Source organism: Dyella sp. LX-66, from assembly GCF_018599165.1.
GTDB classification, from domain to species: Bacteria; Pseudomonadota; Gammaproteobacteria; order Xanthomonadales; family Rhodanobacteraceae; genus Dyella_D; species Dyella_D marensis.
Map to the genome: position 1 here is coordinate 54,962 of NZ_JAHFVJ010000007.1, position 54,295 is coordinate 109,256.

Consider the following 54,295-nt stretch of genomic DNA (forward strand, 5'->3'; position numbering starts at 1 on the left):
CTATTCGCCCAAGCCGCGGGACAGTGGGAGCCGAAAGTGCGCTTCGCCAAAGTCGATGTCGATGCGCAGCAGGCACTGGCGCAGCGCTACGGTGTGCAGAGCATCCCCACCTTGCTGGCGCTGCGCGGCGGCAACGAGATCGCGCGGCAGATCGGCGCAACGACGGCAACGCAGCTGCGGCGGTTTATCGAGGCGACCTTGCGCTGAACCTGCACCAGCCGGTGTGTTGTGATGCACGACCGGCTCAGGGGGCCGTGGCATTCGCCTGGATCAGCGCATCGATGAGATCCGCCCCCGGAAAGTCCGCCACGACGATGCCGAGGCCGCGCCATGACTTGCCCTTCAGATAATTGACGGTCAAACCGTTGGTGCCGAGAAACACGATCTTGCACCAGCTGCCCAGGCATGCCGTGCGCGGGAAATCCGGCCAGGAATGGGCCCAGCCTCCGATCGTAGTCCGCCCGGTGACCAGTTGAGGGGCATGCGTGCCCGGCGACGATTTGCCGCTGGCGATGAAATAGGGGAAGGCGCCGCCCGACGCGCTCAGATAATTGACGTGAACCAGGCTGCCCTTGTTCCCGGCGGCCGCATCGAGATGGGCCTTTACCTTTTCCCATTTTCCATAGAGATCCCAGTTCGTCGAAACCGAATAGTCGTCCTGGGCCAACAGATTGTTGTAGTTGTCGCCATAGCTGTGGTCGGCGCGCGCAAAATCGGCCAGGACCAGGATCTTTCCGCGCAACACCCCGAGCGTTGGATTGCTCTCCCCGGGACGGGCGAACCAGGTCCGGTCCGGCTCGTAATACGAGTTGAAGGTCTGCTCGAAGGACCGCGTATTTCCCTCGGGAAAGTGCTCCTCTTTAACCCGCGCGACGATGGTCTCCGAAGGGTTGTCGCGCAGAAAGCCGATGATCTCGCCGAGCACGTCGCCGAACATTGCGTCCTGGTAGACAGGGCCGTGGTGCATCGTGAAAACGTCATTGATGTGGCGGGCGCGCAGATCCAGGAATCGAATACCGCCGTTCAATTGCTGGGTAATCGTCAAGGTCTGCGTAAGGACGGCATCCCCGCCCTTCTTGAAAGCCGACGAATCGTGCGTCCCCGGAATACTCATCTCGGACAGGCGGGTGTTGTCAGGCACCTGCTTCATCCAATCCGCGCGCCGCGGCAGATCCTCGCCGTCGTGATAATAAGCCTGCGCGCACACCTGGCCGGTAAAAACCAACGAAAGCGCGACCGCCATGAAACACGTCCAGGAAGCGTTCTGCCATCTCATGACCGTGACCTCAGCAAGGATTACCCACGCCGGACAGCTGCCCCGGCTGCGAGCCAGCTTGAACTGATCCCGCCGCGAATCAATGCGTATCGGCCGCTACTCCAGCCGATCGCACCAGCAGGGAAACAAGCTTCGTCAAATGGGCAATGCGATGCTTCGACTTACGGTGGCGGCGCGGATCCGGCGTGATGCCGGCGGCTGTCTTCGGGCACCTGGGCGCGATCGTTCATGCCGTAATCGCGCAGCACCTCGCTCACCCGCAGCCGGTAATCGCGAAACACGCCGCCGCGCCCGCGCGCCTGCGCCGCGCGATGGGCTTCCAGCTCGCGCCATGCCTTCACCGCCTGCTCGTTGCGCCAGAACGACAGCGACAGCAGCTTGCCCGGTTCGGCCAGGCTTTCGAAACGCTCGATCGAGAGGAAGCCGTCGATCTCGTCCAGCAGAGGCCGCAACTCGGCGGCGATCTCCAGATACATTTCGCGGCAGCCTTCCGCCGGCCACACTTCGAAGATCACCGCGATCACGGCTTCGTCTCCTCCGCCGCATCGATAAAGGCGGCGACGCTGCGATAAAGCGAATGGCGATAGCGCTCCAGGTGCATTACATGCGTGCCGTGGTCGATGCGCAGGCGCCACACCAGCGGGCTGGCGCTGAAGCGGTGCAGGAAGTCCGCCGCCTGAGTGTCGTTCACCACCGTGTCGTAGTCGCCGTACACCGCGAACACCGGTGCCGTGATGCTGGCTGCGTCATAGGGATAGCGGCCGCCCTGCGCCTCGGCAATATCTGCGCCCGGCCCCGAAGGAATCCGCAGCGCATCCGGCGCATCGCCGCGCAGCTTCGGCACCGAAGCATCGAACGCCGCTGCCCAGCGCTGCGTCACCGCGGGCTCGATCAGGCGCAGGTTCTTCGGCAGCACCTGCTCGAACAGCAACTGCTGATAGCGCTGCTGCGCGGTGATGCTCCACCACGCGGTGGTGTCCGGCTTGTCGGCGGCACCCGTCGGCACCACCGGCCCGAACAAGGTGAGCGAAGCCAGCGTGCCGGGATGCTCGGCGGCGTATTCGGCGGCGGGGATGGTGCCCCAGGAATGCGCGATCAGATGGACGTCCAGATGGCGCTTGCCGCGCAGCTCCTGCACGGCAAGCGCGATCTGCCGTGCGGCTTCCGGCGCGCGCGTCACCGGCTTCGCCGCATCGGCGGCACCGGCCATCGCCGGCGGGCGCGAGGAAGCGCCGAAGCCGAGAAAATCCAGCCCGCAGGAGATAAAGCCGCGGCGCGCCATAAAGGCCATCCACGAATCGCCGGGCGCGAATTCGAAACCGGCCGCGAGCATGGTGGGAAAGCTGGCGCCATGCACGAACAAGGCGGCATGGCGGATGGGACCTTCCGGCTCGATGCAATGCAGCGCCACGTGCTGGCCTTCGCCCGCGGGCAGGTCGTAGGTGCGGATGGCAGGCAGTGCGGCAGACAAGCCGATGGCGAGCAGCAGGGACATGCGACGGGCCTTGTGGGGGGAATTGCCCGTTATCGTGAACGCTTCAGCGCGGCATCGTTTCGCCGGCAAACGAAACGACGGCGCACACCGCCATGACTTGTCAGTTCGTGACGAAAAAAGTCAGGAACTGCACGACAGCATGGAACAGCCCGCTTTCTCCCGCGCCCAGTCCGGCCGCTTCTGCGCGAAACGTTCGCGGCCCGGCTGCTCGTCGTAGGGATGGCGCATCACGTCCAGCAGTTCGTGGATGCCGGCGTAGTCGCCCTGCTCCGCGCGGTCGATCGCTTCCTGCGCCAGATAGTTGCGCAGCACGTAGCGCGGGTTGACGCCGTGCATCAGCGCGCGGCGCGCCTCGCGCGTCTGCGGGTCCTCCACCAGCCGCGCGGTGTACTGCGCCAGCCAGGCCTGGAAGCCGGCATCGGTTCGCCACAGGCCGGCCTCGCCGTAGAAGGCGTGGCGCAGCGGGTCCAGCGACGGCAGGTAGGGATCCACCTCGGACAAGGCGCGGAAGAACAGCGTCATATCCACCTCGCCCTCCGTCAGCAGCGCCTGCAGCGACTTCATCAGCTCGATGTCCTCGTCGCGGCACTCGGCCAGGCCCAGCTTGGCGGCGACGAAGCGGCGGTCCGCCGCGGCGAAGGCGTCGGCGTAGCGATCGAGTCCGGCCTGCAGGGGCTCCACGCCACCGAACAGCGGCGCCAGGGCGCCGGCCAGGCGGCTCAGGTTCCACCAGGCGATGCCCGGCTGCTGGCCGTAGCGGTAGCGGCGCCGGCCGGCGTCGGTGGTGTTCGGCGTCCAGTCGGGATCGAAGTTGTCGACCCAGCCATAGGGGCCGTAGTCGATGGTGAGGCCGAGGATGGACATGTTGTCGGTGTTCATCACGCCGTGCACGAAGCCCACGCGCATCCAGTGCGCCACCATCAGCGCGGTGCGCTCGCAGACCTGGCCGAACCATGCGGCGTAGAGCGCTTCGCCCTCGCCTTCGAGCTCGGGAAAATCGCGGCGGATGGTGAACTCCACCAGCTGGCGCAGCAGCGCCGTGTCGCCGCGCGAGGCCGGCAATTCGAAGTTGCCGAAGCGGATGAAGGACGGCGCCACGCGGCACACGATGGCGCCGGGTTCCTCGCGCGGATGGCCGTCGTAGAACATGTCGCGCACCACCTGGTCGCCGGTGAGCACCAGGCTCAACGCGCGCGTGGTCGGCACGCCCAGGTGATGCATCGCTTCGCTGCAGAGGAATTCGCGGACCGACGAACGCAGCACCGCGCGGCCGTCGGCGCCGCGCGAATACGGCGTGGGTCCCGCGCCCTTCAACTGCAGCTCTTGCCGGTGGCCCTGCTCATCGACCAGTTCGCCCAGCGAAATGGCGCGGCCGTCGCCGAGCTGTCCGGCCCATACGCCGAACTGGTGCCCACCGTAGTTCGCCGCCCAGGGTTCCATACCCGGCATCAGCGCATTGCCGGCGAACACGCGGGCGAACTCGGGGCGGGCCAGATCCTTCTCGGCCAGGCCCAGTTGGGCGGCCATCTCGGCCGACCAGGCGATCAGCCGCGGCGCGGCGACCGGCGTCGGTTCCACCCGCGAATACGCCGCCGCGACCTGACGCACCGCAGCACCTTGCGCCGGATCCGCAGGAAGTTCGCGCACGAAGGCATTGTCGAAACGGAGTTTTTGCATGGCGAAAATACCGCGTGAACTGCTGTTCGATATGCGGCGCTGCAAGACGAACGCAAGGCCGCCCTCAGGGCATGGGTACGGACTTTGCAAGAGAGAAATCAGACCGGAGCGTTACCTACGACCTAGACGATTTCACAGTTCACACACATCCCTGTTTTTCTGTTTACTATGCGTTCACGGCTGCACAGGGGTGGCCTAAGGGGGATTCCAGACTATGCAGATGCCAATGGCGGGTTTCGCACTCGGACGCGGAATCCAGCGGATCGCAGGGATGATCGCCGCGAAAGCGGGCCAGGACGCCAAGCACAAGCACCAGGCTTCCGAATTCCACCTCGTTTCCTGGCAGCCCGGCGCACGTTCGCGCCGCGAAGACGAACTGGCGCGGGCGCGCCAGCAAGTTCTTTCGGTGCCGGCCGAGTCCTAAGACTCAGGCAAAGATCGTCTCCACCTCGCCCGGCGCAAGCATGCGCCAGGCGCCGGGTTCCAAGCCTTCGCTCAGCACCAGGCCGCCCACCGAGGCGCGGTGCAGCGCATCCACGTGATTGCCCACCGCGGCGAACATCCGCCGCACCTGGTGGTACCGCCCTTCGGTAATGGACAGGCGCGCGCGGCGCGGCCCCAGCACCTCCAGCTGCGCCGGCTCCAGCGGCTCACGCTCGGCCTCCAGCATCATCGTGCCGCTGGCGAACAGCGCGCCTTCGTCGCCGCGCAGATCGCTGGCCAGTTCCGCCTCGTACACCTTGGCCACCTGCGCGCGCGGCGAAATGATCCGGTGCAGCAGCGCGCCGTCGTCGGTGAACAGCAGCAGGCCCGAGGTGTCGCGGTCCAGACGGCCCACGGTGGACAGCGCCGGATCGCGCATGCGGTAGCGCGGCGGCAGCAGGTCGAACACCACCCGGCCCTGGTCCTTGCGCGAGCAGGTATAGCCGACCGGCTTGTGCATGATCAGCACCAGGCCCGGCGGCGGATCCAGCGGCTCGCCGTCGACGTGGATCTGCTCGTGCGGCACCTTGTCGTCCGCATACAGCACCTCGCCCTGCGCGTCGGTGATGCGGCCCTCGCGGAACATCCAGGCCACGTCCTTGCGGCTGCCATAGCCGAGATTGGCGATCAGCTTGACCAGCTTCATGCGCGCACGCCCCGTGCCTCGATCACTTTGAAACCCTCCTGTGCCACCACGGTGCGCACCTCGGCAAAACGGCCCGCAAGCGTGGCCTCGTAGGGAAGGTGCCGGTTGGCGACCATCCAGAAACTTCCATGCGGCAGCAGTGCCGACGCGGCGGCGGCGATAAATGCGCGGCCCAGTTCGGGCAAGTCTTCGCGTCCCTGCTGGTGGAACGGCGGATTGCTGACGATGGCGTCGTAGCATGCCGGCAGACCTGCCGCGACGTCGTGCCAGTGCACGTCGGTGCGCACGGCGCTGTCGCTTTCCTGCCGCGCGGCGTCCATGTTCATACGCGCCGGCTCCAGCGCGCGCGCTTCCGCTTCGTAGAGATCGATCGCCTCCACCTGCGGACAGCGCGCCAGCACCTGTGCGGAGAGATAGCCGTAGCCCGCGCCCAGATCCGCCACGCATCCGCGCAGATCGGCCGGCAGATGCGCCGCCAGCAAAGCCGAAGCGACGTCGACGCGATCCCAGGCGAACAGGCCGGGGCGGCTCCAGTAGCCGGCCGCGTTCTGGCGCGGCTGGTCGAAGGCGGCCCATGGTTCGAGCAGTGCGTGATTCACCCGCTCGCCGAGCGGCCCGCTCCAGAACACGCGGCATTTGTGCTTGGACAGCTGCGCGACCGGGCCGGCCAGCTGCGCCAGGTCGGCCTCGCCGGAGCGCGCGCCGCCGGCATTGGCCATGCACGCCAGCACGATGCCTCCTGGCGCGGCATGCCGCACCGCGCGGGCGAACAGCGCGCGCGCTTCGTCGCGCTGCCGCGGCGGCAGCACCAGCACGAGCGGGAAATGTTCGTCCATCGCGGGGTCGCCCACACGCAGGCCGCTGCGCTCCAGCTCCGTGGCGAACGGCTTGAAGCTCTGCGCGCAGATCCAGCCCGGCTGCGCCATCTCGCGCAGGCGGAAGCCGTCGCGCGCATGCAGGAACAGCACGCGCCCGTCCGGCGGCAGGCGCAGCTGCCCCGTGGCGATGGGAACGAACAGGGCCTCCAGCGCCACGTGCGCGGAGGACAAAGCGGCAGCATTCACCGGCCGGCCTTTCGAAAGCGGAAACGGCGGCATTTTACGCGGCGCGGCGGTTTTCCGCGCCGACGGCGTTCAACGCGCGGCCGACACCGGCACCATCGCGTCGCCCCGCGCCAGGCCCCGCAGGCTGCGCCAGGCCAGTGCGCCGATCGCCAGCGTGGCCAGCGCCAGCAGCGCCACGGCAACCGAACGGCCGAACCAGCCCGGCATCGCCAGCGCATAACGCTGCGCCGCCACCCCGCTGGCGGCCAGCGGAAAGCTCAGTGCCCACCAGTTCAGCCGGAACGGCTGTCCGCGCAGCATCGAATACACGCGCGGCAGCAGCACGGCGAGCAGGAACAGGTCCAGATAGAACAGCGAGCGCGCCAGCGCATCCACCTCGCCGGCCATCGCCACATAGGCTGAGAACCCGACCGCGAACGGCGCCAGCAGAATCAGTAGCGTCGGCTGCGCCGCAGGCGCGCGCGAGACCAGCCGTCCGAACACCAGGGCGAACACCGGTATCGCCAGCACGAAACCCGCCGCCAGCGCGAACAGCATCCACTCGCGCAAGGCGGGCCAGCCGAGCGCGGGAAACGCCAGCGGCACGTCGAGCAGGCCGACCACCGGAATCAGCCAGGCCGCGCTCACCTGCCCTTCGTCCAGCGCGCCGGCCGTCCACTGCAGGAAATTCCTCCATGCACACACCACCATGCCCGCCGCGCCGAGCAGCCACATCGCACGCGCCGGCCAGCCGGGCGGCACCAGCATCGGCAGCAGCAGGAGGCTGATCCAGAACGTGCCCAGGAACGGCGCGGTGGCGGGCTGGCGCAGTTCCGCCAGCCATGTTCTGCCATCGCTCAAGACGCGGCGCAGTTGCACACCCACCAGGAACAGGAACGTCAGCCACGCCAGTACGGCCAGGCCATCGCCGATCCAGCCCGGCGCGCCGGAACGCGCCGCCAGCCGCCACGCGGCCGACAAGCCCGCAAGGCCCATCACGCTGGCGAACAGACCTACCGGCCACGGCACCGCCGCGGTCGCTTGCTTGGCTTCCATGTGTGCGTCTCTCTAGAAGTTGGTATGCCGTGCGGTCTCCGGCCGCGGCGCTAGCACGCGGCCGGAGCTGCGCATCAGGCCTTTTCGTGCGCGCTGACCGCATCCAGCACGCGCGCCGAATACACCAGCGCCGCGCCCGCGTTCAGCGCCACCGCCACGCCCAGCGCCTCGGCGATCTCTTCGTGGCTGGCGCCCTGCTTCAGGGCCGCGGCGGAATGCACGGTGATACAGCCGTCGCAGCGCGTGGTCACGGCCACCGCCAGCGCGATCAGTTCGCGTGTCTTGCCGTCGAGGTGGCCGGTCTTTTCGCCGGCGTTGCTGAGCGTCTGGTAGCCGGCCAGGGTGCCGGGGCTGAGCTTGCCGATTTCGCCGATACGGCCCAGCAGTTCGTTGCGGTATTGGACCCAGTCGAGCATGGCGGTTCTCCTCGGGATGGTGGGAAGGGCGGGCTGCCTGCCCGCCGTGCTGCGCAGTGTTGCGCCGCCCGCCGCTCCGCTGAATACTCCTGCGACTCCATTGTTGGCGCGAACGTCTCATGGACGCCCTCAGCCGTCTGATCCAGCTCGCGCAATTGCAAGGCAACCTGGACGTGCGCTGCCAGTTCGCCGGCGGCTTCGCCGTCGACCATGCCGAGGCGCCGCGCGGCGAAGCGCTGTTCCACCTGGTGCTGGACGGCGGCTGCGCCATCGAACCCGCCGGCGAGCCCTCGCTGGAAATGCAGGCCGGCGACCTGGTGATCTTCCCGCACGGCGCCGCCCACCTGATCCGCGACCGCCGCGGTCAGCGCCGCACGGCGCCGGTGCGGGTGGAGCACGACGGCCTGCTGCCGCTGCGCCGCAACGGCAATGGCGCGCCGGAACTGGACCTGCTGTGCGGCCGCTTCCGCTACGCGCCCGCCTCGGCCAGCCTGCTGCTGTCCACCCTGCCCGGCACGCTGAAGGTTTCCCTGCGCGACGCGGCCGGGATGGAAGCCCTGCAGGCGCTGGTGGCGCTGATGCGGCACGAGGCCGGCCAGCGCCAGCCCGGCGCGCTGGCTGTGGTCACCGCGCTGACCCATGCCTTGTTCGCGCTGGCCTTGCGCGCCTATGCGACCGGCGACGTGCACGGCCTGCTGCCGCTGCTGGCCGACGCGCGCCTGGGCGGCGCGGTGCAGGCGATGCTGGCGGAGCCGGCGCGGCCGTGGACCTTGGAGGAGCTGGGCCGTGTCGCGGCGATGTCGCGCGCCAGCTTCGCGCGGCATTTCGGCGAGCGTGCGGGGATGACGCCGGGAGAATGCCTGGCGCGCCTGCGCATGCAGATCGCCGGCGATCTGCTGCTGCGTACGCGGCGGCGCACCGGAGATATCGGGCAGGACGTGGGGTATCAGTCGGAGGCGGCGTTCGGGAAGGCGTTCCGGCATTACATGGGGACGACGCCGGCGAGGTTTCGGCGGGAGCACGGCAAAAACGAAGACCCGGCGTAGGTTGGGGTGAGCCGCAGGCGAACCCCAACGATGCGATGCGTTTGAACGTGCCGGTGTTGGGGTTCGCCAGCGGCTCACCCCAACCTACGCCGCTCCCCGCAGGGGAGAGGGGGCTAAGAGCTCAGCGGCGGGAAGCTAACTTGTCCGCCCACCGCGTCGGCTCCGGCAACCGATACTTCGTGCAAGCCGCAAGCACTCGCCGCGCCGCACCTTCGATACTCACCCGATGCCCCGGCGACACGATCAGCGGCCGCACCCGCTCCTTGCTGCGCAACACCGTGCCGATCGTCCGCCCGCGATACATCAACGGCACGCTGTCGCCGCGCCGCTCGCCCAGCGGTTCGTGCGTGCCGACCAGGATCGTCTTCGCCACGCCAATCGTCGGCAGCCCGGTGATCACACCCAGATGCGCGGCAATGCCCAGCCCACGCGGATGCGCGATGCCCTGCCCGTCGACGAACACCAGCCCGGGCTGCTCCGGCAAGCCCGCCAACGCTTCCAGCACCGCGGGCAATTCGCGGAACGAGAGCAGGCCGGGGATATACGGCATGCGCGTCGGCAGCCGCGCCACCGTATGCGCCAGCGGCTGCAGGCTGCGCGCATCGAGCAGCACCGCGGCGGCGCGGGTGATCGCGCCCTCGTCCTCGAAGCCCACGTCGACGCCGGCGATGCGCACGGGTTCGGCGAAATCCTCCATCAGGCTGACGCGCCCGGCCAGCGCACTCTGCAAGGCGCGCGCCTTGGCCACGTCGCCATCCCATGCGGGCACTGCCTCGGCCATCGTCGTCATCCAGTCCATCGGGGAAGCCTGACGTCGCGGCGCTGAACACCCCGTCAAGAAAAAAGGCGCAGGCTTGATTGACCGTACAGCCATGCCTCCGGATCATGCCGCCATGTCCATCCTGCTTCGCATCGCGCTGATCCTCATCCTCGCCATCGGCGGCGGCTCCCTGGCCCTGGCCCAGGACGCTCCCGATGCGCCGTCCCCCGCCGCGCCGGTCACCGTGGACCAGCTCAACAGCCAGCTCGAGCAGCTGCGCCAGACGCTGACCGACACCGACAAGCTCGGCGACTCCGCCCTGCAGGACCTGCGCTCGCGCGCGCAGGCGCTGCAGCAGCAGGCCGATCAGCTGGTCGCCTCGCTGTCGCCGCAGTCCGATGCGCTGAAAGCCAAGCTCGACGTGCTCGGGCCCGCGCCGGAAAAAGGCCAGCCCGGCGAACCGCCCGAGGTGGCCAACCAGCGCAAGCAGCTGGGCAAGGACAAGGCCGACCTCGACGCACAGATGAAGCAGGCCAAGACGGTGAGCCTGGAAAGCGCCCAGCTCGCCGGCCAGATCGTCGGACTGCGCCGCCAGCTGTTCGAGGCGCGGCTCAGTCAGCGCACCTCCTCGCCGCTCAGCCTCGCGTTCTGGTCCTCGCTGTCGCGCAATGCGCCGGACGACCGCGCCGGCCTGGCGGAATTGGGCCGCGATACCTGGACGTCGATGAGCAAGGCCTGGCAGCCGGGCAACCGCACGCCGTTCTTCATCTGCACGCTCGCCGCCATCGCGCTGTTCGCGGTGGGCCGCCGCCTGCTGGAACAGGCGCTGCTGCGCCTGACCAGCGACCGCATGCCGGCCGGCCATCTGCGGCGCAGCGCGCTGGCGCTGTTCATCACCCTCGGCACCACGCTCACCTTCGGCTTCGCCGCCTATCTGCTGTACCTGGCGCTGGACTGGAACGACACCCTGGGCGAGGAGGTCGGCGGGCTGTTCGCTTCGCTGGTGATCCTGGCCTGGGTCGCGGCGTATATCGCCGGCCTGGGGCGTGCGCTGCTCAGCTCGGGCCGTCCGTCGTGGCGCATGGCGGCGCTGAGCGACGATCTCGCGCGCCGCCTGCGTCCGTTCCCGCCGCTGCTGGCCTGGTGCACCCTGCTGATCGGACTGGCCGAGCGCATCACCGCGCAGGTCTCCGCGTCCCTCTCGGCCACGGTGGCCGTCAACGGCTTGCTCTCGCTGCTGGTCGCGGGATTGATCGCGGTGGCGCTGCTGCGCATGAGCCGCGCGCGGCGCGCCCTGCTCGCCGCCGGCAACGCGCCGGGCAAGCGGCCGCTGTGGGTAGGCTTGCTGGTGGCGGTGGCCTTCGCCGGCGTGGTCACGGTGGCGCTGAGCCTGCTCACCGGCTATATCGCCCTCGCCTTCTTCGAGGCGCGGCAGATGCTGCGCGGCGGCGTGATCGTCGGCACCGTGTACCTGCTGATGCATCTGCTCAACGACGTGTTCGAAAGCCTGCTCTCGCCGGATTCGCGCACCGGCGCGCGCATGCACGAATCCTTCGGCGTATCGCCCGTGCGCATGGAGCAGGCCGCGGTGGTGCTGTCAGGAGTGACCCGCGCCCTCCTGCTGCTGCTGGCGATCTCCTCGCTGCTGTCGCCCTACAACGCCGGCCCCGAGGAATTGTTCGAACGCGGCAGCCAGCTGTTCGCCGGGCGCACCATCGGCACTCTGTCGATCGTGCCGGGCAATATCTTCAGCGCACTCGGCGTGCTGGTGGCCGGCATCGTGGCGATACGCCTGGTGAAGCGCTGGCTGTCGCAGCAGCTGCTGCCGAAGACCGCGCTCGATCCCGGCATGCAGATGTCCATCGTCACCCTGCTCGGCTACGTCTGCAGCGTGCTGGTGTTCGTGCTGGTGCTGGGCGCGCTGAAGGTGGACCTGCAGAGCATCACCTGGGTGGCCTCGGCGCTGTCGGTGGGCATCGGCTTCGGCCTGCAGGCGATCGTGCAGAACTTCATCTCGGGCCTGATCCTGCTGGCCGAGCGGCCGGTGAAGGTCGGCGACTGGGTCAGCCTGCCGGGCGCGGGCGTGGAAGGCGACATCAAGCGCATCAACGTGCGCGCCACCGAGATCCAGCAGGGCGACCGCTCCACCGTGATCGTGCCGAACTCGCAGCTGATCACCCAGAACGTGCGCAACGTGACCCAGGCCGGCGCGCTCGGCCGCGTGCAGATCCGCCTGCCGCTGCCGCTGAGCACCGACGCCGGCAAGGCGCGCAAGGTGCTGCTGGGCACGATGGGCGAACACCCCTCCACTTTGGAAACGCCCAAGCCCAGCGTGCAGCTGGACACCATCGACGGGCAGTCGCTGATCTTCGTGTGCACGGCCTATGTCGGCAGCCCGCGCGAAGTCGCTGCGGTGAAGAGCGACCTGCTGTTCGAGATGCTCGAACGGCTGGCCAACGCGCAGCTGCCGATGTCGACGCCGCAGGACATGATGCTGCACCGCCCGCCGTCGGAATCGCGGACCAGCCTCGACGCGCAGTTCGGCGCGCCGCCGCCGGCCACGCCGCCGGCCAGCTGACGCCCTATGCTACCGGCAGGTAGATGTCGGTGCGCAGCAGCGCTTCCGGCGTCTGCTCGGGGTCGTCCAGGTAGTGGTGGAAGAACGGCAGGTCGCGCAGCTCGCGGCCGCTGCCGGGCAGCCAGTGCGCGAGCAGCGCGTCGGTGGCGTCGTCCAGCAGGTCGAAGCTGCCGACGTGGCGGTAACGCGCCCACGTGCCGCCGCCGAGTTGTTCGGCGATCAGGCCCGCGCCCGGTTCGGCCGGGCGATCGAACGCCACCGCGCAGTCGAACGCGTAGCCTTCCGGCGGGCCGTCGCGATGGTCTCCATGCGGCACGCCATAGACACCCGCGACGTGCTCGACCAGTCCCTGCGTGGCCGCCCACTCGAACAAGCCCAGGTAGACGCGATCCAGGCCATCGAACGCGCCGCGATGGCGCACCGCGATCACCCGGAACGGCTCCATCGAAACCACTTCCACGCGCAGCTCCACCGCTTCGTGCGCAGGCGTCGGCGCGCGGCTGGATTGCTCGATCGCCTGCGCCACCCGCTCCGGCTGCGCGCGCAGTTCGCTGGGCGAGGCGCCATAGGCCTGGCGGAAGGCGCGAGCGAACGCCTGCGGCGTTTCGTAGCCCACCGCCAGCGCGGCATCGGTCACGGGCTGTGCCGGATCGGCCAGCAGCTTCAGCGCGCGCAGCAGGCGCAGGCGCAGCACCGTGCCGCCGGGCGTTTCGCCGGTGAGCGCACGGTAGATGCGATGGAAATGGAAGGCCGACAGATGCGCCGCTTCGGCCAGCTGGCCCGGGTCGGGCAGTTCGGCGCCGGTATCGACGGCGCGCTGCAGCAGCGCGACCGCGCGCTCGATGCCTTGCACGTAGCGGTGGCGGGTCTGGTCTTTCATGCTGGCTCTCCGTGAGGTGGCGCCGCCCAGGATCGGCGTACCGCCCCGTCGCCGCGGTTCCGATCCTGCGCATACGGCGCCAGTCCCGGAAGGAACGCAAGCCATAGGCAAGAAGTCATGGTGGGCACCATCCGGCGATGACCGTAAAGTCGGCGTTCATTCTTCCATCCCCTTCACGCCGCCCGCGATGGACCGCCTTGCGGCCCTGCCTGGAGGTTTCATGTCGATCAACCGCCCGCTCATTCTTGCCGCCGCACTCACCGCCGTCCTCGGCGCCGGCCTGGCCCAGGCGCAGACCGCGCCGCTCACGCCGGACATTCCCGCCAAGTTCGAATCGCCCACCACGGGCTTCGACTACATCAAGCGCGACGTGATGATCCCGATGCGCGACGGCGTGAAGCTGCACACCGTGATCGTGATCCCCAAGGGCGCCAAGCACGCGCCGATCCTGCTCACCCGCACGCCGTACAACGCCAGCGGCCGGGCCGCGCGGCTGGAGTCGTCGAGCATGCTGGCCGAGCTGCCGCAGGGCGACGAAGTGTTCGTGCGCGGCGGCTATATCCGCGTCTTCCAGGACGTGCGCGGCAAGTACGGCTCCGAAGGCGATTACGTGATGACGCGCCCGCTGCGCGGCCCGCTCAATTCCAGCGAAGTCGACCACTCCACCGACGCTTACGACACCATCGACTGGCTGGTGAAGAACCTGCCCGAATCCAATGGCAAGGTCGGCATGCTCGGTTCGTCGTACGAAGGCTTCACCGTGGTGATGGCGCTGATCAACCCGCATCCCGCGCTGAAGGTGGCCGCGCCGGAAAGCCCGATGGTCGACGGCTGGATGGGCGACGACTGGTTCCACTACGGCGCCTACCGCCAGACCAACTTCGACTACATCCGCGGCCAGACCGCGCAGAAGGGCAAGGGCTCGTCCGCGCCGCGCGACGGCTACGACGACTACAGCAATTTCCTCGATGCCGGTTCCGCCGGCGACTACGCGCGCGCCAACGGCTTCGAGCAGCTGCCGTTCTGGAAGAAACTGGACGAGCACCCCGCGTACGACGCGTTCTGGCAGGGCCAGGCGCTGGACAAGATCATGGCGCAGCAGCCGCTGAAGGTGCCGACCATGTGGCTGCAGGGCCTGTGGGACCAGGAAGACATGTGGGGCGCCATCCATAGCTACGAGGCGACCGAACCCAAGGACAAGGGCAACGACAAGAACTTCCTGGTGATGGGCCCGTGGCGCCACAGCCAGGTGAACTACGACGGCACCTCGCTGGGCCCGCTGAAGTGGGACGGCGACACCGCGCTGCAGTTCCGCCGCGACGTGCTCAAGCCGTTCTTCGACCAGTACCTGGTGGACGGCGCGCCGAAGGCGAACACGCCGCCGGTGCTGATCTACAACACCGGCGAGAACCGCTGGGACCGCTTCAAGACCTGGCCGCTCAGCTGCGACAGCGGCTGCGCCAGCAAGCCGAAGGCGCTGTACCTGGAAGCCGGCGGCAAGCTCTCGTTCGAGGCGCCGGCCGACAGTGCGTCGAAGTACGACGAATACGTCTCCGATCCGGCCAAGCCGGTGCCGTACCTGCCGCGCCCGGTGCATTTCGCCGACCACGATGCGTGGACGCGCTGGCTGGTCACCGACCAGCGTTTCGTCGACGGCCGTCCGGACGTGCTCACCTATGTCAGCGAACCGCTGAAGACGCCGCTGCACGTCGGCGGCGCGCCGCAGGTGAACCTGTATGCCTCGACCAGCGGCACCGACAGCGACTGGGCGGTGAAGCTGATCGACGTGTATCCGGACACGGTGGCTTCCGACCCCGACATGGGCGGCTACGAGCTGCCGATCTCGCTGGACATCTTCCGCGGCCGCTACCGCACCAGCTTCGAGCATCCGCAGGCGATCGCCGCGGACCAGCCGCTGCTGTACAGCTTCGGCCTGCCGACGGTGAACCACGTGTTCCAGCCCGGCCACCGCATCATGGTGCAGGTGCAGTCCACGCTGTTCCCTCTGTACGACCGCAACCCGCAGACCTTCGTGCCGAATATCTTCGACGCCAAGCCGGGCGATTACCGCAAGGCGACGCAGCGCGTGTGGCACGCGCCGGGGACAGTGAGCGCGATCAGCCTGCCGGTGGTGAAGTGACGTAGGTTGGGGTGAGCACAGCGAACCCCAACATCGCGCCACGCACGATCCATTCGCTTCGATCGACACAAAAAAGGGTTGGCGGAAACGCCAACCCTTTTCGTTTCTATGCCACGCCGTTGGGGTTCGCTGCGCTCACCCCAACCTACGCCATGCGTTTACGAACAGCTCTTGCCATGATCGCCGTGATAGCCCTTGGCCTTCGCATCGGCTTCGCTCATGTACGAGCCCTGCTTGGTCTTGCCGTACCACTTGTCGCTCGGACAGTGATAGACCTTGCTGCTCGCATTCACCCACACCATGCCCGGGCCACCGCCCGGCGCCGGCTGCGAGTTGGGCGACGGCGGCATCGGCATCGGCTTCTTCGGCGCGGCCGCGGCGGCGGGTGCCGACGGAGCGGCGGGAGCCGCCTGCGGCGTCGGCGCGGGTGCGGCGGGAGCCGCGGCAGCAGGAGCAGCAGCCGGTGCGGCAGCCGCAGCCGCGGCGGCCGCGGCGTACCACTCCTTCACGCCCTTGTGGCCGGAGCAGGCACCCTTCTTGGTGGCGTGATCGGTGTAGCTGCCGTCCTTGCACTGGCCGGTGGAACCGGCAGGCGCCGACGCCTGCTGCGCGAACACCGCCGGACCGGCCAACAGGCAGGCCGCCATCACTGCGATCGAAACGAACGATTTCATCTGTACTCCCTCCAGCGCGATTGACCTTCCGTTGCTTCGCCGCGGGTGCCGCCCTTGCCCCTATGCCGCCGCGAAACACATGCGCCGACCGGCGCACGCGGCGCGACTATGCATCAAAAAAAAGAACGCGCCATCCGTGGGGGCATGGCGCGTTCATCATTCATCGTGCTGTTTCGCAAGCTCTTGCGCAGGGCTTTCACCCGCCCGTCGCAAACCGGCTGGCGTAGGTTGGGGTGAGCCTTCGGCGAACCCCAACGATGCGATGCGTCTGGATCGGGCCATGTTGGGGTTCGCCTCCGGCTCACCCCAACCTACGCCGTACACCTTATTTCGCGGGCGGCTTCAACTTCGACCCCGGACGCGCGATGCCGTACATCTCCCAGGTGATCTGCTTGAGCAAGGCCCAGCGGTCGTCGCCCTGCACGTACAGGTCGAAATGCGTGCGGTCCGGAATGAAGCGCACCTCGGCCTTCGCATGCAGTCCGTCGAGCACGGCCTTCAGGCGATGCGCCGCGCCGTCCAGGTAGAACGTATCGGCCGTGCCCACGATCAAGTGGATCTTGCCGTCCAGGTCCGGCTTCAGCGCCGGCCATTCCTTCTGCAGGCGGTGCGCGATGTCGTAGTGCTCGATCCAGTACGCCGCCACGGCCGGATCGACCGCGCCGGTATCGCGATCGAACATCGGCTGCGGACGTCCATCCGCGCCGCGCGGCGAGAACACCCAGTCGAACGAGGCGAGCTGGCCGCCGTATTCGCCGAGCACGCGCTCCAGCTTGGCGTACTGCTCGAAGGTGGCCAGCACCTTGCCCTTGTCGCGGATCAGCGGGTTGGCCGAACCGTCCGGCTTGCGGAAGGCGTTGGCATCGGACAGATACAGGTCCACGCCGGTGAAATCGTGGAAATCGCTGGGATCCGGCGACGTCGACCACGTGCCCCCGAACACCTTCGGATAACGCGTCTGCAGCCACAGCGTGGCCCAGCCGCCGGAGGAATGCCCGTTGAGGAAGCGGCCCTGCGCCTTGCCGTCCATGCGGTACTGCTTTTCCAGTGACGGGATCAGCTCCTCGGTGAGCGCCTTGCCCCAGGGGCCGTTGTTCACCGAGTCGGCGAATTCGTGCGTGCCGGTGGGGCTGGACTCGTCCAGGAACACCCAGATCATCGGCGGCATCTCGCCCTTGGCGGTCGCCGCGTAGCTGTTGGCGATCGGGCCGTACAGGCGGTCGCCACCGCCGCCGAAACCGTGCGTGTAGTACACCACCGGATAGCGCTCGGCTTTCTTCGCGTCGTAGTCCGGCGGCAGCAGCACCCAGCCGCGCATGTGGATGGGCCGGCCCCAGAACGCCGACAGCGCGGGGCTGACGAAATCGATCGCCTGCGCATGCTCGCGCGCGGCAGCCATCGCATCGCGCATGTCTTTCGGGGCGGACGGCGGCAAGGTCCACGCTTCGCGCGCCGGCAGCGTCCTGGTCAACTGCAGCACGGGCAGCGTCGCCGCGGGCAGATGCACCGGCGTCACTTCGCTGACCACGTCGCCCGCGCCGCGCCCGCCATAGTTGTAGTTGTGGTTGGCGTCGAGCACCGCCTGCACCAGGTAGTCGCCGGCCGGCAGCTTGGCCAGCGGGCCTGGGAAGGCGATGTCGTCGGCGTCCAGGCTGACCGTGTCGCCCGGTGCCAGCCGCGCCACTTCGCGCGCGGCCACCAGGGTCTGGTCCGGATGCAGCGGATTGACGTCGACTTCTTCTACTTTGCCGTCCTTCGCCTCGGCCTTGGCCGCCGCGGCGCTGGTGACGAACAGCAGCAGGCGCCCGCCGACCGGCACGGTCTGCGCGCCGCCGAGCTGCACCTGGACATAGTGATGCGCAACCGGCGCATCGTTGCGGGCCTGCGCGCTGCCGATGAGCGCAAGGCCCAGCAGCGCGGCGGCGACGGGACGGCGAAGCAGCATGGCGTTCTCCCTGAAAACCGGATGGGGAAGACGGCGGCGCAGCCCCCTGCGCCGCCGCCGGGGTTCAATCGTCTTTGGCGTTCTTGACCGGCGCCAGGCGCAGGTCCTGGAAGTCGAAGCTGAAATCGGTCAGCGGCGAGATCGGCTGCATGCGCGCCTCACGGATCGTGCCGTCGGCATCGAGGGTGAAGCTGACGAAGGCGTCGGCATTGAGCGAGCGGTCGTCCCAGCGCACCACGAAGGTATCGTGCTGCCACGGCGTCATGGTGCCGACCAGCTGCGGTGTCTTGCTGAAGGTAAGGCGCAGCTTGCCGCCTTCCTGCGCGACCACGACATCGCCGTACCAGCGGTCGCGATAGGTGCCGGCGTACTTGGCGACGGCCAGCGAAGGCTTGCCGTTCTTGTCGCGCGCGGCCTCGTGCTTCTTCCAGCTGTCGTCGGCCTTGTCTTCCGACTTCTTCACCGCGGCGGCATACGCGGCGACCCAGTCGGTCTTGTCGCGGCCCAGGTACGCATCGAGCACGCGATAGGTGACCGCGTTGAACGCGGCGCCGGATTCCTGGTTGGTCAGCACCACCACGCCGAGCTTCAGCTCCGGCACCAGGGTCAGGCGCGAGACCATGCCCGGCCAGCCGCCGGTGTGCCACACCAGGCGCTGCCCGCGGTAGTCGGACAGGAACCAGCCCTCGCCGTAGCCGGCGAAGTTCGGCTTCACCGCGGCCAGTTCCGGCACCGGCGGCTCGCCGATGCGCATGGGCGTGAGCATCGACCACATCTGCTTCTGGCTTTCTTCCTTGAACAGGCGCTTGCCGTCCGGCAGCGCGCCGCCGGCCAGCTGCACGTTCATCCACTTGGCCAGGTCGTGCACGCTGGCATAGATGCCGCCGGCGCCGGGATTGTTGACCCAGGCCATCGGCGGCACCGGCTTCAAGTCCTTGAAGTCGAACTTGGCGTGGCCCATGGCCACGTCCATGCCGGGCTTCAGATACGTCATGTCGACCAGCGACTCGTCCATGCCCACCGGCTTGAACAGGTTGTCGCGCACGAAGTCGGCGTAGCTCTGGCCCGAGGTTTCCTCGATCACCAGCGTGGCCACCGCGAACAGGATGTTGTCGTAGGCATAAGCGCTGCGGAAGCTGGTGGCCAGCGGCACCTCGCGCAGGCGCTGCACCACTTCCTTGGTGCTGTACCTGGTCGGCGGCCAGTACAGCAGGTCGCCCGCGCCTAAACCCAAACCGCTGCGGTGCGCCAGCAGGTCGCGGATGCGCATCTCGCGCGTGACGTACGGGTCGGACATCTGGAACCACGGCAGATGGTCGATCACGCGGTCGTCCATCTTCAGCTTGCCGCGCTCGGCCAGGATCTGCAGCGACGCGGCGGTAAAGGCCTTGGTGTTGGAGGCGATGGCGAACAGCGTGTGGGCATCCACCGCGCCGGACTTGCCGACCTCTTTCTCGCCGAAGCCCTGCTCCAGCACCACCTTGCCGTCCTTGACGATGGCCACCGCGATGCCCGGCACCTCGAACTGCTTGCGCGCGCTGTCGACATAGGCGCTGAAGTCCTGCAACTGCGCGGGCAGCGCGGCGCTGGCGGAGGCGGCCGGCGCTGTATCGGGCAGCGGCGGCTGCGCCCATACCGGGGAAACAGCAAAGGCCAGCAGCGCGGCGCAGCAGGCCAGGCGCGGGGACAGGACTCGTCGGGACATCGTCGGCTCCAGCTTGGCGAAAGCGGCCAACTATCGCGGCAAAGCCGCGCCGGCGCCAGCGCGGAAAGTCACAGGCGCCGCGGGGCGCCTGCCAACTCAGCCGTGCGCGGGCTTGCCGCGGCTTTCCAGCCACGGCGCCAGCGATACCGACCAGATGTTCTCGCTGGCGTTGTCCCAGGCCTGCATGCGCGCCAGATCCTTCTCGGCCTGCTCGCGCGAGCGCGGATAGCTCACTTTCTCGGCGCGATGGCTGCTGAAGTAGAGCGTGCGGCCGTCCGGCCCCAGGTGCGCGCCCCACGGGTCGCCGACGTTGACCGTATCGCCCAGGTCAACCGGCGCGCCCCAGCCATGGCCTTCGCGGAAGGCGATGTACAGGCGGTCGGCCTTGCCCTTCCCCGCGTAGTCGGCGTCGAACACGATGAAAGACTCATCGGGCGCGATCGCCGGATCGAGCTTGTGCGCGGCCGCATCGCCCAGCACCACCAGTTCCGGCGCCTCGTAGGTACCGTTGCGGTACTGCGTGCGGTACAGGCGGAAATCGTCGTCGTCGCCGGGACGCTGGAAATACACGCTGCCATCGGCGGCAACGCTCGGCGCATAGGTGCGCGTGCTGCTGTTGACCGCATCCGGCAGCCGCACCGGCTCGCCCCAGCCGTCGCCCTTGCGCTCGACGCGCCACAGATGCCCGCCCGCCGCATGCTGCACCTTGCCGTTCGCCATCACGCCATCCAGCGCCTTGCCGCCGGGCGTGTCGGGACGGTTGGAAGTGAACACGATGAAGGAGCCATCCGGCGCCATCGCCGGATCGTGGTCCAGCCACTGCCCGGAAAACGGCGCGATGCGCGGCTCCGACCAGGCGTGGCCGATCTTGTGCGATTCCAGGATCACCGCGTTCGGCCAGCTGATGCGGTCGAAGAACACGGTGTGGCCGTCCGGCGAGAACGCGGCGGAGTCTTCGTTGGCGGGGCCGGACACCACGCCCGGCGCGAAGATCTCCGGCGCGGCGTCGCGCGTATCGGCCACGGCGTTCATCGCCACGGCAAGACCCAGCGACAGCAGGGCGTAAGCGAACGGTTTCATGGACGGATCCGTCGATGCCGTAACGGCGATGCGCCTGGATACGCTTCGCCCCGGCACGCGGCACGTGCCTGAAGTCACGACCGCGGGTTCACGCGCCGCCGTGGCATCATCGCCGCCCCGCCACCGCGCCCCGCCAAGCCAGCGACCCGACCCGATGGACGATCTCTTCAGCAGCGCCACGCCCCGCGCCGAACGCATCCGCACCGGCATCGGCGGCTGGAACTACGCGCCCTGGCGCAAGAATTTCTACCCGGAAGGACTGGTGCAGCGGCGCGAACTGGAATACGCCAGCCGGCATCTGCGCGCGATCGAGATCAACGGCACTTACTACGGTGCGCAGAAGGCCGAGACCTACGGCCGCTGGGCGGCGGAGACGCCGGAAGGCTTCGTGTTTTCTTTGAAAGCACCGCGCTATGTCACGGAGGGCAAGCGCCTGGCGGCCACCGGCAAAGGCATCGACAGTTTCGTGCACGGCGGCCTGGCCGAAATGGGCGACCGGCTGGGGCCGATCCTGTGGCAGCTGCCGCCGTCGCGCGTGTTCGATGCGGACGACATCGCCGCGTTTCTCGACCTGCTGCCGCGCCTGTTGAACGGCAAGCCGCTGCGGCACGTGCTGGAAGTGCGGCATCGCAGTTTTCTCAGCGATGCGTATGTGGCACTGGCGCGCGAGCGGCGTATTCCCACCGTGTATACGGACTCGCCGGAGTATCCGAATATCGCCGACCTGACCGGCGACTTCGCTTATGCACGGTTGATGCGCAGCGCGGATGGCGAAGCGACGGGTTATCCGGCGGCTGCGCTGGACGAGTGGGCCGATCGTGCGCAGCGCTGGGCGCGTGGCGAGGATTGCGAAGAGCTGCCGCACTTCGCGGCGCCGCTGGCGAAGGCGGAGCCGCGCGATGTGTTTGTTTATTTCATCAGTGCGGCGAAGCATCTGAATCCGGCGGCTGCGATGGCGCTGCAGGGACGCGTCGATCGCACGGCGTAGGTTGGGGTGAGCCAAAGGCGAACCCCAACATCGCAACGTCCAAACGCACCGCATCGTTGGGGTTCGCCTGCGGCTCACCCCAACCTACGCCGACGGCATTGCCTAGGCTGCGGCGGCGAGCTCTTCGCGGATCGCCGCCACCATCTCGTACGACCTGCGGCGCAATGCGTGCTCGAACACATTCGCCGTGATCATCAGCTCGTCCGGCTGGTGCCGCGCGATAAACGCAAGCAAGCCCTCGCGCACCGAACGCGCATCGCCCACCACCGAACAAGCCAGCGCGCGCTCCACGCCGAACTTCTCCGTCGGTGTCCAGTAGCTCTCGATATCGTCGATCGGCGGCGGAATCAGCCCCGGCATGCCGCGGCGCAGATTGATGAAGCTCTGCTGCTGGGTGGTGAACAGCTTGCGCGCTTCCGCATCGCTTTCGGCCGCGATCACGTTGATGCCGAGCATCGCGTGCGGCCGCGCCAGATGTTCCGACGGACGGAAATCGCGGCGATACAAAGCCAAGGCCTCGTCCATCGCATCCGGCGCGAAGTGCGAAGCGAACGCATACGGCAGGCCCAGCGCCGCGGCCAGGCGCGCGCCGAACAGGCTGGAGCCGAGGATCCACACCGGCACGTCGATGCCCGCGCCGGGCACCGCGCGCACCGGCTGGCCGGCCTGCGCCGGCTGGAAATACATCAGCAGTTCCTGCACGTCTTCCGGGAATGCGTCGGCGCTTTCGTAATAGCGGCGCAGCGCGCGTGCCGTCGGCTGGTCGGTGCCGGGCGCACGGCCCAGGCCCAGGTCGATGCGGCCGGGATAGAGCGAGGCCAGCGTGCCGAACTGCTCGGCCACCTGCAGCGGCGCGTGATTGGGCAGCATGATGCCGCCGGCGCCGACGCGGATGCTCGAGGTGCCGCCGGCGATATGGCCGATCAGCACCGAGGTGGCGGCGCTGGCGATGCCGGGCATGTTGTGGTGCTCGGCCAGCCAGTAGCGCTGGTAGCCCAGGCGCTCGGCCAGACGGGCCAGGTCCAGGCTGTTGGCGAAGGCCTGCGCCGGCGTGCTGCCCTGGGTGACCGGCGCCAGATCGAGTACGGAAAACGGAATCATGGAGTGTCCTCGCGGCGAAGCTCCCGATCTGGGGGCGGACCCGGGCATTGCCAGCCTCCCCGGTACAGAAAATGTCGACCGGCTTGCAGAGCGGGCGATGCGTGCAGCCCACGCTCTACAGGTTCCATCCGGGCAGCCGATAACCCGGCGGGGAGACCGCGTCCGCGGCAGCAGGGGGAGAACGACACGATGTACTGGCTAAGGCGCTTCTTCGCCCCCTCGCCCCTGCCCGCCGCGCAGCCGCTGGCGCGTGCGCAGTTCCAGCGCCCGGCCAGGACGCCGGCCGCTCCGTTGGCAGCGCCGGTGCCCGCCCCCGCGCCGGAGCTGGCCGCGCTGGCCGAACGCTTCCAGCGCTTCATGCTCGGCCTACCCGATGCGAGCCAGGGCGCCAATCCGAACGAGGCCGCCCTGTTGCGGCGCCTGCAGATCGTGGCCGAGCGCTTCGACGTGCGCAGCCTGCCGCGCCTGCCCGCGGTGCTGCCGCAGTTGCTGCTGGCGCTGAAGAACGACGACGTGGCCGGCGCCGAGCTGGCGCGCCTGGTCGGGCGCGATCCGATGCTGGTCGGCGAAGTGATGCGGGTCAGCCGCAGCATCTACTACCGCACCCTGCATTCGATCCAGAGCCTGCAGCACGCGGTGGTGCTGCTGGGCCAGGACGGGCTGCGCCGCGTGGCGACCCAGCACATGATGAAACCGATCCTGCAGGCCAGTGCCGGCGTGCACGGGCTGGTGGCGGGACAGCGGCTGTGGGATCACGCCGAACGCTGCGCGCATGCCAGCGCCTTCCTCGGCAAGTTCGCCGGCTGCGATCCGTTCGAGGCTTACCTGGCCGGCATCGTGTGCAATACCGGCACCGGTGCGGTGATCCATCTGCTGAGCATGGAAGACATCGCCGCGCCCGAAACTCTGAGCCCCGTCTTCCTCGAAGGCTGCGCGCAGTTGGGTGCGAGCCTGACCTTGCGCGCCGCGCGCCATTGGGAATTGCCGGGGCCGGTGATCCAGGCGCTGCTGGAACACGCGCACGAGGAAGCGCCCGAAACGCTTTCGCCGCTGGGCAAGACGCTGCACGTGGCGCATTACCTGTCGATGGCGCAGCTGCTGCGCGACCATCGCGCACTCGACGCCATGCCCGATCTCAGCGAAGCCTGGCCGGCGCGCTTCGCACCCGCGCAGGTCGCGCGCTGCCAGCAGGATCTGCAGCACCAGTTCGATTCGGTGCCGCGCGAGAAAGGCTACTGATCCTTCGGCGCTTCCGGATGGCGTTCCAGCCACTGCGCCAGCGCGGCCTTGTAGCGGTCCAGTGCCGCTTCGTAGAGATCGTAGATGCAGGGCACGCAGCCCTCGCCGCAGCAGTCGAGCGCGTCGGGCTCGATGGGCTTTACCGGCCGCGGATCGTCGGGAGGCACGGAGCCTCCCGACGCCTGTTCGCCAGGATCGGTCAAGCGCTCAACCCGGCTTGCGGAACCGGTACGCGAACTGATCGGTATGCCCGCGTATGGCCTTGTCGAACACCTTGATGTTGTGCGGATCGGCGGGATTGCGCAGCACCTTGCTCTCGCCGTCGAACACGAAGCCGGCGGCTTCCACCTGCTTCTTCACGATATCCGGATCGATGCGGTGCAGCGTGTCGGTGTCGCGCATGCCGGAGCCGGCTTCGGCCACGTGGTCGACGATCACGAACAGGCCGCCGGGCTTGAGCGCATCGAACACCTGCTTGTTGAGCACGGCCGGATCGATCTTGCCCATGAACTTGTCCGGATAGTCGTGGTAGTTCTGCGAGGTGAATACCACGTCGACCGGCTTGGGCACGCTGAACTGGTTGCCCGGCTGCAGCAGCACGCTCACGTTCTTGTAGTGCGGCTGCGCGGCGAGCGCGTTGGAGCCTTTCACGTCGGAATCGGCTTCCTGCGCATACTCGTTGGGCCACACGTCGTAGACGTGTCCGCCGTCGCCGACGGCGGCGCTGAACAAACGGGTGAAGTAGCCGCCGCCGGGAATCAGGTCGACCACGCTTTGGCCGGACTTCACTTCGGCGAAGGCCAGCAGCTCGCCGCCCTTGCGGCGCGTGTCGTTGGCGGCGTCGGCCTTGCGCGCCGGATCGGCGACGGCGGCGGCGACATTCGAAGGCATGGCCCCTGCCGGCTTGGACGGCGCGGCGGCGGAAGCGCAGAGCGGCAGGGCGAGGACGATCAACGCTGCGAGAACGGTCGTGCGCATGACGGGACTCCGCGGTGGGTTGAGAGCGGCATTGTGCGCCTAAACCGCGGGCCGGGAGCCAGGACCTTCGGCACCTCCGCTCAGGCCAGCGGCCAGCTGTGCAGCAGCCGGTAATCGCCCTGCCCGACCACGCTGTGCACCAGCGCCAGCTGCTGCACGCGCCAGGCCAGCGGCCCCACCGGCAGCTCCGCGAGCAGCCCGCCGCGGCTGTAGCCCAGGGTGACGTGCGGCGTGAACGTGCGCGAGAGATGCGCGCCCTGGCCGGCGCGGATCAGGCCTTCGCGCAGTTGGCTCCACAACTGCTGCAACGGCGCGGGCACGGCGCTGGAGCGCAGGATGCAGGGCGGCTCGCGGCCGTGGAAGCTGGCCACGTAGTCCAGCGTCCATTCGAAGGCGCCGGCCTGCAGCGCATCGCCGGCGCGGGTGGCGGCCTGCACGATGTCGTCGCGCAGCATCGGATGGTCGCCGAGGAAGTGCACGGTGGCGTGGTAGCGCGCGGGCGCTACCCAGCGCAGGCGCAGGCCGGGCTGGCCGGCTTTCAGCATGTCGGCGACGCCGGCGAAAGCGGCGCGCGTGGCCTCGTCCGGCAGCAGGGCGAAGAACAGGCGGTGGGTCTGCGCGGGCTCGGCCTGGCCGCCCAGCAGATCCAGCTGGGGCGAGTCAAAGACGTTCGGTGTCATGGCGGCATCCCCGTTGCTTCGGCGCGCACCTTAGCGCAAGCCATGCGGTACGGGGAGCGCCACGCGGCGATAACAAGCAGCGCACGCCCTGCTTACTCAGCCGGGCCAACAATACGCCGCAGGAAGCCACGCCTCGCGCGGCGGCCCGGACGACCGCACCGCGCGGGGCTCACCGCGCCGGTTCGCCGGCGGGAGGTCGCCATGAAGACCCGTTGCGTATTCAGCACGCCCGACCTGGACGCCGCGCGCGCCGCGATGCGCGCCGCGCTCGAGGCCGGTATCGACGACAGCGACATCTGTTTCGTCGCCCGCGACGATATCGAGCTGGCCAGGATCCCCGATCACCGCATGACCGGACGCACCGACTTCGTGCCCTCGGCGATCCGCGGCGTGGCCTGCGGCGGCGGCTCCGGCCTGCTGCTGGGCCTGCTGGCGGCCGCCGTGCCGCCGCTGGGCGTGCCCCTGGTGGGCGCCGGTTTCGCGGCGGTGGCCGGTGCCGCGGTGGGCTGCTGGACCGGCGCGCTGATCGGCAGCGAAGTGCCGGATGTGATCCACCGCCGCTTCCGCGACGAGATCGCCTCCGGCCACATCCTGGTCGTGCTCGATGCGCGCAAGGACAAGCTCGAACTGGCCGAACCGGCGGTGGCGCGGACCGGCGCCACCCTGCTGCCGTTCCACGCCCACACCGTGCTGACCTGAATTCAGTCGGCCGACGCTTCCGCCACCGGTGCGGGCCGGTGGCGCAGCGTGCGCTGCGCCAGCACCAGCGCGATCACCGAGCAGGCCGCGATGCCGGCGAGCATCGGCCGCGCCGTGCCATCCAGGAAGCGTCCAACGATGCCGATCACCAAGGCGCCGGTGCCGAACTGGATGGTGCCGAGCAGGGCCGAGGCGGTGCCGGCGATCTTGCCGTGCTCTTCCAGCGCCAGCACGGCGGAGCTGGGCATCACCAGGCCGAGGAAGCCGTAACCGACGAACAGCAGGGCCATCAGCACGCCTAAGTTGTCGATGCCGGCAATATTGAGCAGCAGCAGCGCCATCATCACCACGCTGTAGCCCACCACCGCGGTGCGCACCAGCCGCGGCAGGCCGTAGCGCTTGCCCAGGCCGCCGGTGAACTGCGCCGCGCCGATGAAGGCCACCGCATTCACCGAGAAGGCCAGGCCGTACAGCGTGGGCGACAGGCCGTAGTGGTCGATCAGCACGAAGGACGAATTGGCGAGATAAGCGAAGAAGCTCGCCACGCCGAACGAGCAGATGAACACCAGCCCCAGGTAATGCGGATCGCGCAGCAGGGTGCCGTAGGCCGACAGCGCGCTGCGCACGTTGCTCGCCACGCGCGCTTCGCGCGGCCGGGTTTCCTTCAGCGCGGTCGCCGCCAACACCAGGCCGAGCACGGCGGCGACGGCCACCGTCCAGAAGATGCCGCGCCAGCTGGCCAGACGGATCACCAGGCTGCCGGTGAGCGGGGCCAGGATCGGCGACACGCTGAACACCAGCATCAGCAGCGACATCAGCTGCGCGGCGTCGTGGCCGGTGTGCATGTCGCGCACGATCGCGCGCGGAATCACCATGCCGGCACAGGCACCCAGGCCCTGCACGAAGCGGAATGCGATCAGGGTGTGGATGTCCGGCGCCATCGCGCAGCCGATGCTGCCGAGCGCGAACAGCACCAGGCCGAAGTAGATCGGCGGCTTGCGGCCGACCATGTCCGATACCGGCCCGTAGATCAGCTGGCCGATGCCCACCGCAGCGAAGAACACCATCAGGCTGAGCTGGGCGGTGTCCACATCGGTGTGCAGCGCCTCGCGGATGGTCGGCAGCGCCGGCAGGTACATGTCGATGGCGAACGGCCCGATGGCCGACAGCAGGCCCAGAATGAGCGCCGCCCCGAAAAGCCGGGTATTCATGGGTGGGGTTTCCTTGCGAGAGCGGAAGCGGGCGGCGAGGTGCTGCGGCCGCGACGGCCAGGCTTGCTGGCGCGGCGGCACGGAAACAAACCCCGGCGAGGCGCGAATTATTGAACCAAGAAGTATAGAAATGCAAGCGCGCCGCCTTGCGCGGCGCGACAAATAGGACTTTACCCTATGCGGCTGGCGTAGGTTGGGGTGAGCCGAAGGCGAACCCCAACGCTGCAGCGGCCTGGCAAGGTCCGTTGGGGTTCGCTGTGCTCACCCCAACCTACGCCTTCGCAGGCTCTTGTCCCGCCAGCGCCGCGCGGATCTCCCGCAGCTTCGCCTTCACCTTCGCCGCATTCTCCGGCCCCATCCGCAGCAGCAGCTTCTGTCCCGCGGAAAGCCCCTGCAGGGACGGATCGGCAAACCGGTAATAGGTATCGCCGCGCACCAGCGCGATCGGCGCCGTGCTGCCCGGCGCGGCGAGCATGTCGTCGATCGCCGCGACCAGCCGGTCGTTGAAGTAGCCGCGCGGATAGCCCAGCTCGCGGTACGCCTGCTGGAACAGCGGGTAATAGCGCACGTACCAGGCCACCGCCTTGTGCGCGTCCACCACCTCGGCCACGCGCACGTAGGGCGCATAGCGTTCCGCATTGCGCGGCGACAGTTCGATGCTGCCTTCCTGTTCGTCCACCGCGAAGGCGCCGCGCGGCGTGCGCAGCGGCAGGATGCGCGTGGCCACGCCCTGGCGCGGCAGCGCATCCACGGTGGCGACGATGCGCGGGATGATCTGCTCGCGCAGCAGCAGGCCGGTGAGACCGTCGCCGCCCAGCTGCGCGAGTTCGTCGGCGACGGTGCCGTCGCTGCCGTCGAGCGCGGGCAGCGGCGCGGTGGAGGCGGAGGCCGGCCCCGCATCGGCGATGGGATGGCGGATCGCCGACGACGACGGCGCCGGCATCGCGCTGCTCGCCGCGGCGGCCGGCGCGGATGGCGCTTCCTGCGGGCCTTGCAGCCCCTTGCGCCAGAGATAGACACCGCCCGCAATCGCCGCCGCCACCACGACCACCGCCACCAGCCACGCACCGTACGAGTTCTGCTGCTTCTTCACTGCTGCGCACCTCATCTGCTTCATGACCACCACGATGAGACTGGCCTCGTCCCGGATGGTTCATCCCGCGTGGCCGCAGCGCCCCCCATGGCAAGCTCCGCGTGCGCCGCAGTAACCTGCACTCGCCGCCGCATCCCCCATTGGCCGCGGCATCCGCAGGTCCACATCGACGCTTCGCCCAGGAGGAAGAACATGGCTTTCTCTGTCCGTGCCGAAAGCAGTGCCATCTCCAACATCAATGTCACGCCCCTGGTGGACGTGCTGCTGGTGCTGCTGATCATCTTCATGATCACCGCGCCGGTGATCACCCACCGCACCCGCATCGACCTGCCCACCGCGGGCGGCAAGGCGCTGCCGGCGGCCGAGCCGATCCGCCTGGCGATCCAGGCCGACGGTTCGCTGTACTGGAACGACACGCCGATCGACCAGGCGCAGCTCGACACACAATTGGCCGTCGCCGCGCAGCAGGCCGAGCCGCCGCGCCTGGTCATCAATGCCGCCGACGGCGCCGCCTATCAGACGGTGGCCCACGTACTGGCGCAGGCCAAGGCGCAAGGCCTGGCCGGGATCGATTTCGCACGCTGAGGCTCGCGGCGCAGGGGACGGAAATATTTTTCCGTCCCCTTTGTCGATTTCGCTTTTTCTGGTTCGTCGCCTGGATGGAACGCCACTGCGGCGTCCTTTGCCACCCACTCAAGAGGATCCAGCCATGACCGCCCGCTTCCAGCGCATCACCCCGTTCCTGTGGTTCAACGACCAGGCCGAGCAGGCCGCCCAGCTGTATGTGTCGCTGTTCGAAAACTCGCGCATCACGCATGTCGCGCGCTACACCAAGGAAGTGGCCCAGGCGGCCGGACGCAAGGAAGGCGACGTGATGACGGTGGCGTTCGAACTGGACGGCCAATCGTTTACCGCGATCAACGGTGGCCCGGTCTTCAAGCTCTCCGAAGCGTTCTCGCTGGTGGTGCATTGCCGCTCGCAGCAGGAGATCGACCATTTCTGGAACGGCCTCACCGCCGACGGCGGCGCCGAAAGCCAGTGCGGCTGGCTGAAGGACCGCTACGGCCTGTCGTGGCAGATCGTGCCGGAAGAACTGATCACGCTGATGACCGGCCCGGAGCAGGACAAGGCCGCGCGCGCCATGGGCGCGGTAATGCAGATGGGGAAGATCGACCTGGAGCAGATCCGCAAGGCGGCTGCGTAAGACCCCGAGGGCGCGCCGGCTGCAGACCGCGCGCCTCGCTTTACTGGGTATGCACCCAGTGCACGTGGATGTTGTTTTCCTCGTCGTCCGCGCGGGTGCCCTTGCGCCCGTCGGCCACCACACCCCACACGCTGCGCAGGCCGGTGGCGGTGTTGCGGTCGATGCGAATCTTTTCGTCCTTGGCGATCGGGAACTGCGTTTCCAGCACCAGGGCCTGGCCGCGTTCCCATACCAGCAGGGCCGGCCGGCCGCCGCTGGCGCCCCAGCCGATATGCACTTCCACCCGCTGCGCCTCGAAGCCGCTGCGGTTGTCGAGCGTCCAGCCTTCCGAGCGGTCGAGCAGCGCCTTCAGGTCGGGATCGGACCAGTCGACCTGGTTGGCGTTCCACTTGGACGGGGGCTTCTGGAAGGACATGGGCGCGTCACCTCGCGATCGGGACCGGCATGCGCCCGATTGTGCCGCCTTCGCGCCGGGTTTGGGTGAACAGCGCTGCCGTCCGACAGCGAAATCAGGCCCTAGCGCACATGCACCCAGTGCACCCAGGCACCGGTTTCGCGGTCCTCGGCGCGGAAGCCTTCGCGCCCGTCCACCACCACACCCCAGGCGCTGCGCACTTCGTCGCCGGCGTGGCGGTCGATACGCACATGCTCGCCCACCGGAATGGCGAAGCCGGTCACCAGCACCACCGCCTGGTCGCGCTCCCACACCAGGCTGGCGTGGCGCCCCGACGAGGCGCCCCAACCCACGTGCAGTTGCACGTCGAGCGGTTCGGCGGTGTCGCGGTTGTCCAGGGTCCAGCCCTGGGTCTTCTTCAGCAGGGCCGACAGGCGCTCGTCGTCCCAGTCGACGCGGTTGCCGCTCAGGCGGGCGGGCGTTTTGTGCATGGGGCGGCAGGCTTCCGGACGGGTGGCGATTACCGCGCTATCGGCCGCGCCCGGGCTTTCTTTAGCGCCGGTTCCGTGATGCGGACCGCGGCGCCGCGCCGGCTCAGGCCTTGCGCAGGAAGCAGACCTTCAGCACCAGGCCCTTGATCTTGTCCGAATGGCCTTCGATGTGCTCCGCATCGCCGTCGACCAGGCGGATATTGCGGATCACCGTGCCCTGCTTCAGCGGGATCGAAGAACCCTTCACCTTGAGGTCCTTGATCACCACCACCGTGTCGCCGGCGGCGAGCACATTGCCGTTGACGTCGCGCACCACCAGCGTTTCTTCCTGCGCGGCGGCGGCAGCGACGGGCCATTCGTGGGCGCAGTCGGCGCAGACGTAGTTGTCGCCGTCCGGGTAGGTGTTCTCCATGCCGCAGCGCGGGCAGGCGGGGATGTCGGACATGGCGGGGTTCCTGCGGGGTGGGCGGTCGGCGATTATATCGCCCGCTTCCCTCCTGCCGCCCGCGCCGTGCCCAACGACGAACGCCCCTGGTTTCTCTATCTGATCGAATGCCGCGATGGGTCGTACTACGCGGGGATCACCAACGATCTCGATGCGAGGTACCAGGCGCATGTCGATGGCAAGGGCGCGCGTTATACGAGGTCGCATCCGCCGCTGCGGTTGCTGGGGTCCAGGTGTTACCCGGATCGCGCTGCGGCTTCACGGGCGGAATGGGAGATCAAGCAATTGCCGAAAGCGAAGAAGCCCGGTTTTCTCACGCCATGACAACCGGCGTAGGTTGGGGTGAGCCGCAGGCGAACCCCAACGATGCGATGCGCCTTGGGTGTTGGGGTTCGCCTACGGCTCACCCCAACCTACGCCATCGCGGCTTTGGCTGACCCAAAACCAATAAAAGCGAGCGCAACTCAGCGCATGATGCCCGTGTGACCCAGCGAATAGCGGCCCGGCTGCGGCCACACCGCGAGGCCGTGCGGCTCGGCGCCGACCTTGATCTTGCGCACCGCGCCGGTGCTGGTGTCGAAGGCATAGACCAGGTCGTCGTAGCGGCCCGACAGCCACAGCGTCTTGCCGTCGGCGCTCACGTTGCCCATGTCGGGGCTGCCGCCGCCGGGAATCGGCCAGTTGGCCACCACCTGGCGCGTGGCGAAATCGATCACCGACACGCTGCCCTTGTTGATGCCTTTCTTGTTGCCGCGGCGCTCGCCGTGCACGTGGTTGGAACCGCGGTTGGCGACGTACAGCTTGCTGCCGTCGCGGCTCGGATACAGGCCGTGCGTGCCGATGCCGGTCTTGACGAAGCCGATCTTGGTGAAGCTGTCGCCGTCCACCAGGAACACGCCGTCTGACATCATGTCGGCCACGTAGAACACCTTGCCGTCGGGCGAGACGCGGATGTCCTGCGGCATGCCCTTGGCATTCAAGTCGAGATAGCCCAGCACCTTGCGGTTGACCATGTCGATCTTGACCAGCTTGCCGCCGAATTCGCAGGTAAAGATGGCGTAGCGGCCGTCGATGGAGAAGTCGGCGTGGTTGATGCCCTTGCACTCCGGCGCCTCGAGCTTGCTGCGCAGCTGCATGGTGTGCGCATCGCGGAAGTCGAGGCGCGCGTGCGCTTCGGCCACCACGATGGCCTCCTTGCCGTCGGGGGTGAAGTACATGTTGTACGGATCGTCCACTTCGATCGCCTTGCCGGCCTTGCCGGTCTTCGGATCGATCGGGGTGAGGCTGCCGTCGCTGCGGCCCTCGGCATTATTGGTGACCCACAGCGTCTGCAGATCCCACGCCGGCACCACGTGCTGCGGGCTGCGGCCCACCGGCAGGGTGTCGATTACCTTGTAGGTGGCCGGGTCGATCACCGACACCGTATCGGAGCGCAGGTTCGGCACGTAGATGCGCTCCAGCGCGCCCTTCACCGCCGGGCTGAAATTGCCGGCGCGCGCTTCGGTGTACATGTTGGCCGGATTGATCACCGCGGGCATGCCCGCCACGGTCTGCACCGGCGCCGCCTGCGCGGCGAAGGAAAGGCCAAGACCGGCCAGCGCGCCTGCAACGATGGCAAGCCGCGGCGCGCAAAGGGAACGAGACTTCATGGGGGAGTTCCGTATTGTTCTTCGAGGGAGAGGGAAAGCCCGGCCGTGCGATCAGCGGCCGGCCGTGGCCTGGCGGATCGCTTCCACGGTCCGCGCAACGATAGCATCGACGCCAGCCTGGCCGAGCGCCGCGCTGGAACGGCGCGGATCGCCGCCGAACACGCCGTCGGCGGCGCCGAGTTTGGGACCGCGCTTCAACGCATCCATGCGCACCATCTCGGGCGCCACGGCCAGTTGCAGCGAGGTGTCGGCGAGGCCGGCATGGGTGCCGATCTCGTCGTCGCGATAGCCCTGCTTGCGCAGCATCGCGGCGAAGCCGTCGGAGCTGGTCTGGTAATAAGCGGCCGGCACGAAGGCATGCACCGGCTTCCCGGACCAGGCTTTGTCGAGCTGCGCGACCACGCGTTTCAGATCGTTCTGATAACCGCCGTGGTCGCCGAGAAACACCACGTTGCGGAAACCGTGCGCCGCGAAACTCTGCGCCGCGGAAACCAGGCTGGCTTCGAACGCCGCATCCGGCACGGTGATGGTGCCCGGGAATTTCATATGCCCTTGCGGCGGCGAGATCGCACCTTCCGGCACATAGGCCACCACCGGCGCCACCAGCGCGTCGCCGAGACGCTCGGCGATGCGGCGCGCCAGGAAGACCGCACGCGCGTTGTGCTTGCCCAGCGCCACGCCCGGCCCGCTCTGCTCGGTGCCGCCGATCGGAATGATGATGGTGGTCTTGCCGGCCTGCTGCGCGGCGCGCAGTTCGGTCCAGGTGAGGTCTTCGAGCATCACGCTGCGCGGCGTCTGGGCGGATGCGCACTGCGCGACGGCGAACAGCAGGATGGCGGCGAAAGCGCGCCGGAGCGGATAAGTCATGCGGGGATTCGTGCAGCGGTTACGACGGCGCGACACGTTAGCACCATGGCCGCGGCGGAACATGACTGGCAGCGGGCAAAAAGCGGCCTCGACGACAGGCAACCGATAGGTTGCATTTCGCGACCGGGATCCCTAACATGCAACCATCAAGTTGCATTTGATCTTCCCCACCCGCACCGGAGGACTGCATGAACATCCCCTCGACCGACCGCATCGAACGCCAGGTCCAGCTCAAGGCGCCGCGCTCGCGCGTGTGGCAGGCGCTGGCCGACGCCGAATCCTTCGGCAGCTGGTTCGGCGTGAAACTCAAGGGCCAGCGCTTCGTCGCCGGCGAGTACACGCGCGGCAACCTCACCTATCCCGGCTACGAAGACCTCGTGCTGGAAGCCCTGGTCGAGCGCATCGAGCCGGAGCGCTATTTCTCCTTCCGCTGGCACCCTTATGCCGTCGACCGCGAGCACGACTACGCGGACGAGCCGACCACGCTGGTCGAGTTCATGCTGGAAGACCACGCTGGCGGCACCTTGCTGCGCGTGGTCGAATCGGGCTTCGACCAGATCCCGGTCGCGCGCCGCCACGAGGCCTACCGCATGAACAGCGGGGGCTGGGAAGAACAGATGCACAACATCCGCCGCTATGTCGACACGCAGTAAACCGATCGCAGCGCCCGCGCTGCAGCGCGCCGCGCCCATCTTCGCCGCGCTCGGCGACGCCACCCGCCTGCGCCTGGTCGCCCTGCTCTGCGCCGGCGGCGCCATGTCGATCGCCCAGCTCACCGTGGGCACCGAGATCAGCCGGCAAGCCGTCACCAAGCACCTGCAGGTGCTGGCGGATGCGGGGCTGGTGCGCGACGCGAAGCTGGGGCGCGAGCGGCGCTGGGAACTGGAGCCATCGCGCCTGGACGAAGCGCGGCGTTCGCTGGATGCGATCGCGGCGCAGTGGGATGCGGCGCTGCTGCGGCTGAAGGATTTCGTCGAGAACTAAAACCCGGCGTAGGTTGGGGTGAGCCAACGGCGAACCCCAACAATGCGGTGCGCTTGCGGGTGCGATGTTGGGGTTCGCCACAGGCTCACCCCAACCTACGCCGGGACGATATCAAGGCTTCATCAGTGGACTTCGTCCAGACCCGGATCGCGGGTCACCTTGAAGATCTTGGTCGGCTGCGGCACCGCATTGAGCTGCAGGCGCGGCCCCGGACGGTTGGTGCAGGCATTGCCGCCGCTCACGAACACGCCGCCCTGGTTGCACTTCCAGTCATAGAAGTTCTGCAGGCCACCGGCCAGCTGCAGGCTGTAGTCCGTGCTCAGCGCCTTGCCCGGATCGAACGGCCAGCCGGCCGGCTCGTTCTGGAACCAGCGCATCCATTCCTTCGAGCCTTCCGGCGGCGGATTGGCCTGGAAGGTCGGATTCATCGGCGACACCGCCGGCGCTTCGGCCGTCATGTGGCAGCTCATGCAGGCGCTGACCGGATTGTCCACCGGACCGTTGAGGCGGCCATTCCAGCCCAGGTGGGTCGGCGGCAGCTCCTTGGTGTTGGCGTTGATCGCGGTCTCGCGCAGGTTGGGGTTGATCTTGGTCTGCGTCGGCTGCGGGTTGCTGTAGGTGTTGCCGTTGTCCTGCGGATCGTTGCCCCACATGATGCCCACCGGCACCAGGTTGTCCCAGCCCGGCTTGCCGGTCTTGGCACCGTTGTACTGGAAGGTGCCGAACAGCCAGCCGGTACCCGGCACGCGCGTATCGCGCACGGCGAAGTCCATCTGGATCAGCGCGACCTTGCGCATCACGCGGTTGGACGACTGGAACGAGTCGGTGATGTACGCATCCCACAGCACCGGATTCTGCAGGAACGGCACTTCCGACTGCACCACGTCGGCGAACAGCGCCTTGCACACCACGGTGCCGTTGGGGAAGCTGTTGGGCTTGGAGGTGTAGCGCGGATCGGGGTTCTGCGGGTCCTTCCACACCTGGCCGAAGGTATAGCCGCCGAGCTCGTTGTAGATGCCCACCGCGTAGGTCTGGCCCGAGGTCTTCTGGCTTGCGGCCAGCTGCAGCGGCTTGATCTGCGCTTCCTTGGTCAGGCCGTGCACGCCTTCGCGGCCGTCCGGGCCGTAGTGCTGCCACGGTGCGTGGTACCACTTGCGGATCGGGTTCTTCTGCACCACCCAATCGGTGTTGATGTTGCCCTCGAGGCAGTAGTTCTTCACCGCGTCCACATACGGCCGCCAAGTCTCGAAGTTGTTGCTGAACTGCTTCGGCAACAAGTTGAAGAACATCGGCGGCGTCGAATTCGGCATCTGCTTCGGATAATCCTGGCTCAGCTGAAACAACGGACCGCTATACAGCTTGGACGGCGGCTGGTAGCCGAAATCCGGAAACGTACCCGCATTCGCCGCTCCAGCGACGAAGGTGAGCGCGGCCAGCGCCGCCAGTACCCCTGATCGATTCATGCGCATTGCATCTGCTCCCTGTTGGATAGATGAACCCCCTGGGCGCGGACCTTGCGTCCGCGCCTGCGTCTGTCCGGAATACGGCTGGCCCCGGACCGGCCTCATGCCGATCGCTTGCCGGCGACCTGCGTCGCCAGGAACCTGGGCTGGGAGATGTCTTGGTATTGCCCCCTGATGCGCCCCCCTGGCGCGGCGGCGGTAAGGTCGCGCCAGGGCCGTGCAGACGATGTGACGGTGCGCAGTCTCTCCAGAGAGCGGGCGTTGCGTCGGAAGCCGGCCCGCACGTCCCAGCATCTGCGAGCGGACGGCGCTAGCCTTGGGGCGCTCGTGCAGTGCGTAACCACCACATCCATGAAAGGGGAAAGGCCATGACCCAGTCCAACATGCATCGCAGCCCGCGCCGGCTTGTCCGGTGCGCGCTGTCCGTTCTTTTCGCGCTGGCCCTGGCGCCGCTGGCGGTTCAGGCTGCGCCGCAGTCATCAGGCCTGGGCCAGGCCTGGCCCAATGCACCCGACGTCAGCGCCAGCCCGCACTGGCACGTCTACGTGTTCGAGCGGGACGGCGTGCGCTTCGTCCAGGTCAACGACGTCAACGGCCGCGTGATGGGCGCCTTCGCCACCGCCGGCGGCCAGTTCCTGGTGCTGCCGATGGGCATCGGCGCCAGCCTGAGCGTGGCCCCGGCTGGCAGCGCCGTGCCGGCCAACGGCGAGCTGGTCTACAGCGACGGCACCGTGCAGCTCACCGCCGCCCCGGCGGCGGACGGCTCGCTCAAGCTGCGCGCCTTCGACCTGCCCTGCACCGACCCGGTGGAGTGCAGCACGCATATCGCACCGCAGTAAGGGAAGCGCGGAGGCGGTCGTTTTCACGGCCGCCTCACGCCCGGGTCGGCATATCTCCCGCGCCCGGCCGGGAAGCCGGACCAACCTCGTAGCTCGCGCCTCTCCACCCCTGTAGGCGCTGTTTCCCGCGTCCGCCGACACACCCGGCGGACGCGGCTTTTTTTTGGGCCACGCTTTTTCAGGAACTAGGCTTTATTCCGCCGCCGCGCGGCTGGCCTCGGTGGCCAGCGACACGCTGAAGCGCAGGCGCCCGCCTTCGACGAACATGCGCAGCTGGCGATAGCGCACCAGATAGCGCAGGCCCACCGCGACTGCCGCCAGCCCCGACAGAGCCCCCAGCCCCAGCGACCAGCGCGGCCCCAGCGTGTCGGCCACCCAGCCCACCAGCGGCGCACCGATCGGCGTACCACCCAGGGCGATAGCGAATTGAATGGCGATCACCCGCCCGCGCATGGCCGGCGCGGTCGACAGCTGCACCAGGCTGTTGGTCGAGGTGGTGTAGGTCTGCGCGGCCATGCCCACCAGCATCAGCATCACGCCGAACCACAGATAGGTCGGCATCACCGAAGCCAGTACGCAGCCCACGCCGAAACACAGCGCCGCGCCGATCAGATAACCCAGCCGCGGCCGCGCCTGCTGCGCGGCAAACAAGGCGCCGGCGACGGAGCCTGCGGCCATCAGCGAAGTGAGCAAACCGTACTGGTCCGCCTCGCCGTGGAACACCTTCACCACCATCGCCGCGATAAAGATCGGGAAGTTCAGGCCGAAGGTGCCGATCAGGAACAGCATCAGCAGCACCGCGCGCAAATCGTGCCGTCCCCACACATAGCGGAAGCCTTCCAGCAGGCCGCCGCGACTGCGTTCGGCATGCAGCCGCGGATGCAGTTCCGCCGTGCGCAGCAGGCCCAGCGAAGCCAGCACCGCCACATACGACAAGGCATTGAGCAGGAACACCCAGCCCGCGCTCATCGACGCCAGCAGCGCACCGGCCACCGCGGGGCCGATCATCCGCGCCGCGTTGAACGAAGTGGAATTGAGCGCCACCGCATTGGAGAGATCTTCTTCGCCGGCCAGCTCCGACACGAAGGTCTGCCGCGCCGGCGCATCGAACGCGGCGACCGCGCCGAGCAGGCCGGCGAACACGTACACGTGCCACAGCCGCACCCATCCGGCCAGGGTCAGCAGGCCCAGGCCAAGCGCCAGCGCGCCCATCAGCGCCTGCGTGACCAGCAGCAGCTTGCGGCGGTCCAGATGGTCGGCCGCATACCCCGTCAAGGGCAGCAGCAGCAACTGCGGACCGAACTGCAAGGCCATCACGATGCCCACCGCGGTGGCGTTCTTGTGGGTCAGCTCGGTCAGCACCAGCCAGTCCTGCGCGGTGCGCTGCATCCAGGTGCCGACGTTGGAAACCAGGCCGCCGGCCGACCACACGCGGTAGTTGTAGCTGCGCAGCGAGCGGAACGCGCCTAGCACCGGCGCGCTCCCGTTCGTGCGGATGCGGGTGCGGATGCGCTCATGCGCGCGCGTCGAGGCGCTCGACGATCTCGCGCGTGCTGCCGGTTTCGCCCAGGCGCGGGAAGATGCGTGCGACGCTGTTGTCGTGCGCTTCGGCGCGGGTGTCGGTCATGGCGTCGATCGCCAGCGTCACGTTGAAGCCGCTTTCGAAGGCCTGGCGCGCGGTGGATTCCACGCCGATGCTGGTGGATATGCCGCCGATCACCACCTGGGTGATGCCGTGCTCGCGCAAGTAGCTGCCCAGATCGGTGCTGGCGAACGCACCCCAGGTCTGCTTGCTCACGCGGTGATCGCCCGGCTGCACGCCGAGTTCCGGCACCAGCTCGGCCCAATCCGCCGGACGCTCGCCGCCCGCGCGCTGCTCGGCGCGGCCCGGCGCGCTGCCCGTGACATTCACCAGCACCACCGGCAAGCGGTGGCGGCGGAAGGCATCGGCCAGCTCGCGCGCGTGCCTGAGCACGGCGTCGACGGGATGCACGGTGGGATAGGCGACGATGCCCTTCTGCAGGTCGATCAGGATCAGTGCGGTGTTCGCGTCGATCGCGGTGATGCTCATGGGGAAACTCCGTGACGTGCGGGGAACACGCGCCGCGCGGGCGCGCGGGGGGAGGAAACGGTCAGGGTACGCGCGGCTCCGTCGATGCATCGAGCAGCCGGCGCAGCAGCGGCATCACGGCGGCAAGCTGCGCCTGCTCGCCCTGGTCGAGCTGTTCGCGCAGCAGGCGGTCGAGCCAGTCCTCGCGCGCCGCGCGGCTGGCGCGCACCAGCTCGTGGCAGGCGGGCGTAAGCGTCCACAGCGTCTGCCGGCCGTCGGCCGGATCCGGCGCGCCGGCCACCAGGTCCAGCGCTTCCAGCGAGGCGACGGTGGCGCCCATCGACTGCGGCCGCACGCCCTCGGCATGCGCCAGCGCGGTGACGGTGGCGGCGCCGTGGCGTTCGAGCTGGATCAGCACCGAGGTCTGCGCGGAGGTCAGCTGATCCGTGCGGCCCTGCTTGCGCAGGCGGCGGGCGAGCTGACCGAACACCATGCGCATTTCCACGGCGAGGGCGTGGGTGGCGTCGGGCCGGGGGGCTGGGGTGGGCATGGGGCGGCATCGTAGTGGCTGCGAAGGGAAACTGCAAAGTCTTCCTTCGTATTTTTATGCGAAGCGACGCCATGTCGATCCAGCGTCCGGCCGTTCGTCGCCTTCATGTCCCCTCGAAACGACCGGAGTTCCCATGGCCCTGCAGCTCTATGCCCACCCGTTTTCCTCCTACAGCCAGAAGGTGCTGATCGCGCTGTACGAGAACGGCACGCCGTTCGAATGGCGCGAGCTGTCGCCGGAGCATCCGGAGACGATCGAGGAGTGGCTGCGGATGTGGCCGGTGAAACGCTTCCCCCTGCTGGTCGACGGCGGACGCATGGTGGCGGAGGCCAGCACCATCATCGAATACCTGGGCCTGCATCATCCCGGCCCGGTGCGCCTGCTGCCGGAGGACCCGCGCGAAGCGCTGGAAGTGCGCGCGATGGACCGCTTCTTCGACAACTACATTTCCACGCCGCAGCAGAAAGTGGTGTTCGATGCGATCCGCCCGCAAGGCACGCAGGACGCGCATGGCGTAAAGCAGGCACGCGAGATGCTCGACGCCGCTTACGGCTGGCTCGACCGCACCATGGCCGACCGCGCCTGGGCCGCGGGCGAGCGCTTCACCCTGGCCGACTGCGGCGCCGCGCCGTTCCTGTTCTATGCCGACTGGACACATCCGATCGACCCGGCCTTTGCCAATGTCATCGCCTACCGCAAGCGATTGCTGGCGCGCCCCTCGTTCGCGCGCGCGGTGGACGAAGCGCGCTCCTATCGCCCGCTGTTCCCGCTTGGCGCGCCGGATCGCGACTGACATCACCACCCGCAGGAGGACGACAAGATGAGTGCAACTCCCCTGGTTCCCGCCACCGACCTGGCCGCGCGTTCCGGCGTCACCATTCCCGGCGAAAGCGCGGCATACCGCAAGGCACGCACGGCGCTGCTGGCGGAAGAGATCGAACTGCGCCGGCATATCGAACGCGTGGCCATGCAGCGCCGGGCGCTGCCGCCCGGCCCCGCCATCGACGGCGACTACCGCTTCCAAGGCGAGCGCGGCCCCGTCGACTTCGCCGACCTGTTCGGCGACAAGCAGACCCTGCTGGTCTACAGCTACATGTTCGGCGCGCAACGCGAACGGCCCTGCCCCATGTGCACGTCGCTGCTCGGCGCGTGGAACGGCGAAGCGCGCGATATCCAGCAGCGCGTGGCGCTGGCGGTGATCGCCGGCGCACCGATCGAGCGGCTGCTCGCGTTCAAGCAGGAGCGCGGCTGGCGCGACCTGCCGCTGTACACCGACCTCAATGGCGACTACACGCGCGACTTCCGCGGCATCGCGCCGGATGGCAGCGACATGCCTTCGCTCAATGTATTTACGCGGCGCGATGGCGCGATCCGGCATTTCTGGAGCGAGGAAATGAGCATGGCCACCGCCGACCCCGGCCAGGACCCGCGCGGCGCGCCGGATCCGATGCCGATCTGGACCTTGCTGGATATGACGCCGGAGGGGCGCGGGAAGGATTGGTATCCGCGGTTGCAGTACGACTGATGTGCTGAAAAGAAAACGCCCGGCGGGTGCCGGGCGTTTCTTGTGTGGCAGTGGCTGGTGGTTTAGAGCTTGTAGTTCAGGCCGAACATGACTGTGCGGCCCCAGGTCACGTAATCCAGCGGACGCCCTATCTGCACATTATTCGGCAAGCCGGAAATCTGCTGGGTCTTCTGTGGCGAATTGCTGAGGTTATTGACCTGCAAAAGCACCGACAAGCCGTTCCAGCGGGTGTCGTCGGCAAAGGCATAACCGATCTGCAGATCGGTCTGCTTATCGGCCAGCACCTTCACATAGCCAAGCTGGTCGAACAACGGAACGGTCTCGCCGGTGAACGAAGAGCGGTAACGCTCGGCCACCCGGATCGACCAGCCGTACTTCTCGTAATACACGGCCAGGTTGGCGACCTTGCGCGACAAGCCCGGCAGCGTCTTCGGACCACCAGGAATGGACGAAACCGAACTCTCCGGAATAGAACTGTTGGTCAGCGAGAAATTCGCCTGCACGCCGAAGCCATCCAGCGCTTGCGTAACCAGGCCGCCCTCGAAGGCACCGGAAAGCTCCAGGCCCTCCATGCGTCCGCCGGTGCCGTTCTCCGGACGGGTGAACGAACCGATGGGGCTGGTCGGCTGCAGCGTCGGGTTGTCGTTGACGAAGCCGGCCTGCTGGAAATTAAAGTCCAGCACGGTCTTGTTGTAGATGTAATTCAGCAGGTTCTTGTTGAACACCGCCACGGCGACGTAACTGGACTTGCCGAAGTACTTCTCCCATGACAGATCGGTACCCACCGCGATGTAAGGCCGCAGCTGCGGATTGCCGCCGCTGCCGGACCACAACACCTGCCCCGCCGCCGGGCCTTCGGTAACACGCGCCACCGAAGCGGAGCTGGACACCTTTTCATCGTCGATACGGCCACGCGCCATGGTCTTGGCGAGACCGAAGCGCAGGTACTGCCCATCGGCAATCTGCGCCACGAGATTCAGGCTCGGCAGGAACTTGTTGTACTTGGCGCCGCCCTTGAGCGTGCCGACCAGTGCGTCGCCATTGGTCTGCACCGCGGTGGAGGACTGGTCGGTACGGACGAACTGCACGCCCATATTGCCGCGCAGCGGCACGTCGCCCAGGTGCGTATCGATATTGAACTTGACGTAGGCGACCGGCACCTTTTCGGTAATGGAGTAATTGCGGCTCCAATCCGACTGGCCGTTGCGCTGGGTCAGATAGAACTGGCTGCCCAGCGCATCCAGCACGTTGTAATTGAGGATGCCCGGAATGCCGCCGTAACCCAGCGAGGTAGGCCCACGCAGGAACGCGGAGCCGACCGGCACGCCGAAGCCATGGTTGTACGGACCGTTGCCGGCGCCGTCGCCATTGCCGTTGAGCCACGCAAAGAACACATCGGCCTGCTTGGTCTTCGTACGCTCCGAATAGGCCGCGCCGACATCCACCGTGCTGAAGATCCAGCCCACCGGATGCGAAACCTGCAGGCGTGCGGCCTTGATCGTGTCCTTCTGCTTGTCGAACTCCTCGCGGCCGTTGTAACCGTAGTTATCCGGATCGGTAAACACGACATTCGCCGGATTGGCCAGATCGACGCCTGGGCGGAAGTACGGATAGTCGTCGCCGGTAGGTGTGCGGAAATACACGTCCGTGGTCGGGTTGCCGGCAAGCCCGCCGAACAGATAAGCGTCGCGCAGGCGCTTCTTTGCCGTGGAATACGACAGGTCGCCGGTGATGATCCAGCCATTGCCGAAGTCGTACTGATGGTTCCAGCCCGCCGAGAACAGCTTGTCCTTTTCCTTGCTGTATTCGTTCTGCAGGATCGGCGCGATATTGCTCATCGTGCCGGAGGTGACGATCGGATACGGCGAAGCCTGGGCGATGCCGAGATTGCTGTAGACCGGCAAGCCGTTGGAGTTATACGGACTGCTCGACCATTGCACGCCGTTCTTGTATTTGCGCTCGTTGAAGGTCGAGTAATAGAGATCCAGCGTGGTGTGGTAATGCTCGCCCGACGCCCACTCCAGCACCGTCATCAGGCCATTGCGCAGCTGGTTTTCCGACTGGGCGCGCAACTGCATGCCTTCCTGCGACAGCACATTGTCGGGCAGGCCCGGCGTATGCGGGCCGCCCCAGTTCTTCTCGATGCCGGCGGAACCGTTGTCCACGCTCCACCACCACGCCTGGTACTGCTTTTCCTGGATCGGCGAATCGAGCTGCGCGAAACCTATCGCCACGCCCAGGGTGTGATCGAAGAACTGGTCGATGTAGGAAAAGCTGGCACGATGCCCCATATCGCCCACGCCGGAGCCGGGGTTCAACTTGTCGTTGCTGGTGTGCTCGCCGCGCAGATTGATCGCGATGGCGCGCTTGGGCAGGTCCAGCGGCTTGATCGTATGCAGGTCCACCGTACCGGAAAGGCCCTGGCCGACGAGGCTCGCATCCGGCGTCTTGTAAACCGCCGCGCCGCTGATCAGTTCCGACGGATACTGATCGTATTCGACGCCGCGGTTCTCGCCGATCGTTGCCTGCTCGCGGCCGTTCAAGGTGGTGCCGGCGAAATCCGGCGACAGGCCGCGGATCGAAATCACGTTTGCGCGCCCATCCGCCCGCTGCGTGGCCAGACCCGACAAACGCGCCAGGCTTTCCGCAATGCTCGCATCCGGCAGCTTGCCGATATCTTCGGCCGAGATCGCCTCGATGATGCTGTCCGAATTCTGCTTCGCGCGGATCGAACTCTCGATGCTGCCGCGAATACCGGTGACCACCACTTCCTGCAGATTGCTGACCTGCCCTGGGGCCGGCTTCTTGTTGGCATCCTGAGCCTGGTTGGCGGGTGCCTGCTGTTGCTGCGTGGTGTCCGCCGGCTTGGCTGGCGGTGGTGTGTCCTGTGCACTGGCCATACCCGATGCCAGCAAGGCGGCGATACATGCCGCAGCTAGCGGCTTGCGTGCAATGACCAGCCGCATGCGCGGCGCGAGGCCCTGACTCATGACTCCATTCCTCCCTCTTTTATTGGGTGCCCCCCATGGCACCGGCAGGCATACGCGCCAATGGAGCGAGTCATCGCGAGATGCCCGCTCTTCGTATGGCGCGTGCCCGGATTCGCCGCGGAGAATGAGCGAGCGTCAGCGCCGCGTCATTCCGCGGCGCAACAACTTGCTGAGGAAAGGTTCAGGAGAGTGAAAACGACGGGTAGAACACGTAAGAAAAAATCAGACGGATCTTACGCAAACGGCACGGCCTCCGCGGGCACGACCTCCATCCGCGTGCCATAGGTCTGCAGCCTCGCCAGCACCCAGTTGTGATGCGCCGTGATCCGCTGCGCCGGCAACACCTCGTTGTCCACCGTCGAGTGCGCATCGCCCGCCAAAGTCACGTGATACCCCAGCGCCAGCGCATGCCGCACCGTGGTGTCGATGCAGAAATCGCTCTGCAATCCGCAGATCGCCAGATGGTCGATGCCGCGCTGCTGCAGCAGCTGGCCCAGCTCGGTTTCGTAGAACGCATCCGGTGTCAGCTTGCGCACGCGAGGGTCGTCGGGCCGCGCATGCAGGCCGTCGACCAGTTGCCAACCGGCGGTGTCGTGCACCAGGTCGCCCTCCGCCTCTTCGTGCTGGATCAGCACCACCGGCACGCCGCCCGCGCGGGCGCGATCGATCAGCACGTTCACCCGCTGCAGCACGCGGTCGATATCGTGCGCGGCCCATTCGCCGCTGCACAGGCCTTGCTGCATGTCGATCACGAGTAGGGCAGAAGTCATGGCGAAAGGGGCGTGAGACGGAACAAGGATCATAGCCTTCGCCGAAGTGGTCCGGCGAATGCTTGCCAAGTGGCTATTCCCGCCCCACCGCACGCCACGCATGGTGACGCCACCCCAACTCAAGCCGAGGTGATGCATGCGCGAGATCGACACGCACCGCCGCCAGGTCCTGCAATGGACCCTGGCCAGCCTGCCCGCCCTGCTCGCCCTTGGCGGCCTGGGCATGGCGCCGCCAGCGGCAGCGGCCGCTTCCGGCGCGCATGACTTCGATTTCTTCCTCGGCAACTGGCGCGTGCATCACCGGCGCCTGCGCAAGCGCCTGGCCGGCAGCCGCGACTGGGACGAGTTCGAAGGCAGCTCGCGCTGCCAGGCCCTGCTCGGCGGGCTGGTCAATATCAATGAGAGCGAATCGCGCCGCGGCGGCCAGACCTACAACGGCTTAGGCCTGCGTGCCTACGACGCGGCCAGCGGGCAATGGGCCGACTGGTATCTGGACGGCGGCAAGCCCACCGCGATCGAAGCCGCCGGCTTCGGGCGCTTCGCGGGCGGCGTCGGTACCTTCCTCTCCGACGAAACCTTCGAGGGCAAGCCGGTCAAGGTGCGCGGCATCTTTACGCCGGTCACCGCCGATACCTGCCAATGGGAACAGGCCTTCTCGCCGGATGAAGGCCGCACCTGGGAAACCAACTGGATCATGCGCTACACGCGCGTCTGAGCTTCGATCCGCCTTCGCGTGACACCGCCGGCCCGCCAGGGCGCCGGCCGGCGGTTTGCTAAAGATTTTGATAGCCCGGCTTTGCCCGTCTCGGGCCTACTGCTCGTGCCTCATCCACACGAGTAGAAACCCATGAATCGCACAGCTGCAACGCGGCTGCAGGCGCTGGCCTGCCTCGCCCTGAGCTTAGGTCTAGGCCATGCCGCCAAAGCCTCGGACCATCTCGACACCCCCTCCGTGATCGGCGACCCGCGCGCCGATATCGGCGACCTCTATGCCTGGACCGCGCCCGACGGCAAGCACCTGAACCTGGTGATGGATATCGTCGGGCATACGTTCTCGGACAAGCTCGACTACGTCTTCCATATCGACAGCGGCAAGCGCTTCGGCCACAGCACGGCGAGCACCACCTTGCGCTGCCGTTTCCGCTCGGGCACCGACGTGACCTGCACGGCGGGCGATGCCGACAGGGCGCAGGGCAACCCCGGCGACACCAGGGGACTGGTCAGCGAACACGGCAGCTTCCGCGTCTTCGCCGGCCCGCGCGACGACCCCTTCTTCAACAACGTCAAGGGCACGCGCGCCGCGTATGACAAGGCGCATGCCGCGCTCGAAGCCGGCGCCAAGGTGGACGCGGCCGGTTGCCCAACCTTCGACGCGCCCACGGTGCGTGCGGTCGCCGACGAGTGGCGCCACACCCAGGGCGGCCCAGCCAAAAACCTGCTCGCCGGCTGGACCACTTCGGCGATCGTCATCTCGATCGACCTGGGCGCGGTGAACAAGGGCGGTCCGCTGCTCGCGGTATGGGCGGCCACCCAGGGGCCGTCGCGGCAGATCGACCGCGCCGGCCGCCCGCTCACCGGCAATGCGCTGCTCGGCACGCTCGCCCCGGAGGAGATCAGCGACGCGTTCAAGGAGACCTACAACATGGCGACGCCCGCGGATGGGGCGAAGTTCGCCGACGAGATCGCCAGCAATCTGGGGCTGTACGACGGCTTCGACGGCAAGTGCGGCAACCAGTGGCTGGCCGATCACAAGGCCGCGCCGGCGCGCCGCTACCACGCGCTCGCCGCGCTGCTCGCCGACGATCGCCTGTGGGTGAACAGCGCGTCGGCCACCTGCACGCAGTTCTTCGCGGTGGAACGCGCGGCGCTGGGCGGCAACCGCGAGTTGGCGAAGGATTGCGGTGGGCGCACGCCGAACTACAGCGCGTCCAACGTGTGGCGTTCGATGCTGGTCGACGGCACGCCGGACAGCGTCAGCGATGGCTTGACGCGCGATGAGCGCGAGCATTCGGACAGTGTCTTTCCGTTCCTCGCGGCGCCCGATGCGCAGGCCGCGGCTGCCGGGGCGTATCAGTAATGGCTACGCCATCCATCCGTGGACGTAGCGCTTTTCTCGGCTGCTGCGCCCTCTCGCTTCCCGCGTATGCGCATACGGGCACGGGCCTGGCCGGCGGCTTTCTCGCCGGCTTCGCCCATCCGCTGTCCGGCGCGGATCATCTGCTGGCGATGGTCTCGGTCGGCCTGTGGGGTGCGTTTCTCGGCCGGCCGCTGGTGCATGTGCTGCCGGTGGTGTTCCCCGCGATGATGGTGGGCGGGGCAATGCTCGGCATGTTCGGTGCGCCGTTGCCGTCGGTGGAAAGCGGCATCGCGCTGTCGGTGCTGGTGCTGGGCATGTGCATTGCGCTGGCATGGCGTGCACCGGCGTGGGCGGCGGTAGGAGTGGTGGCGTTGTTCGCGTTGTTCCATGGTTATGCGCATGGTCGTGAGTTGCCGGCAGCGGCCGACCCGGTGGGCTACAGCAGCGGTTTTGTGCTGGCAACGGGCTTGCTGCACGTGGCGGGGATTGCGCTGGGTCTGTTGTGTGCGCAACCGGTCGGCAAGCTGGTAGCGCGGGGCATGGGTGCGTCGATCGGCGTAGCCGGTCTGTGCTTTCTGCTGAAGGCCGTGTCATGAGGGGCGGCGTGCCCGCGGCCATGTTGCTGTGCGCCGCGTTCGGCATGGCTTTGGCGTTTGCGCCGCGGCGCGTGTGGTTGGCATGCCTTGGGCTGGTGGCGATGGCGGCGGCCGTGGGTTTTGCGCTGAAGCCGCCATCAGCGTCGATCGATGCGGTGTTTCTGTGCGGCTGGCTCAGCACGATGGTTTGTGCCGCGATGGTGCATCTGCGTGGCGGGGTTCCCGCGCGGCTCGCCCTGCTGCTGGCTGTGAACGCCGGACTATGGAGCGGCGCCATGATCGCTTTCGAAGGCCGCTGGATCCATTTACCGGCCGCCTGGCTATGCACGCTCGCACTGGTTCCCGCCGCGCTGGCGGTGCGCTGGCGCGTGCCGGTCGCCGCCAAGGTGGTGTCGAGCTGGCTGATCGCCATCGCCGTGCTTGCCGCCGCCCTGCCCTATCTGCCCGTGACGCCGGGCTATCTGCCGGATCATCTCGAATGAGCATGCGCATCTGGATCGGCACGGCCTTGTTCGCGCTCACCGCATGGCCGGTTTGCGCGCACGACTTCTGGTTGCAACCCTCGCCGTACTGGCTCCCGCCCCAAAGCACGGTGCAGTTGACGTTGCAGGTGGGCCACGGCCCCTATCGACAGCGCTCGCCGATTCCGGTGCGGCGCATTGCGCGCTTCGAAGACGTGGCGCCGAATGGAACCGTCAGCGACTTGCGCGCCCGCATGCACCTGGGTGCCGCAGAAGCGGATGCCGATGCGCAGCTGGCCATGCCCGGCACTCATCTGCTGGTGCTGGAAACCGACAACGGCGCAATGACTTCCTTGCCAGCCATCCGCTTCAACGATTACCTGCGGGCGGAAGGTCTGACGCCCGCCCTGGTCGAACGCGAACGAACGCATCGCACGGACCGCGACGGCGCCGAGCGCTATGGGCGCCATGCAAAAGCGTTGATGCAGGTAGGCGCGCCCAGTGCAGCCAACTCCGACCCGGTCACGCGCCCGCTCGGCCTGGCCTTGGAAATCGTCCCCGAGCGCAACCCTTACGCGCTCCCCCACAACGACGAACTTCCCATCAAAGTCCTCTATCTCGGCCACCCGCTGCCCGGCGCCCTGGTCAAGCTGACCCGCCTGGAACACGACGAAAGCCCCGTGGAAACCCACCGCACCGACACCGCCGGCCGCGCCGTCTTCACCGTGCCGGCGCATGGCAGCTGGCTGCTCAATGTCATCTGGACCCGCCCGCTGCCGGCCAGCGACGACGTGGATTTCGAAACCTCGTTTTCGAGCCTGGCTTTCGGCTTCCCCTGAACCACTTCGGCCCCTCAATCAGGCTATCCTCCGCCTTATGTCCGCCTTCCACGTCGACCGCTGGCTGAGCACCGACACCGTCGCCTTGCGCAACGTGCGCTGCGACGGCGCCTGCCGGCATCGCAGCGCGGAAGAATGCGCCGCCTCGACCAACCTGGTCTTTCCGTATCGCGGCGTCTACGTGCGCCATGTCGGCAGCGACCAGTCCGTGGCCGACGCCAACCACATGCTGTTTTTCAACGCGGGCGAGGCTTACCAGGTCAGCCATCCGGTGAACGGCGGCGATGCCTGCCTGTCGGTGGAAATCCCCGATGCCATGCTGGAAGAACTGGCGCCGCGTGCCTTGCTGCGCCAGGGCGGCGACAAGGTCGGCTTCAATCGCCAGTCGCAGCCGATCGATCCGCGTGCGCAAGCCCTGGTTGCCCTGCTGCGCCACAACCTCGAAGGCGACAGCATCGAACCGCTCGAAGCCGAAGCGCTGCTGCTCACCTTGATCGGCCGCAGCCTGGGTCCGCGCAGCGCGCGCGAGCCGGCCGCCACACATGCGCGGCGTCGGCTTGCCGATCGCGTAAAAGTGCTGCTCGCCAGCGACCTGTCGCGGCGCTGGACGCTGGCCGATATCGGCACCGAGATCGGTTGTTCGCCGGTCTATCTCACCCAGGTATTCCGCCAGGTGGAAGGCGTGCCGCTGTATCGCTACCACCTGCACCTGCGCCTGGCGCGCGCACTCGACCTGGTGCCGCGCAGCGAAGATCTCTCCGCGCTGGCCGCGGATCTGGGCTTCTCCAGCCACAGCCATTTCGCCAACGCCTTCCGCCAGGCCTACGGCCGCTCGCCCAGCGCATTCAAGCAATCGACCTGAGTGTTTCGCCGACGAAAAGGGCCGCCTTGGCGGCGGCCCGGCTTGAGGTTTCGATACGGCTCAGCGGCCGCCAGCCGCCGAAGCATGCGCTTCCCGCAGCTTCTCCGCGCACTCTTCGCAGCACACCTCGACGGTCTTGCCGCCGATCTTCACCTGGATCGCATTGGCATCCAGTTCGCAGTCGCAGGCGGCACAGGTTTTCTCAGACATGGCCTTGGCTCGTTGATGGCACCCGACGTCCGGGTGTGTTCATTGGGCCATTCCGAAAGGCTTGCCGCTGTCAGATTATTTAGCGATCGCACTCAGTCGACGCACAGGCCCGGTTGCGCCTGGCCATGCAGCACTTCGCTCCAGCAGCCGAACAGCTGATTGTCCCGCTGGCAGGTTGCAGTTCGTGGCGTCACTTCGTCCGTCGCAGATGCCGCGATCAGGCACCGCCCCTGGCAATCCGCTTTGTCCTTGCACGGCTTGCCGCCATCGGCGAACGGCACCACGCACGCCGGCATGCCCAGCATGCCAACGCCTTTCACGGAGCCACCCTGGTCGCGGCATGCCGCCTCGTCGATATGCGAGCGAGCTACCGCACGATCGTGTTCGAGCCGACGCTCGGTCCCTCCGTCGCGAACGCCGCTGCAACCGGCAAGCGCCAAGGCCACGCCGAGCAGGAGCCAGCTACGCAACATACGTCCCCCATGCAGATCAGCGCTCCGGAGAGCGGACGATCAAACGCCTCTGGCCCTGCCGCCCTTGCGCTTCGCCGCTTTCATCCGATCCATCAACTGCTGCTGATACGCCCCCATCACCGCCGGCAGCAAGCCGGGAAAGCGCTGGTTGATCTCCGCGCAGCGCGTGGTGTTGCGCATCTCCACGCCCTGGCGCTCGCTGCGGATCAGGCCCGCTTCGCGCAAGGCACGGAAATGCTGCGAAAGCGTGGATTTCGGAATCTCGCGGTCCTCCAGCTGCAGGAAGGCCGAGCAGCTCGTGCCTTTCTCCGAAGCGGCGAGCCCGGCATAGATGGCCACCCGCACCGGGTCGGCCAAGGCGTGGAGGATGCCTTCCACGGTGACGTCTTCGATCGAGGGGTGAACTAGCGGTCTCATGGCGGCGATCTTAGCAGCCCTTGACTTGCAGTTCGTTAGTTCATATGTTGCGAACTATTGAATTACTGAACCGGGCAGTTCGCCCTTCCATCACCTGACAGGAAACCCGTCATGAGCAAGCTCAAAGGCAAAGTCGCGCTGGTCACCGGCGCATCCAAGGGCATCGGCGCCGGCATCGCCAAGGCGCTGGCCGCCGAAGGCGCCGCCGTCGTCGTCAACTACGCCTCCAGCAAGGCCGGCGCCGACGCCGTGGTCGAGGCCATCACCAAGGCCGGCGGCAAGGCCGTCGCGGTGAAGGGCGACGTCTCCCTCGCCGCCGACGCCGAGGCCATCGCCAACGCCGCGGTCAAAGAATTCGGCCGCCTGGACATCCTGGTGAACAACTCCGGCGTGTACGAATTCGCGCCGCTGGAGCAGATCACCGAGGAGCATTTCCACAAGCAGTTCAACGTGAACGTGCTGGGCCTGCTGCTGACCACCCAGGCCGCCGCCAAGCATATGAACGACGGCGGCAGCGTCATCAATATCGGCTCGCTGGTCACCCGCATCGTGCCGCCGGGCGGCTCGGTCTACACCGCCACCAAGGGCGCGGTCGACGCCATCACCGGCGTGCTGTCGCGCGAACTGGGCCCGCGCAAGATCCGCGTCAATGCGCTGAACCCGGGCATGGTGGAAACCGAAGGCACGGTGACGGCCGGCTTTATCGGTTCGGACTTCCACCAGGAAGCCATCGCGCACACCCCGCTCGGCCGCATCGGCCAGCCGGACGACATCGCCTCGATCGCGGTGTTCCTGGCTTCCGACGACTCGTACTGGCTGACCGGCGAGAAGCTGTACGCCGCGGGCGGCGCGCGCTGATCGACGATGCAGGCGCCACCGCGCGATGCGGTGGCGCCCATGCGCCAGACGCGAACGGCACGCGAGGGTTGCTCTCGCGTGCCGTTTGCTTTGCGCGGTCGGGGCCTATCGGCCACCCCGCAAAGTGGTCATGTAAAAAGTGACAAAAGTGGCTATTCAAGCAAACCATTGGCGCGCGTAGCTTGCGCATCACCTCCCGCCGATGAGAGCCGCGCCATGCAAGCCACGCTGAAGCTCCTGCTCTGCTCAGCCATTGCGCTGGGCCTCGCCTGCACGCCCGCCTGGGCCGAGCAACCGCCGGCCGCGCGCGCGGCGCCAACTGACGGCAGCCACGATTTCGATTTCAACATCGGCACCTGGCATACCCATATCCGCACGCTGAAGGAACCGCTGTCGGGCCGCACCGAGTGGAACGAGATGCGCGGCACCGTCACGGTGAACCCGATCTGGAACGGCAAGGCTCAAGTGGAGGAGATCGAGGCGGACAGCGCTGGCGGACGCTTCGAAGGCATGACGGTGTTCCTTTACGACCCCGCCGCCCGGCAATGGCGCCAGTACTTCACCGACAGCGACAACGGGGTAATGGAAGCGCCTTCCGTCGGCCACTTCGAACGCAACCGCGGCGAGTTCTACAGCCAGGAGCTCTACCAGGGCCGCGCCGTGCTGGTGCGCGGCATCTGGACGGTCACCTCGCCCGACGCGCACAGCTACGAGCAGGACTACTCGGACGACGGCGGCAGGACCTGGGAGGCGAACTTCATCGCCGACCTCACCCGCTACAAGCCCGGCGAAGCCGTCACCCCGATGAAGCCGGTGGGCAGCGAAGCCGGGCAGCACGACTTCGACTGGCAACTCGGCAACTGGGATATCCATATGTCACGCATGGAGCATCCCCTTGCGGGCAGCTCCCCCTGGACGCCGCTCGACGGCACGGTACGCGTGCGCAAGCTGTGGAACGGCCGCGCCAACCTTGCCGAGATCGACACCCAGGGTCCGTCCGGCCATCTGCAGTTCCTGTCGCTGCGCCTGTTCAATCCCGTGGCGCACCAGTGGAGCCTCAACTTCGTCAGCAGCGACAACGGCAAGTTCAGCTCGCCGATGATCGGCGCCTTCGCCGATGGGCGCGGCGATTTCTACGATCAGGAGCCGTACAACGGCAAGGCCATCCTCGCGCGCTTCTCCTTCCTCCATCTCGCCAAGGGTTCGAATGGCGACGAGCAGGCGTTCTCCGCGGATGGCGGAAAGACCTGGGAGGTGAACTGGGTCAATGCATCGAAGCGCGCGGCGGATACTGGAAAGGTGGCGGTTGCCGGGCACTCGCCCTGAACTCCGAGGCGACTCAATGCGGGCGCGTGTCCTGGCTTCCCGCCAGCCGCGCCCGCAGCCGTTTCAGTTCGCTGGTGCGCAACTGCTCGCGCAGATCGCTTGGCGACGAACCCAGCGCCAGCCGGAACGCATCCGTCATATGGCTATGGCTGCTGAAACCCACGTCGCAGGCCAGCGCAGCCAGATCTTCCTCGCCTTCGCCCAACCGTCCCAGCACCGTCCCCAATCGCTGCTGCAGGCGGAACTGCCGCAGCGATTGCCCGGTGCCCTGGCGGAAGATGCGGCAGAGATGAAAAGGCGAGCAGCCGGCGATCCGTGCCAACTCATCCACGCCAAGATTCTCGCCGGGGTTGGCGACGATCGCTTCCTGCACGCGCTGCAGTTGGCGTGCCGTGCCCTTGCTTGATGCCGGCACGGGCTCGCTGCCGCGCATCAGTCCATCCAGCAGCATCAGCAAGGCCTCTTCGGCCTCCAAGGCATCCGGCCCGCGCCGCATGCCCTGCAGCATTTCCACATGCGCGTGCTGCAGCTGCAGGTCGTGCTGGACGTCGAGGCAGACGGGCGTACCGGCGCCTTCCAGTCCCAGTGGATCCAGCCACGCATCGTCCAGCCACACGTCGGTGCAGCAGGCACAACCGCGATGGTCCGGATGCGACACGCGGTATTCCACGTCGCGGCCCAGGAATACGGCTTGTCCCGGCCGCGCCAGGCAGGTCCGGCCGCCGACCTGGATCGAGAACGCGCCGCGCCGCGTCAGCAGGAAGCGCGCGGGTTCGCCTTCGCCGCGGCCGCAGTTGATGCGCGGATAGCTGCAATCCTGCGTCATCACCGTGAAGTGAGGCGCGCTCAGCACCGTCTGCACTATGGACATACGCCTAAGCCCCCGCCGGCATCCGGGGCCGATCATACGCCCGTGCCGGCGATACAAGCTGGGCCCGCGCACGAAAGCACGTTTTCGGAAGCGCGCCGCCGCGTGAGACGGCACGCTGTGCGGTTGCCTTGCGCAACCCGTGCGGTGGCCAGGCGCAAGCGCGCAAGTTTCTGGAAGCGCGCAGCACCGCGCGCG

General features: G+C 67.6%; 59 protein-coding genes (1 of these 59 only partly in view). 24 read left to right on the plus strand and 35 right to left on the minus strand.

Translation table 11 applies throughout. The features are described 5' to 3' along the window. On the plus strand, positions 1-207 hold the 3' portion of the coding sequence (gene trxC, locus KK141_RS14975) for a thioredoxin TrxC (protein WP_214571369.1). It extends 231 nt beyond the left edge of the window; 207 of the gene's 438 nt are visible here — the last part of the coding sequence; its start codon lies off the left edge, out of view; its stop codon occupies positions 205-207. Between the two features lie 37 nt (positions 208-244). On the opposite strand, the gene KK141_RS14980 is transcribed toward trxC, so the two are convergent. The 4 genes from KK141_RS14980 to KK141_RS14995 form a co-directional block, all read right to left on the minus strand. After that, complete coding sequence (locus KK141_RS14980) at positions 245-1,243, minus strand: phosphatidylinositol-specific phospholipase C (RefSeq protein WP_214571370.1); 999 nt, start codon at positions 1,241-1,243, stop codon at positions 245-247. Between the two features lie 194 nt (positions 1,244-1,437). Then, on the minus strand, positions 1,438-1,800 hold the full coding sequence (locus KK141_RS14985) for an antibiotic biosynthesis monooxygenase (RefSeq protein WP_214571371.1): 363 nt from the start codon (positions 1,798-1,800) through the stop codon (positions 1,438-1,440). Further along, a complete protein-coding gene (locus tag KK141_RS14990) occupies positions 1,797-2,771 on the minus strand; it encodes an alpha/beta fold hydrolase (RefSeq protein WP_214571372.1) in 975 nt (324 codons plus the stop codon). Before KK141_RS14990 ends, KK141_RS14985 begins: the two co-directional genes overlap by 4 nt. Before the next feature lie 120 nt (positions 2,772-2,891). Further along, positions 2,892-4,448: a YdiU family protein gene (locus KK141_RS14995; protein WP_214571373.1), complete on the minus strand. Its 1,557-nt coding sequence runs from the start codon at positions 4,446-4,448 to the stop codon at positions 2,892-2,894. Positions 4,449-4,719: 271 nt separating this feature from the next. On the opposite strand from KK141_RS14995, the gene KK141_RS15000 reads away from it, so the two are divergent. After that, a complete protein-coding gene (locus KK141_RS15000) occupies positions 4,720-4,872 on the plus strand; it encodes a hypothetical protein (RefSeq protein ID WP_214571374.1) in 153 nt (50 codons plus the stop codon). A gap of 3 nt (positions 4,873-4,875) precedes the next feature. Here the strand turns inward: KK141_RS15000 and KK141_RS15005 are convergent, their stop codons facing one another. The 4 genes from KK141_RS15005 to KK141_RS15020 form a co-directional block, all read right to left on the minus strand. After that, positions 4,876-5,577: a 16S rRNA pseudouridine(516) synthase gene (locus KK141_RS15005; RefSeq protein ID WP_214571375.1), complete on the minus strand. Its 702-nt coding sequence runs from the start codon at positions 5,575-5,577 to the stop codon at positions 4,876-4,878. Continuing rightward, positions 5,574-6,626 carry a methyltransferase gene (locus KK141_RS15010; RefSeq protein ID WP_250901793.1) on the minus strand — a complete coding sequence of 351 codons (1,053 nt, stop codon included), beginning with the start codon at positions 6,624-6,626 and terminating at the stop codon, positions 5,574-5,576. Before KK141_RS15010 ends, KK141_RS15005 begins: the two co-directional genes overlap by 4 nt. 84 nt (positions 6,627-6,710) lie before the next feature. Beyond that, complete coding sequence (locus KK141_RS15015) at positions 6,711-7,676, minus strand: C4-dicarboxylate ABC transporter (protein ID WP_214571377.1); 966 nt, start codon at positions 7,674-7,676, stop codon at positions 6,711-6,713. A gap of 74 nt (positions 7,677-7,750) precedes the next feature. Next, the gene (locus tag KK141_RS15020) at positions 7,751-8,092 is read right to left on the minus strand and encodes a carboxymuconolactone decarboxylase family protein (RefSeq protein ID WP_214571378.1); all 342 of its coding nucleotides are present in this window, start codon (positions 8,090-8,092) and stop codon (positions 7,751-7,753) included. Positions 8,093-8,211: 119 nt separating this feature from the next. On the opposite strand from KK141_RS15020, the gene KK141_RS15025 reads away from it, so the two are divergent. Continuing rightward, on the plus strand, positions 8,212-9,138 hold the full coding sequence (locus tag KK141_RS15025; RefSeq protein WP_214571379.1) for an AraC family transcriptional regulator: 927 nt from the start codon (positions 8,212-8,214) through the stop codon (positions 9,136-9,138). 121 nt (positions 9,139-9,259) lie between these two features. On the opposite strand, the gene nfi is transcribed toward KK141_RS15025, so the two are convergent. Next, positions 9,260-9,919 carry a deoxyribonuclease V gene (gene nfi / locus KK141_RS15030; protein ID WP_214571380.1) on the minus strand — a complete coding sequence of 220 codons (660 nt, stop codon included), beginning with the start codon at positions 9,917-9,919 and terminating at the stop codon, positions 9,260-9,262. 112 nt (positions 9,920-10,031) lie between these two features. Here nfi and KK141_RS15035 point away from each other — a divergent pair, with 112 nt between their 5' ends. Then, entirely contained in the window at positions 10,032-12,476 is a 2,445-nt protein-coding gene (locus KK141_RS15035) for a DUF3772 domain-containing protein (RefSeq protein ID WP_214571381.1), read from the plus strand. Positions 12,477-12,480: 4 nt separating this feature from the next. Here KK141_RS15035 and KK141_RS15040 read toward each other — a convergent pair whose 3' ends face one another. Continuing rightward, positions 12,481-13,356, minus strand: a complete 876-nt coding sequence (locus KK141_RS15040) for a GyrI-like domain-containing protein (protein ID WP_214571382.1) — start codon at positions 13,354-13,356, stop codon at positions 12,481-12,483. Positions 13,357-13,576: 220 nt separating this feature from the next. Here KK141_RS15040 and KK141_RS15045 point away from each other — a divergent pair, with 220 nt between their 5' ends. Next, positions 13,577-15,496 carry a CocE/NonD family hydrolase gene (locus tag KK141_RS15045; protein ID WP_214571383.1) on the plus strand — a complete coding sequence of 640 codons (1,920 nt, stop codon included), beginning with the start codon at positions 13,577-13,579 and terminating at the stop codon, positions 15,494-15,496. Positions 15,497-15,654: 158 nt separating this feature from the next. On the opposite strand, the gene KK141_RS15050 is transcribed toward KK141_RS15045, so the two are convergent. From KK141_RS15050 to KK141_RS15065, 4 genes are all read right to left on the minus strand, one after another. Further along, positions 15,655-16,170: a DUF3761 domain-containing protein gene (locus tag KK141_RS15050; RefSeq protein ID WP_214571384.1), complete on the minus strand. Its 516-nt coding sequence runs from the start codon at positions 16,168-16,170 to the stop codon at positions 15,655-15,657. Between the two features lie 325 nt (positions 16,171-16,495). Beyond that, a complete protein-coding gene (locus KK141_RS15055) occupies positions 16,496-18,115 on the minus strand; it encodes an alpha/beta hydrolase-fold protein (RefSeq protein WP_214571385.1) in 1,620 nt (539 codons plus the stop codon). A gap of 64 nt (positions 18,116-18,179) precedes the next feature. After that, positions 18,180-19,820, minus strand: a complete 1,641-nt coding sequence (locus KK141_RS15060; protein ID WP_214571386.1) for a serine hydrolase — start codon at positions 19,818-19,820, stop codon at positions 18,180-18,182. Between the two features lie 96 nt (positions 19,821-19,916). After that, on the minus strand, positions 19,917-20,900 hold the full coding sequence (locus KK141_RS15065; protein ID WP_214571387.1) for a PD40 domain-containing protein: 984 nt from the start codon (positions 20,898-20,900) through the stop codon (positions 19,917-19,919). 154 nt (positions 20,901-21,054) lie between these two features. Between KK141_RS15065 and KK141_RS15070 the strand changes: the two genes are divergently transcribed. Further along, on the plus strand, positions 21,055-21,888 hold the full coding sequence (locus tag KK141_RS15070) for a DUF72 domain-containing protein (protein WP_214571388.1): 834 nt from the start codon (positions 21,055-21,057) through the stop codon (positions 21,886-21,888). 102 nt (positions 21,889-21,990) lie between these two features. Here the strand turns inward: KK141_RS15070 and KK141_RS15075 are convergent, their stop codons facing one another. Further along, the gene (locus tag KK141_RS15075) at positions 21,991-22,989 is read right to left on the minus strand and encodes an LLM class flavin-dependent oxidoreductase (protein WP_214571389.1); all 999 of its coding nucleotides are present in this window, start codon (positions 22,987-22,989) and stop codon (positions 21,991-21,993) included. A gap of 189 nt (positions 22,990-23,178) precedes the next feature. Here KK141_RS15075 and KK141_RS15080 point away from each other — a divergent pair, with 189 nt between their 5' ends. After that, positions 23,179-24,228, plus strand: a complete 1,050-nt coding sequence (locus tag KK141_RS15080; protein ID WP_214571390.1) for an HDOD domain-containing protein — start codon at positions 23,179-23,181, stop codon at positions 24,226-24,228. On the opposite strand, the gene KK141_RS15085 is transcribed toward KK141_RS15080, so the two are convergent. From KK141_RS15085 to KK141_RS15095, 3 genes are all read right to left on the minus strand, one after another. Then, positions 24,222-24,395: an oxidoreductase-like domain-containing protein gene (locus KK141_RS15085; protein WP_345777584.1), complete on the minus strand. Its 174-nt coding sequence runs from the start codon at positions 24,393-24,395 to the stop codon at positions 24,222-24,224. The two genes, KK141_RS15080 and KK141_RS15085, sit on opposite strands and share 7 nt — an antisense overlap. A gap of 40 nt (positions 24,396-24,435) precedes the next feature. Then, positions 24,436-25,206 (minus strand): methyltransferase, encoded by a 771-nt coding sequence (locus KK141_RS15090; protein WP_214571392.1) that lies wholly within the window; start codon positions 25,204-25,206, stop codon positions 24,436-24,438. A gap of 80 nt (positions 25,207-25,286) precedes the next feature. Further along, positions 25,287-25,886, minus strand: a complete 600-nt coding sequence (locus tag KK141_RS15095) for a 2'-5' RNA ligase family protein (RefSeq protein ID WP_214571393.1) — start codon at positions 25,884-25,886, stop codon at positions 25,287-25,289. Between the two features lie 201 nt (positions 25,887-26,087). Here KK141_RS15095 and KK141_RS15100 point away from each other — a divergent pair, with 201 nt between their 5' ends. Continuing rightward, the gene (locus KK141_RS15100) at positions 26,088-26,585 is read left to right on the plus strand and encodes a hypothetical protein (protein WP_214571394.1); all 498 of its coding nucleotides are present in this window, start codon (positions 26,088-26,090) and stop codon (positions 26,583-26,585) included. 2 nt (positions 26,586-26,587) lie between these two features. Here the strand turns inward: KK141_RS15100 and KK141_RS15105 are convergent, their stop codons facing one another. Further along, positions 26,588-27,796: a multidrug effflux MFS transporter gene (locus KK141_RS15105; protein WP_214571395.1), complete on the minus strand. Its 1,209-nt coding sequence runs from the start codon at positions 27,794-27,796 to the stop codon at positions 26,588-26,590. Between the two features lie 271 nt (positions 27,797-28,067). Further along, positions 28,068-28,889 carry a DUF3014 domain-containing protein gene (locus KK141_RS15110; protein WP_345777585.1) on the minus strand — a complete coding sequence of 274 codons (822 nt, stop codon included), beginning with the start codon at positions 28,887-28,889 and terminating at the stop codon, positions 28,068-28,070. Positions 28,890-29,081: 192 nt separating this feature from the next. Between KK141_RS15110 and KK141_RS15115 the strand changes: the two genes are divergently transcribed. Then, positions 29,082-29,474 carry a biopolymer transporter ExbD gene (locus tag KK141_RS15115; RefSeq protein ID WP_214571396.1) on the plus strand — a complete coding sequence of 131 codons (393 nt, stop codon included), beginning with the start codon at positions 29,082-29,084 and terminating at the stop codon, positions 29,472-29,474. A 124-nt stretch (positions 29,475-29,598) separates the two neighbouring features. Beyond that, positions 29,599-30,093 (plus strand): VOC family protein, encoded by a 495-nt coding sequence (locus KK141_RS15120; protein WP_214571397.1) that lies wholly within the window; start codon positions 29,599-29,601, stop codon positions 30,091-30,093. A 40-nt stretch (positions 30,094-30,133) separates the two neighbouring features. Here KK141_RS15120 and KK141_RS15125 read toward each other — a convergent pair whose 3' ends face one another. The 3 genes from KK141_RS15125 to KK141_RS15135 form a co-directional block, all read right to left on the minus strand. Further along, entirely contained in the window at positions 30,134-30,508 is a 375-nt protein-coding gene (locus tag KK141_RS15125) for a hypothetical protein (protein WP_214571398.1), read from the minus strand. A gap of 101 nt (positions 30,509-30,609) precedes the next feature. Beyond that, positions 30,610-30,978, minus strand: coding sequence for a hypothetical protein (locus KK141_RS15130; protein WP_214571399.1), 369 nt, complete (start codon positions 30,976-30,978; stop codon positions 30,610-30,612). A gap of 103 nt (positions 30,979-31,081) precedes the next feature. Further along, positions 31,082-31,423 (minus strand): zinc ribbon domain-containing protein YjdM, encoded by a 342-nt coding sequence (locus KK141_RS15135; protein ID WP_168647037.1) that lies wholly within the window; start codon positions 31,421-31,423, stop codon positions 31,082-31,084. Positions 31,424-31,489: 66 nt separating this feature from the next. Between KK141_RS15135 and KK141_RS15140 the strand changes: the two genes are divergently transcribed. Next, a complete protein-coding gene (locus KK141_RS15140) occupies positions 31,490-31,747 on the plus strand; it encodes a GIY-YIG nuclease family protein (RefSeq protein ID WP_214571400.1) in 258 nt (85 codons plus the stop codon). Positions 31,748-31,887: 140 nt separating this feature from the next. Here KK141_RS15140 and KK141_RS15145 read toward each other — a convergent pair whose 3' ends face one another. Beyond that, positions 31,888-33,072 carry a YncE family protein gene (locus tag KK141_RS15145; protein ID WP_214571401.1) on the minus strand — a complete coding sequence of 395 codons (1,185 nt, stop codon included), beginning with the start codon at positions 33,070-33,072 and terminating at the stop codon, positions 31,888-31,890. Positions 33,073-33,123: 51 nt separating this feature from the next. Next, positions 33,124-33,939 carry a creatininase family protein gene (locus KK141_RS15150; protein ID WP_214571402.1) on the minus strand — a complete coding sequence of 272 codons (816 nt, stop codon included), beginning with the start codon at positions 33,937-33,939 and terminating at the stop codon, positions 33,124-33,126. Positions 33,940-34,127: 188 nt separating this feature from the next. Here KK141_RS15150 and KK141_RS15155 point away from each other — a divergent pair, with 188 nt between their 5' ends. Together KK141_RS15155 and KK141_RS15160 are read left to right on the plus strand one after the other, a co-directional pair. Next, the gene (locus tag KK141_RS15155) at positions 34,128-34,592 is read left to right on the plus strand and encodes an SRPBCC family protein (protein WP_214571403.1); all 465 of its coding nucleotides are present in this window, start codon (positions 34,128-34,130) and stop codon (positions 34,590-34,592) included. After that, positions 34,576-34,923, plus strand: a complete 348-nt coding sequence (locus tag KK141_RS15160) for a metalloregulator ArsR/SmtB family transcription factor (protein WP_167254188.1) — start codon at positions 34,576-34,578, stop codon at positions 34,921-34,923. The genes KK141_RS15155 and KK141_RS15160 overlap by 17 nt, the downstream gene beginning before the upstream one ends. A 122-nt stretch (positions 34,924-35,045) precedes the next feature. On the opposite strand, the gene KK141_RS15165 is transcribed toward KK141_RS15160, so the two are convergent. Further along, the gene (locus KK141_RS15165) at positions 35,046-36,386 is read right to left on the minus strand and encodes a hypothetical protein (protein WP_250901777.1); all 1,341 of its coding nucleotides are present in this window, start codon (positions 36,384-36,386) and stop codon (positions 35,046-35,048) included. 368 nt (positions 36,387-36,754) lie between these two features. Here KK141_RS15165 and KK141_RS15170 point away from each other — a divergent pair, with 368 nt between their 5' ends. Further along, the gene (locus KK141_RS15170; RefSeq protein WP_250901778.1) at positions 36,755-37,225 is read left to right on the plus strand and encodes a hypothetical protein; all 471 of its coding nucleotides are present in this window, start codon (positions 36,755-36,757) and stop codon (positions 37,223-37,225) included. Positions 37,226-37,417: 192 nt separating this feature from the next. On the opposite strand, the gene KK141_RS15175 is transcribed toward KK141_RS15170, so the two are convergent. From KK141_RS15175 to KK141_RS15185, 3 genes are all read right to left on the minus strand, one after another. Beyond that, positions 37,418-38,698: an MFS transporter gene (locus KK141_RS15175; RefSeq protein WP_214571404.1), complete on the minus strand. Its 1,281-nt coding sequence runs from the start codon at positions 38,696-38,698 to the stop codon at positions 37,418-37,420. 40 nt (positions 38,699-38,738) lie between these two features. Beyond that, a complete protein-coding gene (locus tag KK141_RS15180; protein WP_214571405.1) occupies positions 38,739-39,296 on the minus strand; it encodes an isochorismatase family protein in 558 nt (185 codons plus the stop codon). Between the two features lie 61 nt (positions 39,297-39,357). Further along, positions 39,358-39,825 carry a MarR family transcriptional regulator gene (locus tag KK141_RS15185; protein ID WP_214571406.1) on the minus strand — a complete coding sequence of 156 codons (468 nt, stop codon included), beginning with the start codon at positions 39,823-39,825 and terminating at the stop codon, positions 39,358-39,360. A 133-nt stretch (positions 39,826-39,958) separates the two neighbouring features. Here KK141_RS15185 and KK141_RS15190 point away from each other — a divergent pair, with 133 nt between their 5' ends. Both KK141_RS15190 and KK141_RS15195 read left to right on the plus strand, forming a co-directional pair. Next, positions 39,959-40,618: a glutathione S-transferase family protein gene (locus KK141_RS15190; protein WP_214571407.1), complete on the plus strand. Its 660-nt coding sequence runs from the start codon at positions 39,959-39,961 to the stop codon at positions 40,616-40,618. A gap of 27 nt (positions 40,619-40,645) precedes the next feature. Then, positions 40,646-41,350, plus strand: a complete 705-nt coding sequence (locus tag KK141_RS15195) for a DUF899 family protein (RefSeq protein WP_214571408.1) — start codon at positions 40,646-40,648, stop codon at positions 41,348-41,350. Positions 41,351-41,412: 62 nt separating this feature from the next. On the opposite strand, the gene KK141_RS15200 is transcribed toward KK141_RS15195, so the two are convergent. Together KK141_RS15200 and KK141_RS15205 are read right to left on the minus strand one after the other, a co-directional pair. Beyond that, on the minus strand, positions 41,413-44,340 hold the full coding sequence (locus tag KK141_RS15200) for a TonB-dependent receptor (RefSeq protein ID WP_214571409.1): 2,928 nt from the start codon (positions 44,338-44,340) through the stop codon (positions 41,413-41,415). 233 nt (positions 44,341-44,573) lie between these two features. Then, positions 44,574-45,110, minus strand: coding sequence for a cysteine hydrolase family protein (locus KK141_RS15205; protein WP_214571410.1), 537 nt, complete (start codon positions 45,108-45,110; stop codon positions 44,574-44,576). A gap of 136 nt (positions 45,111-45,246) precedes the next feature. On the opposite strand from KK141_RS15205, the gene KK141_RS15210 reads away from it, so the two are divergent. The 6 genes from KK141_RS15210 to KK141_RS15235 all read left to right on the plus strand — a co-directional run bounded on the left by KK141_RS15210 (position 45,247) and on the right by KK141_RS15235 (position 49,945). Further along, a complete protein-coding gene (locus tag KK141_RS15210; RefSeq protein WP_214571411.1) occupies positions 45,247-45,825 on the plus strand; it encodes a DUF1579 family protein in 579 nt (192 codons plus the stop codon). Between the two features lie 132 nt (positions 45,826-45,957). Beyond that, complete coding sequence (locus KK141_RS15215; RefSeq protein WP_214571412.1) at positions 45,958-47,187, plus strand: DUF4331 family protein; 1,230 nt, start codon at positions 45,958-45,960, stop codon at positions 47,185-47,187. After that, a complete protein-coding gene (locus tag KK141_RS15220; protein ID WP_214571413.1) occupies positions 47,187-47,783 on the plus strand; it encodes a HupE/UreJ family protein in 597 nt (198 codons plus the stop codon). The genes KK141_RS15215 and KK141_RS15220 overlap by 1 nt, the downstream gene beginning before the upstream one ends. A gap of 8 nt (positions 47,784-47,791) precedes the next feature. Continuing rightward, positions 47,792-48,265: a hypothetical protein gene (locus tag KK141_RS15225; protein ID WP_214571414.1), complete on the plus strand. Its 474-nt coding sequence runs from the start codon at positions 47,792-47,794 to the stop codon at positions 48,263-48,265. Beyond that, on the plus strand, positions 48,262-49,083 hold the full coding sequence (locus tag KK141_RS15230; RefSeq protein ID WP_214571415.1) for a DUF4198 domain-containing protein: 822 nt from the start codon (positions 48,262-48,264) through the stop codon (positions 49,081-49,083). Before KK141_RS15225 ends, KK141_RS15230 begins: the two co-directional genes overlap by 4 nt. Positions 49,084-49,120: 37 nt before the next feature. Then, complete coding sequence (locus tag KK141_RS15235; RefSeq protein WP_214571416.1) at positions 49,121-49,945, plus strand: AraC family transcriptional regulator; 825 nt, start codon at positions 49,121-49,123, stop codon at positions 49,943-49,945. 60 nt (positions 49,946-50,005) lie between these two features. On the opposite strand, the gene KK141_RS15240 is transcribed toward KK141_RS15235, so the two are convergent. The 3 genes from KK141_RS15240 to KK141_RS15250 form a co-directional block, all read right to left on the minus strand. Continuing rightward, complete coding sequence (locus tag KK141_RS15240) at positions 50,006-50,155, minus strand: hypothetical protein (RefSeq protein ID WP_214571417.1); 150 nt, start codon at positions 50,153-50,155, stop codon at positions 50,006-50,008. 92 nt (positions 50,156-50,247) lie between these two features. Beyond that, positions 50,248-50,628 carry a hypothetical protein gene (locus KK141_RS15245; protein WP_214571418.1) on the minus strand — a complete coding sequence of 127 codons (381 nt, stop codon included), beginning with the start codon at positions 50,626-50,628 and terminating at the stop codon, positions 50,248-50,250. A gap of 39 nt (positions 50,629-50,667) precedes the next feature. Beyond that, positions 50,668-51,045: a helix-turn-helix domain-containing protein gene (locus tag KK141_RS15250; protein ID WP_214571419.1), complete on the minus strand. Its 378-nt coding sequence runs from the start codon at positions 51,043-51,045 to the stop codon at positions 50,668-50,670. Positions 51,046-51,156: 111 nt separating this feature from the next. On the opposite strand from KK141_RS15250, the gene KK141_RS15255 reads away from it, so the two are divergent. Further along, entirely contained in the window at positions 51,157-51,903 is a 747-nt protein-coding gene (locus tag KK141_RS15255) for a glucose 1-dehydrogenase (RefSeq protein WP_214571420.1), read from the plus strand. A 216-nt stretch (positions 51,904-52,119) separates the two neighbouring features. Then, positions 52,120-53,229, plus strand: coding sequence for a hypothetical protein (locus tag KK141_RS15260; protein WP_214571421.1), 1,110 nt, complete (start codon positions 52,120-52,122; stop codon positions 53,227-53,229). Positions 53,230-53,242: 13 nt separating this feature from the next. Here the strand turns inward: KK141_RS15260 and KK141_RS15265 are convergent, their stop codons facing one another. Further along, positions 53,243-54,100: an AraC family transcriptional regulator gene (locus KK141_RS15265; RefSeq protein WP_214571422.1), complete on the minus strand. Its 858-nt coding sequence runs from the start codon at positions 54,098-54,100 to the stop codon at positions 53,243-53,245. Between the last annotated feature and the right edge of the window lie 195 nt (positions 54,101-54,295).

Coding starts and splice junctions, on each gene's coding strand:
- KK141_RS14980 (WP_214571370.1), bottom strand. CDS start 1,243: ATGGCGGTCGCGCTTTCGTTGGTTTTTACCGGCCAGGTGTGCGCGCAG.
- KK141_RS14990 (WP_214571372.1), bottom strand. CDS start 2,771: ATGTCCCTGCTGCTCGCCATCGGCTTGTCTGCCGCACTGCCTGCCATC.
- KK141_RS14995 (WP_214571373.1), bottom strand. CDS start 4,448: ATGCAAAAACTCCGTTTCGACAATGCCTTCGTGCGCGAACTTCCTGCG.
- KK141_RS15000 (WP_214571374.1), top strand. CDS start 4,720: ATGATCGCCGCGAAAGCGGGCCAGGACGCCAAGCACAAGCACCAGGCT.
- KK141_RS15005 (WP_214571375.1), bottom strand. CDS start 5,577: ATGAAGCTGGTCAAGCTGATCGCCAATCTCGGCTATGGCAGCCGCAAG.
- KK141_RS15015 (WP_214571377.1), bottom strand. CDS start 7,676: ATGGAAGCCAAGCAAGCGACCGCGGCGGTGCCGTGGCCGGTAGGTCTG.
- KK141_RS15020 (WP_214571378.1), bottom strand. CDS start 8,092: ATGCTCGACTGGGTCCAATACCGCAACGAACTGCTGGGCCGTATCGGC.
- KK141_RS15025 (WP_214571379.1), top strand. CDS start 8,212: ATGGACGCCCTCAGCCGTCTGATCCAGCTCGCGCAATTGCAAGGCAAC.
- nfi (WP_214571380.1), bottom strand. CDS start 9,919: ATGGCCGAGGCAGTGCCCGCATGGGATGGCGACGTGGCCAAGGCGCGC.
- KK141_RS15035 (WP_214571381.1), top strand. CDS start 10,032: ATGTCCATCCTGCTTCGCATCGCGCTGATCCTCATCCTCGCCATCGGC.
- KK141_RS15040 (WP_214571382.1), bottom strand. CDS start 13,356: ATGAAAGACCAGACCCGCCACCGCTACGTGCAAGGCATCGAGCGCGCG.
- KK141_RS15045 (WP_214571383.1), top strand. CDS start 13,577: ATGTCGATCAACCGCCCGCTCATTCTTGCCGCCGCACTCACCGCCGTC.
- KK141_RS15050 (WP_214571384.1), bottom strand. CDS start 16,170: ATGAAATCGTTCGTTTCGATCGCAGTGATGGCGGCCTGCCTGTTGGCC.
- KK141_RS15055 (WP_214571385.1), bottom strand. CDS start 18,115: ATGCTGCTTCGCCGTCCCGTCGCCGCCGCGCTGCTGGGCCTTGCGCTC.
- KK141_RS15060 (WP_214571386.1), bottom strand. CDS start 19,820: ATGTCCCGACGAGTCCTGTCCCCGCGCCTGGCCTGCTGCGCCGCGCTG.
- KK141_RS15065 (WP_214571387.1), bottom strand. CDS start 20,900: ATGAAACCGTTCGCTTACGCCCTGCTGTCGCTGGGTCTTGCCGTGGCG.
- KK141_RS15070 (WP_214571388.1), top strand. CDS start 21,055: ATGGACGATCTCTTCAGCAGCGCCACGCCCCGCGCCGAACGCATCCGC.
- KK141_RS15075 (WP_214571389.1), bottom strand. CDS start 22,989: ATGATTCCGTTTTCCGTACTCGATCTGGCGCCGGTCACCCAGGGCAGC.
- KK141_RS15080 (WP_214571390.1), top strand. CDS start 23,179: ATGTACTGGCTAAGGCGCTTCTTCGCCCCCTCGCCCCTGCCCGCCGCG.
- KK141_RS15090 (WP_214571392.1), bottom strand. CDS start 25,206: ATGCGCACGACCGTTCTCGCAGCGTTGATCGTCCTCGCCCTGCCGCTC.
- KK141_RS15095 (WP_214571393.1), bottom strand. CDS start 25,886: ATGACACCGAACGTCTTTGACTCGCCCCAGCTGGATCTGCTGGGCGGC.
- KK141_RS15100 (WP_214571394.1), top strand. CDS start 26,088: ATGAAGACCCGTTGCGTATTCAGCACGCCCGACCTGGACGCCGCGCGC.
- KK141_RS15105 (WP_214571395.1), bottom strand. CDS start 27,796: ATGAATACCCGGCTTTTCGGGGCGGCGCTCATTCTGGGCCTGCTGTCG.
- KK141_RS15115 (WP_214571396.1), top strand. CDS start 29,082: ATGGCTTTCTCTGTCCGTGCCGAAAGCAGTGCCATCTCCAACATCAAT.
- KK141_RS15120 (WP_214571397.1), top strand. CDS start 29,599: ATGACCGCCCGCTTCCAGCGCATCACCCCGTTCCTGTGGTTCAACGAC.
- KK141_RS15125 (WP_214571398.1), bottom strand. CDS start 30,508: ATGTCCTTCCAGAAGCCCCCGTCCAAGTGGAACGCCAACCAGGTCGAC.
- KK141_RS15130 (WP_214571399.1), bottom strand. CDS start 30,978: ATGCACAAAACGCCCGCCCGCCTGAGCGGCAACCGCGTCGACTGGGAC.
- KK141_RS15135 (WP_168647037.1), bottom strand. CDS start 31,423: ATGTCCGACATCCCCGCCTGCCCGCGCTGCGGCATGGAGAACACCTAC.
- KK141_RS15145 (WP_214571401.1), bottom strand. CDS start 33,072: ATGAAGTCTCGTTCCCTTTGCGCGCCGCGGCTTGCCATCGTTGCAGGC.
- KK141_RS15150 (WP_214571402.1), bottom strand. CDS start 33,939: ATGACTTATCCGCTCCGGCGCGCTTTCGCCGCCATCCTGCTGTTCGCC.
- KK141_RS15155 (WP_214571403.1), top strand. CDS start 34,128: ATGAACATCCCCTCGACCGACCGCATCGAACGCCAGGTCCAGCTCAAG.
- KK141_RS15160 (WP_167254188.1), top strand. CDS start 34,576: ATGTCGACACGCAGTAAACCGATCGCAGCGCCCGCGCTGCAGCGCGCC.
- KK141_RS15165 (WP_250901777.1), bottom strand. CDS start 36,386: ATGAATCGATCAGGGGTACTGGCGGCGCTGGCCGCGCTCACCTTCGTC.
- KK141_RS15170 (WP_250901778.1), top strand. CDS start 36,755: ATGACCCAGTCCAACATGCATCGCAGCCCGCGCCGGCTTGTCCGGTGC.
- KK141_RS15180 (WP_214571405.1), bottom strand. CDS start 39,296: ATGAGCATCACCGCGATCGACGCGAACACCGCACTGATCCTGATCGAC.
- KK141_RS15185 (WP_214571406.1), bottom strand. CDS start 39,825: ATGCCCACCCCAGCCCCCCGGCCCGACGCCACCCACGCCCTCGCCGTG.
- KK141_RS15190 (WP_214571407.1), top strand. CDS start 39,959: ATGGCCCTGCAGCTCTATGCCCACCCGTTTTCCTCCTACAGCCAGAAG.
- KK141_RS15195 (WP_214571408.1), top strand. CDS start 40,646: ATGAGTGCAACTCCCCTGGTTCCCGCCACCGACCTGGCCGCGCGTTCC.
- KK141_RS15200 (WP_214571409.1), bottom strand. CDS start 44,340: ATGAGTCAGGGCCTCGCGCCGCGCATGCGGCTGGTCATTGCACGCAAG.
- KK141_RS15205 (WP_214571410.1), bottom strand. CDS start 45,110: ATGACTTCTGCCCTACTCGTGATCGACATGCAGCAAGGCCTGTGCAGC.
- KK141_RS15210 (WP_214571411.1), top strand. CDS start 45,247: ATGCGCGAGATCGACACGCACCGCCGCCAGGTCCTGCAATGGACCCTG.
- KK141_RS15215 (WP_214571412.1), top strand. CDS start 45,958: ATGAATCGCACAGCTGCAACGCGGCTGCAGGCGCTGGCCTGCCTCGCC.
- KK141_RS15220 (WP_214571413.1), top strand. CDS start 47,187: ATGGCTACGCCATCCATCCGTGGACGTAGCGCTTTTCTCGGCTGCTGC.
- KK141_RS15230 (WP_214571415.1), top strand. CDS start 48,262: ATGAGCATGCGCATCTGGATCGGCACGGCCTTGTTCGCGCTCACCGCA.
- KK141_RS15235 (WP_214571416.1), top strand. CDS start 49,121: ATGTCCGCCTTCCACGTCGACCGCTGGCTGAGCACCGACACCGTCGCC.
- KK141_RS15240 (WP_214571417.1), bottom strand. CDS start 50,155: ATGTCTGAGAAAACCTGTGCCGCCTGCGACTGCGAACTGGATGCCAAT.
- KK141_RS15245 (WP_214571418.1), bottom strand. CDS start 50,628: ATGTTGCGTAGCTGGCTCCTGCTCGGCGTGGCCTTGGCGCTTGCCGGT.
- KK141_RS15250 (WP_214571419.1), bottom strand. CDS start 51,045: ATGAGACCGCTAGTTCACCCCTCGATCGAAGACGTCACCGTGGAAGGC.
- KK141_RS15255 (WP_214571420.1), top strand. CDS start 51,157: ATGAGCAAGCTCAAAGGCAAAGTCGCGCTGGTCACCGGCGCATCCAAG.
- KK141_RS15260 (WP_214571421.1), top strand. CDS start 52,120: ATGCAAGCCACGCTGAAGCTCCTGCTCTGCTCAGCCATTGCGCTGGGC.
- KK141_RS15265 (WP_214571422.1), bottom strand. CDS start 54,100: ATGTCCATAGTGCAGACGGTGCTGAGCGCGCCTCACTTCACGGTGATG.